Consider the following 55,177-nt stretch of genomic DNA (forward strand, 5'->3'; position numbering starts at 1 on the left):
GGTCGGCGCGGCTGGCGTGGGTGGCGCCGGCGGGGTGCCAGTGCAGGCCGTCGGCGGTGACGGTCAGTTCGGGGATGCTGGAGTCTTCGCCGATCTCCTCTCCGGTCTCGGCGAATCCTCGGCGTAGCAGCGGGCGTACGGCGAAGTGGTCGGCGGGCAGGCCGAGTCCGGCAAGGAGTGCGGCGACCGCGGGGATCTCGTGGGTGTTGTCCTCGGTTTCGGTGAGGGCGACGCGCGGAGGCAGTCCCAGGCCGATCAGGTGGTGGATGCCGTCGAGGGTGCGCTGCCAGGAGCCGGAACCGCGGTGAAGGTCGTGGGTGTGGGCGGTGGCGCCGTCCAGGGAGGTCTGGACGGTGAGCTTGCGGTCGGCCAGGTCCGCGAGGCCGGCGGCACGGCGGCCTCGCAGCAGCATGGCGTTGGTCATCACGACGGTGGGCAGCTCGGTGGAGGCGTAGTCGAGGAGGCCGATGATGTCCGGGTGGAGGAAGGGCTCGCCGCCGGTGAGGTACAGCTCGGTGAATCCGGCCTGTACGGCCTCGTCGACGAGGGCGCGGAAGGTTTCGGTGGGCAGGGTGCGGGGAGCCGCTTTCGGGGAGGAGGCGACCGCGCAGTAGTCGCAGGCCAGGTTGCAGTGGAAGTTGGTGTAGATCCACAGGCGCGCCGGGAAGTAGGGGGTGCCGAAGAGCGGGACCACCGGCCGGTCGCCCTGGAGGGCCGGGGGCGTGGTCTCTCCCCAGCCGTTGTCCGCGGGGCGGAAGCCGGAGGGCAGGGTGGAGCGGTAGAGGTGGTAGCGGCCTCGGGCGCGCTCGCGCGGCGGCAGGATCTCCTGGCAGGTGGTCCACCAGCCGGTCTCGATGGTCTCGGTAAAGATCTCGGGGAGCCCGGCGGCGCGCATCGAGCGGGCTTGCGCCCGCCAGTCGTACGCGAGCGGGATGAGCTCGGCGGTGACGTGCCCGTCGGAGAGGTCGAGGATCGCGTACCAGACCTCGCGGCGGCCGTCGTTGGCGGGTTTGCCGAGCACGCCGACGTTCACGGCGAGGGTGTCGCCGATGCGCCGCTGCCAGGGCAGACCACTGTGGGTGCACAGCACGACGTCGGCCCCGGACGCCTCTGCTCGCAGGCGGTGCTGCTCCTCGGGGAGCGACTCCCACCAGAAGTCGTTCAGTGCCAGGGTCGAGCCGTGGACCATGTGGACGTCGACGCCGTCGATGGTCTCCCGGCGCTCGGTGGGCAGGGTGCCCATCCAGGTGGCGAAGTCGCGGCCGGTGGTGGCGAGCGTGTGGTCGTAGATGAGTTGGGCGTACTCGTTGTCCTTCGGGTCGCGGTAGCCGCAGCCGCAGTCGGTGTCGCCGCGGGCGATGGCGACGTCGTAGTTCCCGGCGACGCACTCGACGGTGTTGTCGGTGAGGATCGGCCACAGCGCGTCGACGTCGGCGCCGAAGCCGCCGAGGTCGCCCAGGCAGAACAGCCGCTCGGCGCCCCGGGCACGGGCGTCGTCGACGAACGCCTGGAGCGCGTACGGGTTTCCGTAGGGCCCTCCGCAGACTGCGATGCGCATGAGGTCGGTCTCCAAAGTGTCGAGGCAAAAGGGGGAACAGGGGGAGTTCAGGTGCGTCTGGTTCGTGCTGCTCTCGGGCTTCTGTTCGGCAGGAGGCGGGGGCCTGCGGTGTAGCGGGCGCGGATGGTTTCGGGGTCGACACCGGCGAAGTACAGCAGCTTCAGGTACTGCATGAAGGCGATCATGCGCCAGGTCCCGTGCGCGATCAGTCGGCGTGAGGAGGCCGTCGAGGTGGCGGGCAGCAGGCGCAGTTGGCCGCGGCGGTGCAGGCGCCGAGACATTTCCAGGTCCTCCATGATGGCCAGGTCGGGATAGCCGCCGAGGGCGTCGAAGACGGTGCGGCGGATGAACATGGCCTGGTCGCCGAAGATGTGGTGGAGGCGCCGCGCGCGGGCGTTGGATGTCCACGCGAGGTAGTTCAGGGCGGGTGTCCGGCGGTCGAAGCGGAGGGTAAGGCCGCCTGCGACCACGGCCGGGTCGGCGAGAGCGGCCCGGATCTGGCCCAGGGCTTCGGGCTCGATGGCCGTGTCGGCGTGGATGAACCACAGGATGTTCCCGGAGGCGTGCCGGGCGCCCTCGTTCATCTGCTTGGCCCGGCCGCGCTCACTGCCGATCACGGTGGCGTGGAGGGCTGCGAGTGCGGCGGTGGCGTCGGTGGAGCCGCCGTCCACGACGATCAGCTCGCAGTCGGGGAAGTCCCGGCCCAGGCGGCACACCGCATCGTGGATCGTGGCCTCTTCGTTCAGGACCGGGACGATGATCGACACCTGAGTCATGGTCTCTCCTCGGGCTGGAGCAGGGCGGCGATCGGCGTGGGCAGCGCCGGATCAGCCAGGAGCGCGGCAGCGTCCTCGGGGGTGTCCAAGTCCCGCAGTGGACGCAGCAGTCCCATCCTCAGCCCTGCGCCGTCGGCGAGGGCGCGGGTCGCTGCAAGCACCCGCTCCGTGCTCCAGACATCCGGGGCGAGGGCGAAGAGCGAGGTGTGGGGTGCTCGCAGGCCGATCAGGTAGTAGCCGCCGTCGAGCGCCGGGCCCAGTGCCACGTCATGGTGTTCCAGGGCGGTGAACGCGGCGGTCAGGCGGTCGCCGGTGAGGGTCGGTGCGTCGGTGCCGATGACCAGCAGCGGGCCCGCGCCGTCGGCGAAGGCATCCGTGACGGCTGCGGCGAGGCGTTGTCCGAGGTCTTCACCGCGCTGGACGAGCAACCGGACGCCGGCCGGCACCGCCGTGTTGATGGCGTCTTTGCCGTCGTCCGGCGCGTAGGCGAGGTAGGGGCGCGGGGTGTGGGCGGTGGCCAATTCCATGGTGTGGCGGATGAGTTCGGCCTGGAGTTCCGCGCAGCGCTGTGGACCCAGCAGGGGATGCAGCCGGGTCTTGACCGTGCCGGGCCGGGGCGGTTTCGCCATGACCAGGATCGCGGGGGTGCCCCCGTGGCCGACGGCGCTCACGTGTCGAACCGGTAGACGAAACCGGCGCCGCTCACGGCGTCAAGGGAAGGCAGCGCGTGTCCGGCCAGCGTGGCGAAGACCTCCTTGCTCACCGCCATGCGGTCCAGCAGTGCCTGCACCGCTTCCGGTTCGGCGGCGATGCCGTTGGCGTAGTCGGTGACGAAACCCACCAGCGCCATGGGCAACTCGGCTTCCCCGGCCAGGACGACCTCCGGTCCCGCGGTCTGGCTGATTGCACTGACCCCGGCCGCGGCCAGCGCGGCCACCTCCGGGCGCGAGTTGAAACGAGGGCCGTCGACGTGCCCGTAGACACCCTGCGTCGCGACGGGCACCCCGGTCTGCCCGGCGGCCGTGATCAGCGCTTGGCGCAGCGGTTCACTGAAGGGCTTCTCGAAGATCCAGTGGCCGCGGCCCGCCTCGCCAGGTGTGTCGTACCAGGTGCAGGGGGTGCCATCGGGCAGCCGGTTGGCGGGGAAGTACAGGTCATCGAAGACCACCAGGGAGCCCGGCGGCAGCTCCCGGTCGAGGGAGCCACAGACGGTGAAGGAGACGACGGCATCCGTCTTGCAGGCCAGCAGGGCGGCCAGGTTGGCCTTGTGGTCGACCTGGCTGGAGAGCCGGTGGTGACCGGCGCCGTGCCGGGACAGCTGGACGATCTCCGCGTCCCCCAGGCGTCCCTCGGTGACGGTGACCTCGCCGTGGTCCGTGACGACGGTCCGCTCCGCGGCCCCTTCCAGATGGGGCCAGTCGTAGCTGCCCGAGCCGGTGATCACACCTATGCGCATGAAACTACTTCTCCTTCGGTGACGTGCCGGACGGGCGGCCGACGGTGGTGCGGACCTCGACGATCGGCAGCAGAGTGCGCAGCGCCGCGTTCTCGGCCGGGTCGAGTACGGCGTGTTGCACGCAGGCCGGGACGAGGGTGCCGTTCTCGGGGTGGGCCATGGCGTAGTGGCAGGCGGCCAGCCGCTCCTGGGTCTCGCGCAGCCGGGGGTCATCGGCCTGCTCGCCGCGCTGCATCATCTCCCAGGCCGGGGCGACGACATCGGCGTCCATGAACTGGTGCATCACGAACGTCACCGGGCGCACCCGCATCCGGTGGCGGACCAGCCGCAGCAGCCCGACGCGGCGGGCCGTGCGGAACAGCCAGCGAAGCGCCGTCACCGCCGTGGACGGGTGGCGGCCGACCACCCGCAGGACCCTGGCGGCGAGGAGGGCGGGTGGGGTTCCGGTAAAGGTGACCTTTCCGAAGTAGCGGAAGAACGCGTCGCGCACGGCGAGGTCGCGCGGGTCGCCGCCGTCGAGGAACGGATACCAGCGGCGGCCGGCGTAGAAGCCGTAGGCGGTGCGGTTGCAGCGCACATCACCGTTCTCGAAGACCCGGTAGTCCAACCGGGTTCCGGCGCCGCGCTCGATCTCCGCCCACACCGCGTCCGGGGTCGCCTCGCGGAACTTCTCCTTCCATCGGCGCTCGTCGCCGAGGAAGGCTGCGGGCTGGAAGGAGAACATGCCGTAGCCCATGGCGTGGCAGTCGCGGACTACTTCCGCGATCTCGTCGAGGTTGCCCGGGGTGACGGTCATGTTGTGGGCGAGGAAGAACCGAACACCGTGCTCGCGCCGCAGACGGGTGAACATGGCGGCGAACCGTGCCCGGTACGGGTTGAGCGACTGCTCGTCGGGCGGGCGTTCGATGCCTCGCCGGCCGTACATGAATTTGTCGAAGTGTGCGGCGAAGGACAGTCGCCCGATGCGCCGTGTACCGTCCGGGCCGAGTGCGAGCTGGGTGAGGTAGCCGTCGTCGAAGTCGCCGTGGGTGAAGCTCATCGGTTCCCGGCCGTGCTCCCGCATGATCGCCAGCGCGGCGGCGTGGTCGTCGGGGTCGAGCAGACTGACCTCGCCGCCGATGAGCTGGGTGTGGGCACGCGGACCGCGCAGCTCACGCAGCAGTCGCATTTGGGCCGCGAGCTGTTCGTGGGTGTGCGGGCCGTCGACGCGTACCTGGTTGGCGTCCCGGGAGTGGTAGCAGGGGGTGCACTTGAGGTTGCACTTGGGGAAGACGCCATGGGTGCCCTCGCAGCCGACGCCGTGCCGGCCGAGGATCTGGCCGGGTGTCTTGGCTGCCTCGGGGAGTTCCGCCCAGCGGCGCTCCATGGCTGTGGCGAACTCGGTGTCGTAGGGGCGGGTGGCGTGTTCGAGGTCGCGCAGTGCTGCGATGATCCGCATCAGTGGTTCTCCTGCGGTGTGGGGGCCGCTGTTGAGGTTCGGTCGGTGAGGGGGTTGGTCCGGGCCCGCCGCAGTCCGCGCCACAGCAGCCAGGCGTACAGCAGCATCAGCGCGTCCTCGACCAGGACGTACCAGCGCAGCGGCTGGGCGAGGTAGGTCCCGAAGCAGCCGCAGTTGTCCAGGACGAGTCCGCGGGCGAACGCCTGGGCGGCGAGAGCCCACCACACCACGGCGACGCTCGCGTACAGCCAGACGGGCGTGGCGGCGCGGAAGCGGGGCCGGGTGAGGAACCAGACGGCCGTGACCGTCTCAGCGCTGATCAATGCCACGGCCAGGGCAGTCGAGGCCGCTCCGGACGTCAGGCCGTAGGTGGTCAGGATGGCGGGCATCGCGTCGAACGAGGCGAGCTGGCCCAGCGCCATCGCCGCGAGGACGGCGCCTAGGACGAGGCGGAGGATCACCGGATCGCCCCTCTGCGGAGCTTCAGCAGCGCGCCGATGGGCCCGCTGCCCCGGGCCAGGCGGGCGTAGACGTCGGCCAGGGCCGTGTGCCAGGGCCCGTCGGCGTACGTGGGGTAGGGGTGCATGGTGCGCGCGTAGTCGGAGGGCGTCCAGCCCAGGCGCACCGCCGCCGCCAGATGGGCGATGGTCTCCCCGGCCCTCGGCGACACCACCGTGGCTCCGACGATCTTCCCGCGCGGGCCCAGCACCAGGGTGGTGAAGCCCTCGGTGCGGCCGTCGGCGACCGCCCGGTCGACCCGGTCGTTGTCCAGCGTGTGGACGCGCACCGTGTCGCCGTACTTCTCGCGTGCCTCGTCGGAGGTGAGGCCGACGCGGGCGATCTCGGGATCGGTGAACGTCACCCAGGGCACCGCCCGGTAGTCGATCGGGCGGCGCACACCCAGGAGAGCGTCGATGGCGGCTGCTCCGCCCTGCGTGCCGCCTAGATGGGTGAAGGCCGAGCGGCCGGTCACGTCACCGGCGGCGTAGATCCGGTGGTTGGTGGTACGCAGCCGGTCGTCAGTGCGGGCGTGACCGGTGTCGGTCAGCTCCACACCGGCCGCCTCCACGTTGAGCCCCTGGACGTTGGCACGGCGGCCCGTGACGGCCAGCAGCGCGTCGTAGGGGAGAGGGCCACCGGGCCCGTGGACGGCACCGGCATCGACTGTTTCCGCACGGTAGCCGGTCAGCACGGTGACTCCCTCGGCCTCCAGCCGGTCCCGCAGAACCTGCGAGGCCCGGGGTTCCTCCCGGGGCACCAGGCGGTCCATCGCCTCCACGAGGGTGACCTGCGAGCCGAGCCGGGCGAACGCCTGGCCCAGTTCACAGCCGATGGGCCCGCCGCCCAGCACCACCAGGCTGCGCGGGAGTTCGGACAGCTCCCAGACGGTGTCGCTGGTCAGCGGGTCGGCCTCGGCCAGGCCAGGGACCGGCACGAGGGCCGGTGAGGAGCCCGTGGCGATCAGCGCGAACCGGAAGGAGACCTCGCTCTCACCCGCTGTCAGGGTTCCCGGGCCGGTGAAGGACGCCGCGCCGTACGTGACGTCGACTCCGTACGGGGCGAGCGCCTCGGCCGAGTCGTGCGGTGCGATCGCACCGATCGCCCGCTTCACCTCCGCCATGGCCGCCGTGAGGTCGGCCGAACCGGTCACCGGCGGGAGCCCGTAGGCGGCGGCGCGGCGGGCCGCCTGGACGTCGGCGGCGACGTGCAGCAGTGCCTTGCTCGGTACGCACCCCGTCCACAGACAGTCTCCGCCCAGCCGGTCCCGCTCGACGAGCAGCGTCCGGGCGCCGAAGCGCCCGGCGGTGCGGGCCGCGGTCAGCCCGGCGCTGCCGCCGCCGATGACCACCAGGTCGTACCTGTTCATGGTGCGGGCTCTCTCCAGTCGGTGGGCCGCCGTGGGACAGGCGGTGCGCGATCGTGGGACATGGGGGAAACCCGCTGACACAGCCGGGGCCTTCCCCTTTTCTCAGCCCACGATCACGGTCACGATGACCGTCCCGCGTCATCCGCGCGCCTCCGGCGTGTCCGAAACGGAATGGGGGACCGGCCAGGCAGGGTTCCCGACGCAAAGTACAAGGGGCGAGCAGCCCCACAGGTCGGAAGATCGGAAGAGGGGCGAAGGCTGGATGGACGAACCGGACTGGCGGCGCTTCATCGCCGCCTACCACCAGGCGCACCCCGGTATCACCGAGCAGTTGTTCGCTCTGGCCGATGCTTCCCCCTACGCCTGGCTGGCCGAACCGCTGCGCGGTGTCGAGGGCACGGTCCTCGATCTTGCCTGCGGCTCGGCACCCACCCGCGACGAACTCACCGACGCCGACTGGGTCGGGATCGACCTGTCGACGGCAGAACTCGCCGAAGCAGCCCGCCGGGGCCGCGGACCACTCGTCCGCGCCGGTGCGGACGCGCTCCCGGCCGCCTCCGCGAGCGCCGGCGCGGTCTGCGCGGCCATGTGCCTGCCAGTCGTCACCCCCCTGCCGCAGGTCCTCGGGGAGATCCGGCGCGTACTGCGGCCCGGCGGGACGCTCGCGGCGCTGGTGCCCTCCCAGTCCGGGCTCTCCCCATCCGGCATGCTCGGCTGGCTGCGGGTAATGGCAGCCCTGCGCGCCCTACGCCAGCCGTGGCCCAACCCGCAGGCCCGCGACGGGCTGCCCGCCGCGCTGCGCACGGCGGGTTTCCGCGTCCGCACGGACGAGCGACGCGTCTTCACTCTCGCCATCGACTCGGCCGACGCGGCGGCCCTGCTGGCCGACGCCCTGTATCTGCCCGATCTGACACCCAAGCGCTCCCAGACCGCCAAGCGATCCCTGGCACGGTGGGCAGCCCCAGGACGACGCCTGGAGCTGCCACTGCGCCGCGTGGTGGCCGAACTTGCCGCCGAACCACCATCACAGGAGCCGATATGAATCACCAGACAACCCCCTCCTGCGCCATCGAGCCCACGCCGCCCGACACCGGCCCGAGCTTCGATGCCGGCCCGGACGGGGTGGCGCCGAGGCCGGCGCGCGCGGCGTGGATACGGCTGGCCGTCCTCGTGGTCCTGCTGCTCGCGCTCGGGGCCTGGGTGGCAATGGGAGGCGGGGACCTGCTGCGCGAGGTGCGCCAGTGGGTCGACTCGCGCGGCATATGGGGGCCGGTCGTCTTCTCTGTCTGCTACGCCTTGGCCGTGACGGCGCTACTGCCCGGCTCTGTACTGACCGCCTCCGCGGGGGCGCTGTTCGGGCTGCCGCTGGGGGTGGCGGCCGTACTCGTGGGAGCCACGGCGGGTGCGGCCCTGTCGTTCGGCCTCGCCCGCTGGCTGGGGCGTCCGGTCGTAGCCCGCTATGCCGGGTCGGGGCGGCTGGCCCGGCTGGACGCCTACCTGACACGCCGCGGGTTCGCGGCGGTGCTGCTCGTGCGGCTGGTGCCGCTGTTCCCCTTCTCCGTGATCAACTACGGGGCGGGGGTGGCCGGTGTCCGCTTCTCCTCCTACGTCACAGCCACGGCCCTGGGCATCATCCCGGGCACCGTCGTCTACACCGGGCTCGGCGGTTCCCTGGGCGACCCCGGCTCCCCGGGGCTGTGGATCGCGCTGGGCGCTCTGCTCGTGCTGAGCGCGAGCGGCTGGTGGGCGGCACGGCTGATCCGCTCCCGCAGCGTCGAGGCCGACGCGACTGCCGGTAGCCGGTGACGGCCCGGAGGACGCCGCCGGCGAACGTCCCGTGAGGCAGGAAGTCCGTGCTGATGTTGGAGGTAGCCCACCGCGCCTCGGAGCGCGGTGGGCGGCATCAGCCCTGCACCCCGGTGGTTGATCGCCGCTGACCTGAGACCCGTCCGGATCACGGCACAGCGGAGGGGGAATGGCAACCGCCGCACAGCGGGTTCCCGTCGCGGCCCCGGCGAACCACCGGCCGGAGCACGAGGGACCACCAGGGAGAGACATGGCGACGATTGACGTATCCCCGGGGCAGCAGACGCCCCTTTCGTCCGTGGCGGAATCGGTCAGGGACTACTACGGAAAGGTGCTCGCCTCCTCCGCGGACCTGAAGACCTCGGCCTGCTGCACGGACACGGCACCGCCGCCCCACATCGCGGCGGCTCTCGCGCAGGTCCACGACGAGGTCATGGAGCGTTTCTACGGCTGCGGTTCGCCCATCCCGCCCGGACTTGACGGGGCCACTGTGCTCGACCTGGGCTGCGGCAGCGGGCGGGACGTCTACGTGCTGTCCCAACTGGTCGGGCCAACCGGCCGGGTGATCGGCGTCGACATGACCGAGGAACAGCTGGCCGTGGCGCGTCGCCATCAGGACTGGCACGCCGAACGGTTCGGCTACGCCAACACCGACTTCCGCCACGGCTACATCGAAGACCTGGCCACGGCCGGCATCCCGGACGCCTCCGTGGACGTGGTGGTCTCCAACTGCGTCCTGAACCTGTCGCCGGACAAGCCGCGCGTCTTCTCCGAGATCTTCCGCGTCCTCAAGCCCGGCGGCGAGCTGTACTTCTCCGACATCTTCGCCGACCGCCGCCTGCCCACCCCCCTCCTCGACGATCCCGTCCTCGTCGGCGAATGCCTCGCCGGGGCCCTGTACACCGAGGACTTCCGGCGCATCCTGGACCGTGCCGGCTGCCCGGACGCCCGCACCGTCACCGCCTCTCCGGTGGAGATCAGCGACCCGGACATCGAGCGGAAGATCGGCTTTGCCGCCTTCACCTCCCGCACCGTCCGCGCCTTCAAGCTCCCCCTGGAGGACCGCTGCGAGGACTACGGCCAGGTCGCCGTCTACCGCGGCACCGTCGCCGAGCAACCGCACGCCTTCGACCTCGACGACCACCACCGCTTCCCCACCGGAAAGCCGATGCTCGTCTGCGGCAACACCGCCGACATGCTCGCCGCCACCCGCTACGCGCCCCACTTCACCGTCACAGGCGACAAGAGCCACCACTTCGGCCTGTTCCCCTGCGATCCCGTGAACGGGGCAGCCGTACCGGCCACGGGCGCACCGTCGGGCTGCTGCTGACCGGCACGCCGGGATACCAGGACGCCCGGCCGCCAGGGTTCGCGCGGGATCAGTGAGGCTCGGTGTCCTTCAACGGCGGGGCCGGTCCCGGCCCGGCGGCGTGGTGAGGCGATCAGCGAAGCGCCGTACCCGGGCCGACGCGAGAGACGGGGGGGTCCGCCGGGGATGGTCCCGGAGGGACGCCTTGACCAGCCGCAGCAGTTGCAGACTGCCGCTGCACCCCCAGCAGCAGGCGACGTGGGCGGCCACCCGCACGCGGTGCGCACCGGTGAGCTGCCCGTCGACGTACGCTTCCACGTCACCGCGCAGCCGCACATGCCGCATTTTCTCCCGGCACTCGGCCCACACTCGCCCCGGCCCGGGAACGCGCTGCCATTTCATACAGCGGAAACCCGTCCTGCCGCGCGCGGCATTCCAGCCCCCGCACAAGCTCCTCACCTCGCCACTGACCACAGTGGCGCCCGGGGCCGGGAAGCAGAAGGATGAAGAGGATGGAATGCGGGTCCGGGGAAAAGGGGTTTCCACCGTGTGGAAGACGAAGTGACAGCGCCGCCTGACCCCGCGGACCCTCGAGGTCAGGCGTTCGCCGCCTATGTGCTGCCGGAGGTGGAGGTACTGCTGCGGGTGGCGATGACGCTGACCGCGCAGCCGGCGGACGCCGAGGACCTCGTGCAGGACACCCTTCTGCGCGCCTACCGGGCCGTGGACCGCTTCGACGGGAAACACCCGCGCGCATGGCTGCTGACGATCATGCGGCGGGCCGAGATCAACCGCCACCGCCGCCGCCGTCCCCACCTCCTGGACGACCCGGACACCGATCTGGACCGGCTCAGCACCACGGGCCCCAGCGGGTCGGCGGAAGAGATCGTGGTGGGTGAGGCGTTCGATGAGGTGGTGGACGAGGCCCTGTGCGCGCTGCCGGACAAGCACCGGCAGGTGGTGCAGCTGGTGGACATCGACGGCCTCACCTACGCCGAGGCCGCCCACCTGCTGGACGTGCCCGAAGGCACCGTGATGAGCCGGCTGCACCGGGCACGCAAACGGATACGGGCACGGCTGGCCACGGCCGGACTGGCACCGAAACGAGGTGTGATGTGAAGAGGCGTCCATGGTGGCGACGTGCAGCGGCCGAGCGCCGAATGAACTGCATGCAAGTCGCCCGCGTGCTCCAGTCCTACCTCGACGGCGAAACCGACGAGATCACCGCGCGCCGGGTCTCGGCACACCTGGAGGACTGCCGCCGCTGCGGCCTGGAGGCGTCCGTCTACCAGGAGATCCACAACGCGCTGGCCCGCCGCACGGGGCCCGACAGCCAAGCGGTGGAGCGCTTGCAGGCGTTCGGCGCATCGCTCCTGAGCGATCAGCCGGCCGGAGACGATGACGCGGAACACGGCACGACGCCTCCGACAGGTGCCTAGCGATCTCTCCAAGAGGAGAGGCTTCTCAGCGGCCCCCACAAGAACAGAACGGCATTGCTTACGGAACGCTTCCCAACACGGCGTGGATCGTTCCCAGCGGAGAGCTGGAACACGTCACGGGCCGAGGACGGGACCGGGTGTCGAGGCGCTGTAGCAGTAGCTGCGCCTCGTCGAGCAGGGCCTGGCCGCGTGCCGTTGGGGCGACCGGCCGTCTGCGGTGGTTGAAGATCGCGAAGCCCGCGGCCGTCTCCAGCTTCTTCAGACGCCCGTTGAGGGAGGTTCGGGGGATGCCGAGCGTGAGTGCCGCCGCGCGGCGCGTGCGAAAACCGGGAAGCAGCAGGGCCGTCCGTAGTTCTTCCAGTGCGCCCGCACGCGTGCTGATTCGTTCCATGTCCGGCGACAGTGGCACGCCGAGGCTGGCGAAGGGGCTCGGCTGCCACGCTGGAGGCGCACTGTGGCCTGGCGGATGGCGGGGGATGCCCCACGCGTCGAGAAGTTGGGAGACGTTCGAGTCGGGGGCGGCCAGCTCGCGAGCGATGTCGGCCACCGTTCTGCCCTTGTCGTGGTACTCGGTGCGCAGCCAGACCGGATCGACCGACCGTCTCAGTTCGCCCGCTGCGCGACGGGGCCGCAGCGGGATGTTGGCCTGCTTGAGCGCGGTCTTGACGATCCCGGGGGTGCATCCGGCGAGTTGGGCGATCTGCCGCTGTTGCAGGCCCTGCCGCTGGTAGAGATCCCGCAGCCGGTCGGGTACCAGGTAGCCCTGGTGCGGTGGACGGGGGTAGTTGCCCTTGTTGTGCGGGCGGGTCTGCGCGCTCAGGCGGCGGATTTCCATCAGCAGGCGCAGTTGGTGCACCGTGAGACCGAGGGTGTGGGCGACGTCGCGGGCGGTGGAGTGGGGGGTCAGCAGGGCGCGGATGCGCTCGGTGGGGGTGGTGACGGGCGGTTGGGGCAGAGCGATGTTGTCGAGCCAGTGTGGCGGCGGCTCCCAGGTCACCGGCTCGTCGGTGATGTGGTGGGCGGCGAGGTTGCGGTGCGCCTGCTCGTCGAGGAAGGCGAGGATCTCCGGGTGCGTCCGGTAGGTGAAGCGGTGTGTCCAGGCGGGTGCGTGGTTGCCGGGCTGCGGGTCGGCCCCGAGCAGGAGCCGCCGCAGCTGCCAGCGCAGCCGGTAGAGGTGGACTTGTTGGAATTGCCGGGTGCCCAGGCTCTTGCAGAGGCGCCAGTGGGCGTTCTCGTCGAGGAGCAGCGTGGTCGCCTCGTTGGCGAACAGGGCTCGGCGGCGTGCGTAGTCGATCGGCACCTCGTGCGTGTCGAGCACGCGTGTGTAGTGGGTCAGCGTGCTGCAGATGTGATCGGCGTCGACGAAGGCCAGCAGGGCCTCCAGGTTGCTGCGGAAGTGCGGATTGCCCATGATCCGGGCGCCCTGGCGGTGTCCGGCCGGGCCGCCGGGAACGAGCATGAGGCTTGCGCAGGCGCGTCGCAGGCCGGCGATCCTCGGCTGGTGCGGGCTCTTGGGCGGCAGCAGCCGCAGCGTCCAGGACGGCCAGAGCATGCCGGGCGTCTTGGACGCCCGCACCCTGATGTCGGCCTCGCTCAGGGAGGGCACGGCGGGCTCGGCGGTCGCTGTGCCGTAGCGCAGCCGGGCCTTGAGCGTGAGCTGGCTGTCGGACGCGGCAAGGATGCGGTTGATCACGCGGGGGCCTGCGGACTTCCAGTTGGTCAAGTACCGCGTGGGGTGTTCGCGCAGCTCACCCATTTCGCGGTCCGGCGCGAGGCAGATCCACGCGAACACGTCCTCGTGCAGCGGATGCCGGGGATCGGTGGCGATGGCGGCCAGGGTGGTCCCGATGGCAACGTTGCGCGCGTCGTGGATCTCCATCGCCGCGGCGCCGGCGAGAAGCTCGCCGCCGCAGGCCGTGATGATGTCGCGTGCGAGGGGTGGCACGACGTCGGGCCGGGCGCCGATGTTGCGTAGCGCTCGTCGTCCCAGGTGCGACAGTTCCCCGGCCCGTTCGCGCGCCGCAGCACTGCGATGCTCCGCGATGACGTGCGCGTTGACGCCAGCTTGCGAGAGCAGGACCGCACCACCTTCGGCGAGAGAGACGGCGGGGGCCTCGGTCAGGGGGTAGCCGCAGCGGGTGCCGCGGCCGTCGCGCTCGGTCAGGGAACGGCAGGCTTGTGGCCGGGACAGCATGCGGTGGTTACCGCCACTGAGTACGGGCGGGTGCTTGCCGCAGCGTGGGCACCGTTCGAGGAGCAGGAGCCGGTGGCGAATGCAGGCGAAGGCCCAGCCCAGGCGCCAGTGCACCTGCCACCGGCCCCCGTTGCCGGCCAGGCAGGCGGGGCAGTAGCGCGAGGTGGTCCCGTAGAACCGCCAGTGGGCGGGCGCTCTCAGCCGGCGGGTCGGCCCGGTGATCCGCACGAGGGAACCGCCGAACGCCTCCAGTGTCATCGCCCTCAGCTGCTCGGCCCCGACGCCGGTGCGCCGCTCCAGCAGCTCCAGCTCGCCCTCGGTCAAGCGCCGGACCATCCTGCGCACGGATGCGTGCGGGAGCCCCAGGTAGTCGGCGAAGTCCACGGTGTGCGTGCGCAGGCGGTGCGCGTACCGCTCAAGCCAGCTGTCCAGGGCCTCCCCAAGGGAGGGCGCTACCCCGATGGGGATGCGCTCGTCACTCCAGCCCGTCATGCCGACTTCCTCCGGCGTCGTGGATCCTGGGTCGGCCGCGTGGTCTTGAGACCGGCCTTGATCTCGGCCTCCAGTTCCTTGCGAGCCTCCTCGGCCGCGGCGTCGTTCTTCACCTGGTTCATCAGCTCCTCGTCCAGGCGCTCGTTCCCACCTCGGATCGCGCGCAGACAGCCCCGGTTGACCAGCGACATCAGCGACGCGAAATGCCCGGTGGAACGGGCGAAGAGGTAGTCCGAGAGGTCCTCGGCGAGCATGCCGGGGTACTTCTCGGCCAGGACGAGCTTCTGCTCGATCGTCTTGAGCAGCTGGCGCCACTGCAGGCGGCCCTCGTCGTCATCGACCTGGAAGGGCATCAACGTCAGCGCCGTGGTGCGGCGCCCGAACTGCGCGAGCGGGCTCTCCCTCGGCGAGAAGCCCTCATGGAGGATGCCGCGCTCCTGGACGCCGACGCCCACGTAGATCAGGGTGACGGGGAAGACGTTGGAGAGGTACTTGAGCTGGTTGGCCATGCGGACCGCGTTCGACGTCGAGCCGGCCAGGAAATGGATGTCGTCGATAACCATGGCGACGGTCTTCATCGACAAGACCGCGTCCACGGCCCGCTCGGCCAGCGTGTCCGCGTCCCCCTTGACGGGCAGCCCGTAGAACCGGCAGATCGCCGCGTTCAGGCCGCGGATCTGCGTGTTGCCGCTGAGCGCGATGTACATGACCGGCACCCGCCGGGCACCATCCGGCGTGGTGTCTCCGCGCAGGTTGACCTGCCGTTTGAACAGATCGCAGCCGTACGCGCGCACCGCCGTGCTCTTGCCGAGTCCTGGGTGGGCGTCCACCAGGGCTGCCGGTTTGGTCTTGTTGCCGTCCTGCCGGTTCGACTCGATGATCTCGCGCAGGTCCGCATGGAGCGCGAGCAGCTGCGGAGTGTCGATGGGGCCGATGTTGGCGTGCCAGACCTCCCGGTTGTCGTTGTGTACCGAGAGCGCCCGCGGTGAAAGCTTGGCGAGCTGGGCCCGGCTCAACTGCTCGGGCCGGATCCGGTCGGGTCCGTAGACTTCCTGCAGCCATCCGGGCAGCCGGGTCGGGCTGTACTGGCGGTCGTCGCCTTCGAACGGCTCGGCGTCCGCGGCACCGCCCGCCGTGCTCAACGGCTCTCCCAGACGTCGGCGTAGTAGGCGTCCTCGTCGATCGCGGCGCCGTTCTCCTCGCCCGGGAAGACGGCCTCCAGCTCATCGTCCTCGTCATCATCCCCGCCCGGCACCTCGTCCACCCCTTCGACGACCCGCAGGTCCGGATCCTCCGTCTCGCTCCGATCGGCCCCCGGCCCGCCGGCGGCTGCCACTTTCCGCAGGGCCGGGAGGGAGGCGACGACGTCGGTGCCGGCTGGCGCTTCGTCTTCTCCGACCATGCGCAGCCGCTCCTGGGACAGCCGCACCGCCATCCGCCGCTCGGTGCGGTCCGTAGCCAGTCCAGCACCCCATCGTTCGAGGAGTTCGACCAGTGCTCGCTTCGTGTCCGGGAAGCGGTGGGCCGCTTTGGCGAGCCGACGGGCATAGACCAGCGCCTCCCGGCTGACCGGGCCCCTGAGTGCGGGGGCGTGCTCCCAGTCGAGCGTGTGCCAGGTCCGCTGCTTCGGGTCCTGGAAGTACGCCTTGGTGACGTCGCCGCGGTCCAGTGCGATCGGCCACTTGCCCGCATCCACTCCACGATACGGACTGGGCTGATTGCGGTAGTCGTTCAGCGCGTCGCCGTTGTAGCGCAGTCCTTCGAGCTCGACGCCGTAGTGATGGATGGGTACACGTTCCTCCTCCAGGAACTCCAGGGCCAGATTCGGGCGGGCCGGAATCCTCAGCGGGCCGGCGCGGGTCACGCCGTGCTCGAACATGTCGAGCGGGCTCAGCTTCAGCCCCGGGACCTCAGGGATGCACAGTCCGCGGTGGTGGCGCCTGTGATAGATCCGGGCGATCCACTCGCGGATGATCGCTTCGAGTTCGTCGATGAAGAAGAACGCCTCGTCCTCGACCTTCTCGCCGCGGCTGTGCACATCCGAGCCCTTGTAACCCGGCAGCGCGGCCAGCAGCCCCTGATTCAGAGTGCGGAACCAGCGCTCGATAGGCTTATCGGTCGGCGTCTTCGGGCGGGCCGGTTGCAGCGAGATGTCCAGCTTCGCGCAGACGCTCTCGATGTGGTTCGACAGATAGACCTTGCCGTGGTCGAAGATGATCGTCTCGGCCGCGACCGTCGGCAGCAGTGGCTGACCGTCCCGGTCGACCAGCTTGTCCGCTTCAACCACGACCGTGGAGGGAACACCGCAATACGGCAGCGGCTCGCCCCCGTCCTGCGGCACCTCGCGGGGACGGACCGTCTCGTACAACACCCCTGCCACGTCCGTCGACTTCGTCGAGACGGGGGTCAGCCGCAGGCCCGTGATGCACCGGCTGTAGAGGTCCATCGCAACGGTCAGTTCGCAGCGCACCCACTGACAGGTCACCGGTTCCATCGCGAATACGTCCAGGCAGTTGGTATCCAGCACCACGAACTCGCCCGGCCGGGTCGCCCGCAGCCTGCCATACGTCCCCTTCGGGGCATCCGCGATCGACCGCTTCCCCTTCGTGCTGCCCTCGAAAGCGTTCGTGCCCTTGGCCAGTGCCCGCAGCAGTTCGTAGCCCGTCGTACGGGCCGGAAGCGGAACAGCGCCCTTCCCGTATTCCCTGACCAGGCGTTCCTCGATCTCGATCAGGATCAGATTCCGCACCGGCCTGGAGGCCCTCTCGTGCCCCTTCAGCACCGACCTGGCGATCTCCAGCCACCGATCGTCAGCCCGGTCCAACACGCTCGCCTTGGGCCGTTCGCGTACCAGACCGACCGGACCGGAGCGCTCCACTGCCCTTACCCAGTTCCGGATCGTGCTCTCGGCGACTCCGAGCTCCGCCGCCTTAGCGGCGTACCGGCGCATCTTGGGCGTACCGGGCGCGTAATCTGGCTGCGGCTCGCCCGGAAGAGCCAGTGCCTCGCTGCCGAGCTGGTAGCCGGTCCTGACCTCCTGGACGTGGCGGTACCGCCGCGTCAGCTCTTCATCCTCCCCGTCGCCAAGACCGCCCAGGACAGCCGCAGCCGCCGGTTCCTCTTGCGGAACCGGGACCAGGATCTCGGTAGTGGGATGAGCCAGCAGCACGGAGATGTCCACCTGCCGCCACTGCGGAACGCCCATGACTGCGGCCGTCGGGCGGAGGAGAACCCGACGGCCTTCGATCTCGGCAACCGTGAACTGCTCACCATCGAAGCTGATCGGCAGCCCCGGCCGCAGCGGCGTCGTCCACGTGGTCACGTGCACCTCCGCAGCACGGACTCACCAGACAGCGGGCGGGACAGGTCCGTGGTCAGCCGACCGGCCCACAACAGCACCATGAAAGGCGGTCTCGCCTCCTGGGACGGCCGGTCGCCCGCCAGGCGACGTTCCGCCAGGGCCAGTTCCTCACCGTCGACGACCTGCTGCCATGCCTGCTCCACCTCGGCCTCGGGCACCACGCCGGGGCGCCGGTAACCGGCCAGGAATCGCACGTTCTCCAGCAGCGCCCGGCCCGCCCCGGACCAGATCTCGTAGTCCCAGCCGTGCTGCTGAAATAGTTCACCCGGCCATGCCAGGGCCTCCACGATCTTCGGGTCCTTCAGGCGGCCCGCCGGCTTGACGTTGACCACCCGCACGGTCCCAGAGCGCATGAGCAGCAGGAAGTCCGGTACGTGGTGCCGCACCCGGGCGCCGACCCGAGCCGTTAACCGACACGGCTGAGCGAAGATCCCCCGGACTTCGGGGTCGAAGTCCGCCAGCAATAACCGCGCCAGCTCCAGTCGGCTCTCGTAGACCACATGCCCGCCCGTCGTGGCAGACGAGTACTTGCCCGAATGGTGGGGCATCCCGTGTACCGACCGGACGCCCCGCCATGGCTTCGACTCGTTGAAGTCCGCCAATCTCATCTGCCGGATCGGCACCTCACGTACGGGCGCGTCTTTGTACCGGATCGACACGGTTGGAACCTTGCATGTACGGCGGGTGCTGCCCGCGCTCCGGACTGCCATGCTTGAAACCGTACGGAGGGCAGACTGCGAGTACTGGACGAAGACCGGAAGCGCCCCAACAGAGATCGCTACTGAACGTAGTGGTTGTCAATCAGATCGCGGATTTGCTAATCCGTTGCTAACGAACTGCCGTCACTGCTAGCGCAGTTGCGGATCCTAGAGCCTCACGATTGCGAAGGACGGCGCGCAGGCTGCGGCCGTAGTGCCAGGCGTGCTCTCTGGCCGACGCTTCCAGCTGGTCGTATCCGAGCTGGGCTGTCATCTGGCCTGCATGCTGCCGATATCTGTATACGGGAACAGGCAGCAGGATCCCGGGAGCGAGCGTGCAGACGCCGACGGCAGCGCAATAGTCTTCGCCTTGCACGAGACCGCCCATCGGGGCGGCGCGTACGAGGTCGGTGCGCGCGAGGATCGTGGTCGGCCCGATCGGGATGGTGTCGGCCGGAGACTTCCAGTACGTCCATACGTCGCCGGCCTCGTGGCGGCCGGGCGGCGTGGGGCAGCGCCACAGGGCGGTCGAGCCGTCGGCGTGGACGTCCTCGCTCCATCCCGCGCACCAGCCCACCCCGGTCGATTCCAGAGTGTTCAGTCGCACGACCATGGCATCGTCGGCGAACTCGTCGTCGTCATCCGCCCAGTTCACATACTTGGTACGGACTAGGCCGAGACCCAAGTTCCGCGCACAAGCGGCGCCCACGGGACGGTCCAGGGCGAGGACGCGGACTCGCGGGTCGGCTGCGAGCGGGGCCGGCAGGCGGTCAGGATCGGCACCATCGACGGCGATCACCGCCTCCCAGGGGGCGGCCTGGCGGGTGAGGCTGGCGTGCATGGCGGTCAGGTAGTCCAGCCGGTCCTCGCGCAGGCGGGTGGCGATGACGACCGTGATCAGGGGCGTGGTCAGGACAGTCTCCGGGAAGTGTGGGCAGAGGGGTCAGCGGCGGGCGGCGGTGCGGGGCTGTGCGGGCGCTGGGGCGGGAGCGCTGCGTGCTGGCCGTAGGGCGGGTGCGGACTCGGTGATCGGTGTGGTGGCGGGCGGGGGCCAGTGGCCTGGGTGGTCGCTGAATGCCAGGCACGGATCGGTGTCCCAGCCGACGACGGGACCGGCCTTGCTGCTGAGGATGTTGATCACTTCGATGCCGTGCCGGTGCAGGAGGTAGCCCCACTGCATGTCCTGCTCGTCGGCGGTGTCTTCGGTGACCGTCATGCGCACCGGCGGGGATCCGTCCGGGGTGATCAGGTGGTCCAGCGTGCGGCTGGGCCACTGCTCGCCGCCGGTCAGCGCGGTGATGAGGGCGGGCGGCGCGCCGTCGAGGAGGTCGGTGCCCAGCTCGTCCCAGCCGACGGCGACATCGTCGATGAGGTGACGGGACATCGCCTCCAGATCACGCCCGAAGGTGTGCTGGTAGGCGGCCAAGAGCAGGGGGAGGTGGTGGCTGGGCGTCCCGTCGAGGTGGACGTAAATGCCGCTGTAGCCGGTGTCGGTGGGGCGGGCGATGAAGGAACGCGTGGACAGGGAGGTCTCCAGGTCGCGTTACGGATCCCGGTGTTTGGGGTGGTCAGTGCGACGGCCCCCGCGGGGGAGCTTGGCTGGGCGGCGACGGGGGCAGTCCGAGAACACCTGGGGCCTGAGGCGGAGTTGGGTTCTTCGCCGTCGGCGCGGGGTCGTACTCGGCCCGCAGCGCCTCCAGGTCGGCATGGTCCGCCATGGCCAGTACGGACAGGCTGCGGCTGGCCGCTTCCCGAAGCAGCTTGGGCGGCGAGCCCTTGGCCGCCGCGTGGTACTGGCCACGCCAGTGGGCGGCAGCTACGAGGTAGTCACTCACCGCACGGAGCGCCGGTTCGGCTGCGTCCAAGAGGCGGCTGGTGACGGCGTGCGCCTCGGCGGGTGTCTCGGCCGCGGCGAGAGCGGCGATGTAGGGCGCGGGGTCCGGGCCGGGCAGCGGTGCGTCCGGCAGCTGGTGCTCGGCCAGGAAGCGCGTGGCGTCGCGCCGCGCCCACCGTAGGAGGTCGGCGCGGGTGGCGATGCCGGAGTGGGCGGCGGCGATCTGCTCCGCGTCGCGGCCGGCGTTGTCGTACAGCTCGAAATCAGGATGGGTCAACGACATTCCTCGGTGCAGGCGTGGCCTACGCGCGGCCGGACGGCCCGGCGGCGGCCGGTGTGCCGGAGGCGTTGGTGCGGGCGCACGTGTAGCCGATCAACCGGGACGGGGCGGCCGTCGCCGGGACGGTCGCGGCGTCGTTGCACACGAACGTGTACTGGATGGAGCTGCGCGGCACGTCATGGAGCCAGGCCCGGTCTTCCTTGCCAGGGGTGATCTGCAGACCTGCGTGGGCGACGGCGTCGGTCTGGGTGTGCGTGTGGGAGAACAGGATCAGGGCGCCGCCGTCGGTGGTTTTGAGCGCGTAGGCGTCGGTGTAGCGGTTGGGGGCCCCGGCGAAGACGCTGGTGCCGAGGTTTCCGTACTGGGTGCCGGTCTTGTCGTGGACCTTGATCTGCTTCTTGCTCGCCTCGGTCGGCGCGAACACCTTCGTCCCGGTGTTCGTGCCACCGGTGGCGAAGTTGTCGAGGACCGCGGCCCGCAGCACGTCCGGGCCGGCGGCGAGCTGCTGGTTGCCGTTGGCGGAGACGGCGGTGGCGTAGCCGGCCTGGTCGAGGGCGACGTCCGGCAGCGTGTGGTCTTCGAGGTCGACGACGGAGACCAGTTCCCAGCGCTGGTTCGCGGGCCGTTCGGTGAACACCACCAGGCGGGAGGGGGCGGTTCCCTTCTGGCCCGCGAGTGCGGCGGCGAACCAGCGGTCCTGCCCGGGTGCCAGGCGCGGGATGTACAGCTTGGCGCTCGCGGTGTCGTACGACCATGGCGTGTACGGCTTGCGGTCGGCTGCGGGCATGCCCTCGGCCTCGGTGTAGTCCGACAGGGACATGGCATACAGCGGGCCGTCCTCGACGGTGCCGAGCAGGGCGCGGTCACGCGACGCGTTGGCCACGTTGTTGATCTTTGAGTAGTGGGTGATGACGTCCCGGGCCTGAGCGGAGCTGAGGGCCGGCGCCGGCTTCGGCGCAGTGCTGGCGCTGGTACTGGGATTGTGCTCGGGGGTGCCGTTGTCGGCGGAGCAGCCGGTCATGACCAGGGCGAGGCAGGCGGCGCCGGCGATCAGTGGCAGGGTGCGGCGGGCGATGCGGATGGGGCTCTCCAGAGTCTGTTGGGATGGGGTCAGTGCGTGCGGGTGGGGGCGGGCGCGACGGGCCGGGGCGCGACGGGTGCCGCCGAGGGCGCATGGAGGCTGTGTGGTCCCCTGCTCGTCGGGGTGAGTTGTCCCGCGTCGAGAAGGAGCTGGCGGGCCGCCTCGTGCAGGTGGCGGTGGGCACTGTTGAGGCGGCCGTCGACTGCGGAGCGCGAGACCTGCTGGTCACGGGCGCGCTCTGGCGAGCGAGGAAGGCTGGCGACGTGGTGCAGGTCCCCGACGTGGGCGACGGCTGCGCTGAGGTTGGCCAAGGCGCGTCCGAGGGTGCCCACGGCGCGCGTCAGCGCGGTGACCCTGCGCGGGGTGGCGTCGTTCGCGCCGGTAGGACCGCTCGTTTCACGGTCGGCGAAGGCGGCGGCACTGGTGACGTGGACGATCAGCCCGGCGATGTCACGGACCCGGTCGTCTAGTTCGTCGAGGTTGTCACTGACGCAGTGCCTCGCGTCGGTGAGGGGCACGTCATCGGCCGCTTGGTGGATGCGCTCGGCCAGGCCACGCAGTTGGCTCACGGCGTCGATGTCAGAAAGCAGCGGAACTCCGTGGGGAACGCGTGCGGACGGATCAACGCTGGGGCGCGCGGGCGACCTGCGGTGAAGCCGGCGGAAGACCGGGGCTGGTGGTCGGCGCGGCACGTCGCAGGTTCACCCCGATGCCCTGAGCCGTGAGCAGCCGGGCCACGGCCTGCACCCGCAGGGCGCGACCGGTTTCGCCATATGCACTGGGCAGGAGGAACGCGGCCTGGTGCGGCTGGTACTGGAAGCCTTGGGCGTACAAAGTGTTCCGGGCCTGTTCGGGCACGGTCGCGTACGGTGCGCCCAGGGCTCCGTCGTCGTACAACGTCAAGGTCAGGACCTGGGCGACCTGCGGCGGTGCGGACCGGTGCGGCGGGTCGGGCTGGAATGCCGCGTAGTCGAACACCTCGTCCAGAGCCTGCTCGTAGCGGGGCAGCACCCGCCGTGCAACGTGGGCCGCCGCCCGCGCGGGATCGTTGGGGACGGCGATGCCGTTCGGCTCCTCGACGCCGACGAAGTGGTGGGGCTTGACGCCGTCCTCATCGGGTTCGAGCGGAGCGACGACAAACTGGTGCCGGTAGCGGGGCCGGTCGGCGACGTACAGCCGCTGGCCTCCGGGGCCGTGCAGGACGGCGTCGTGTGCGATGACGTACTGGCTGACGATGTAGGCGACGTGGCCGTTGTCCCAGAGCTGCTCGCTCAGGGGGAACTGGTCCTCGTACCGTACGTGGCGCTGGTATTGGCTGGTCCAGGAGCCGGGCAGGCGGGTGGCCAGGGCAGTGGCGAACTCGGACAGGTCGGATCGGGCTGGGGTCATGGATTCCTGAGGGAAGAGGTTGCCAGAGGCGGCGGCATCAGCGGCTGCGCTGGGGCGGTGCCGGCCGCCCGGCCGGCGGGGGGAGAGGCGGCGTGCCCAGCGGGGCCGCTGAAGGCCGGGGCGGCGGAGGGGGCGGGCTCAGTGCCCGCATCCGGTCCTCGGCCACGTGCAGAACCTCCCCGAGATTGCGGATCTCGGAAGCGGCGTCGGCGAGGTCGTACGACAGGTCGAAACCGTCATCGTGCTCGGCTTCCTTGGCCTTCTCACCGGCCGCTTCGAAGAACTCGCCGAGCCGCTCCAGAAGTCCGTTGATCGGATCCAGGACCTGGTGCAGCAGCGCGGCGGCCTCCGCGTGCGACGCGGCTCCGTTGAGCCGGTCGGTGAGCGCGAGGAGAGCGTCGCCATAGACGTAACCGGCGACGTCGCCTGTGGCATCGACGGCAGGCTCGGGTGCCCCGGGCTGCGAAGCCGGGGGCACCCGCAGGCTTGTATCCGACCCGTCAGGCAGCGGCAGCAGGCCGAGCTGGGCGAGCCGCTGGTCGATCGCCTCGATCACAGGTGTGGCGCTGCCGCCGTGCCGGGCCTCAGGCCGCTCAGGGACACCGGGGTCGGTCGACGGGGACGAATCGTAGAGCACTTCGAACAGCTCAGAGTGATCCTGGTGTTGGCGGGTCACGACCCACCCTTCCGGGTCTCCCGGCGGTCGCTCGGAGGGGGGTTCCTGCGGTGGGCCGATGATGAGGCAGCTGTCGTCAGGGAGCGAGACCCGCACGATGTACGCGCTGAGACCGAACTCGATGTCGCACTGGAGCCCGCGCTGCCGCAGCGGTGTGGTGATGTGCGTGTGGCGGCGCCACAGCTCCTGCCACCAGGCGGTATCCGCGTTGCGGTGGTCGGGCAGCGGTGCGAGTGAGCCTGCGTCAAAGGGCTGGCGGCGGGCGTCAGCGTGGAAGGCGTCCGGGGTGTTTTTGCTGTCAGCGACCACGGCTTCTCCTGCGCGAGGCGGGTGCGGGGAGAAGCGGCGAGATTGGACGTGCGGGGTGGGGCTTCGGATCCGGTCGGGGCGTGTAGTCGAGTTCGTACGCGTCGTAGGTGTCGATCAGGTCGTGTTCCATCTGGGCTTCGCGATCGGCGACCTGTGCCATGAGCTCGTCGTGGTCGACTTGGCACCGTTGGAATTCGGCCCAGTCGGCGTCGGTGAAATGGGCGGGGCGGTTCAGAGGACTCCTTGGAATGGGACGCGGGCTAGAGACGGTGTGTGCTCGGCTTGGGCGGCAGCGGCAGCGGCAGCGGCAGCGGCAGCGGCAGCGGCAGCGGCAGCGGCAGCGGCACCGGGCTTTCCGGCCGGGACAGCGTAGGGAAGAAGCGGTGGATGTCGAGATGTATGTCGAGGTCCTTGACCGCGTCGCGCAGCGATTCCGCCGTGCGCCGTAGGTAGGCGCGCGCCGTGGCGTGGTCGATGACCATGCGGTTTTCCGCATACTGCCGGTCTGTCGGGCCGGAGGACCGGGGAAGCGAGAGGGCGGTCTCCGCGGTCTCGGCGAAGTGCGCTACCGCGTGGCTCGACATGGTGGCCGCTGTCGCGAGGTGGGCGAGTACGGCGCTGCCGGCACGGTTGGTGCTGTGCGCGGTCCGGGTGAATTCGGCCGTCAGCTGCAGGACTTCGTGGGAGATAGCCTGCGCGTCCGCGGCATGCTGGATCAGCACGGCGTAGGACGGGGACGCCGGTACGTGACCGGTGTCATCCAGGAGCTGCCATTGCTGGGCTGCGTCGCGGAATTTTGCCTTCACGCCGTCCAGGGCGCTGATGAGGCGGAGGGTGTCGCCGCGCGGTATCAGTTCTCGTCGGGGATCGGGATTCATGAGTCCTTTGCTCTTGCTTCAACCCCATGGGGTTCGGTGGCCGCGAGCACGGTGCGGTGACCTGTAGGGGCAGACCGGCGAGCGGTCGCGCGAGGGGTACCCAAGCCCTATGGGGCTTCGAGGAGCCCGTGCGGGCTACGGCTCATCGAAGGCGAGGTCGTCGAGGGTGCCCTGCTGGTAGTGGAAGACGTTCTCTTCGAGCTGGGCGAGACGCTCGCAGGTGGGGTTCTCGCGGAAGGCGACGTCCGGTCGAGGGCATACTGCTGCTTTTCTGCCTCTGCGGCGATGACGCGGACGGTATTTCGGGAGGAGACGCTCGCCCATTGGGTTGTGTCGGTGGGAGTGGCATCCTTCATCCACACCCAGATGCCCCGGCCGAGCCGGAAAATGCTCTTCGGGTGGTACAGCCCGCCGGTCTTGCGATGGCGGCGTGGGCTGCGCCGCTCAGCGAAGTCGCGCGCAACCGACTGAGTGGCTTTGTACATGGCCCCGTCGTACAGCTCCGGGACCTGACGAATCCGCCCGTCCAGAGCGGCGTGGAATTCTGCCAAGTTGATGCGGCCGTTGGCGTCGGTGACCTCTTCGGCGGCTTCGAGTGCGAGTTTTCGCAGTACTGCGTCGAAATCGTTGCTCACGGAAGGTCACGCTCCTTCCATACGGCTGCCATCTCGGCCACTGCCGTGGCAGCATGCGCGATGACCTCGCGGGTCACAGCGCGTCCGGGCGTGGCGAACTCGGGGTCGTACAGGGCGAAGGTCTGGCTGCCCCGGACCTGGGCGAGGGAGGGCAGGACCTCGCACAGGAGCTGGGTAGCGACCCGGCGCTGGCGAATCTCCTCGTCGACACGCTCGGTGCGCTCTGCCAACGCGCCGGCCAGCGTCAGGGAACCCTCGACGACCCGGTTGGCCAGTTCGGGATCATCCTTCCGTAGGCGGGCGAGCTGGACGTCGGCGGAGTTGGCTGTGGCCTTGTTGTCCTGGGCGACGGAGTACGCCTCGTTGAGTCCCGTGGCGCCGCTGATCACCGGGTCCACGAGGTCAGGCGCGTGCAGCAGTACGGTGTTTGCCTTGCCGACGGTGCCCAGCGAGACCCCGAGCCGTTCACTGAGTGAACGCGAGGTGTGTTCACTCGGTGAACGCCCGCTCTGTTCACTCAGTGAACAGGCTTTCGCGGTGATCATGGCGATCTGGCCCTTGGTCAGATTGCGTCGGTGGATGTTCACGGACAAGGCGTAGCCGACAGGGTCGTCGCCTTCGTACGTGGTGAAGGAGGCTTCGACACCGAGAATTTCGCACGCCTTCAGGCGGCTGCGTCCGTCGAGGACCTGGCCGCTGCGATCGAGGACCACGGGGTGCAGCAGCCCATGTTCCTTGATGTTGTCGGCGAGGGCGTTGAGGTCTTCATCGTTGAGCGCGGGGAAGAGCACGATCGTTGGATGGAACTGTATGGCGGTCTCCTGGTGCGTTGGGCGGGGGTGATGCGGACGGTGGGTCCGACGGGGCGGATGGACTGTCAGTGCATGCGGGCATCTGTGTCGAATAGGGACAGTTCGTGCTGGTGGAGGAGGTGTTGGACGATGAAGGATCGTCCGGCGACTTTCCAGAGCCCACGGCCGCGGTTGAGGTGTGAGATGGCGTCCATCTCGACGGAGGTCAGGCCGAGCAGCGAGGCGGCGGCCTGCAGTTGGTCGGTTTCCTGGCGGTAGATGATCCGGGTGGAGCAGTCGGCGAGGAGGCCCTCGGCCAGTGCTCGTCCGCGGGACCCGGCGTCGCCTGCGGTGAGCAGGTCGGACAGCCGGTGGATGACCATGAGGTTGGCGATGCCCAGGCCGCGGCTGAGTTTCCACTGGGCCTGCATGCGTTGCAGGAGGCCGGCGTGGCGCATCAGGCGCCAGGCTTCGTCGTAGACGATCCAGCGTCGGCCGCCGTTGGGGTCGGTGAGGGCGGATTCCATCCAGGCGGAGGCGCAGGTCATGGCCAGGACGAGGGCGGTGTCGTCGCCGGATCCGCCCAGGTGTGACAGGTCGATGGTGAGCATCGGCGCTCGGGGGTCGAAGGTGACGGTGGAGGGGGCGTCGAACATCCCGGCCAGGTCGCCGTGGATCAGGCGGCGCATGGCGTGGGCCAGGTCACGGGCTGCGTCGCCGAGTTGTCCCGACATCATCCCGGCGGCCTCGTCGAGCACGGCGGGGTCGTTGAGGGTGACGGCGACGTCCCCGAGGAGGGGGGTGCGGCCGGTGTCGGCAGCGTGGGTGACGACGGCGTCGAGGGCGATGTCCAGGGCGGTGTGCTCCATGGGCATCAGGTCCCGGCCCAGGACGGTGCGGGCGAGGGAGCCCAACAGGAGCAGGCGTCGCTTGCGGATCTCCCCGGCCCAGTCGGCCTCGGCGATGCTCTGGGGGCGCGGGGCCGCGTCCAGGGGGTTGAGCCGGCCGGGAAGTCCCGGGCCCAGGGCCACCGACATACCGCCCAGGGCTTTTGCTACCGGGCTCCATTCGCCCTTGGGGTCGCACGGCACGTAGACGCGGTAGCCGAAGGCGACCGAGCGCAGCGCGAAGGACTTCGCGAGCGCTGACTTGCCCTGGCCGATCACACCGGCGAGCAGGATGTTGGGATTGGTGAACCCTTCGATCTTGCCGTACAGGGCGAACGGGTCGAACACGAAGCTGGCTTCGGCGTGGACATCGCGTCCGATGTAGATGCCTTCGGCGCCGAGTCCGCCTTCGGCGAGGAAGGGGTAGGCGCCGGCCGCCACGGCGGTGGTCATGCGGTGGGCGGGCAGCTTCAGTCTGTTCCTGCGGGCCGAGGCTGGCCCGGGGCGACCGCCCGGAGGGTAGAGGCCGGTGGGCAACTGGTGCCCGGCGGGTGTGCCGCTGGCCGGTTGGGCGGCGGCTTCGGCGCGGGCCTTGGCGGTGGCCTCGGCCAGCTGGCGGCGGGCTGCTTTGCGGGCGGCCCGGTCACCTCCGTGCGGGGTGAACAGGGCGGACGCGGAGGCGCGGCGGGCGGGCCGGTGACTCATCGGGAGCCCTCTCTTCGGCGGCTCATCGGACGCAGGCCGTGGTGTGGGGGCGGAGATCGGTGGGGGTGGTCTTGCGGCGGATGCTGTGCCCGGCGGCGAGGTGACGTTGGCAGATGGTCAGGACGGGCGGCCCCTCGGGCAACCGGTCCGGACGGCACTCGCTGGCCCCGGCGCCCTGGGCGGTCGAGAGGTTGGGCAGTAGGTGGAAGGCCGAATGGATCTCAGCGGTGGCCTGCCAGAGGCGGGTGTGGGCGGTGGTGAGGTGGCGGCCCGCGGCGGGGTGCCGTGGCCGGGTGGTCCCGGCGAGCTGGTCGAGGAGGTGGTGCAGGGCGGTGAGGTGGGCGTGGAGCACGTCCAGGTGCACGCGGTCCACCGACGTTGCAGGGGTGGCGGCGGTGTGTGCCAGGGCGCGGGTGTGATGGCGGACTCCGGCACTCGCGGCCCGGAGGTAGGGATGCGCGTCGTCCGGAGATGTGCGAAAGGTCAAAGGTGGTGTTCCTTCCTGCCGTAAGGCAGGGATGGCCGTGGGGATCGTGCTGCGGTAATCGCAGGGCGGCGGGTGGGACGGCTGGTCGGCGCGAACGGCGCGGTGCCTGCGGCGGCGGGCTGGGTGGGGGCCCGCTGGGCCGGGAGGCTGGCCTGCTCGTGGCGCAGGTCGTTGTACGAGCCGGGGGCGCCGGTTCCGGGGTGGCTCTCCTCAGTCAGCAGCGCTGGGGCATTGAGCGAGGGGCTGGCGGCGTCTTCCAACCATTGCTGGAATGACGGCAGTTCGCGGGGAGTGCGCTGCGCGTCGTGAAGGTCGGTGGCGTGGACGACGAACAGCCAGGGGCGTTCGCCGTCCTCATGGCCGGGGCCGGTGAAGGCCAGGGTGAAGGCCCGGCAGGTGGGGATGGCAGCCAGCAGTTCAAGGCGCTTGATCACCACGCCGAGGGTGTCGCTGGCCTCCATGGCGGTTGTCTCGCGGACCTCTTCGTACGCGGTGCGCTGCTCCTCGATCACGTCCCCGTCCGCGGTGCGATGGAGGTCCAGCTGCTCTTGGTGACGGTGGCGCAGGGCCTGCAAGGGGGCGAGCACGGCGAGGATCTCGTCCATCAGGTGTGGTGCGGGGTCGGCAGTGGGACGCGCCCCGGTCATAGGGCGGTCCGGGCGAGGGGCAGTGCGGCGAGGGTGAAGGCTTCGGGCTGCTGGTAGTTGAGCCGTCGCAGGTCCACTCCCGAGGTGACGGCGTGGGTTTCGATCTGCGCGCAGGCGGCGTCCAGGAGAGCGTTGGTCTCGGCGGTGACGGTGACCAGGCCGGTCAGGGCCACGTCCGCGTGCCCGGCGATCAGCTGGCGCTCTCGTGTTTTGACGTCGGCGTACTCGACGGAGTCTTCTTCGCTGTCGACCTGGCCCTTGCGGGATCTCTCGTTCGCGTCGGCGATGATCGCGGCCTTCTTGCGCTGGACGTCGCGCAGCGCGGACTCAAGTCCTTGCGGCGCGTAGATCAGGGACAGGGTGCGCCGTACTCCGGCCGTGAACATGATGCCGTGCAGGAAGCCTGCCCCCATCTCGGTGCGGGGCCAGTTCTCCACCCAGTAGGTGGCGTGGCGGGCGGAGTCGGTGACGAGCCGGTCGTACTCCTCGACCTGGACGACGGGCCCGGCTGCTGCCGGATCGGCCTCGGCGCGGCCGGCCGGGGACCACTGCTGGAGCGCGGCGAGCGCTTTGGGGTCGTAGGCGGTGCGGATGACGGCGGCGATCTCCCGGGGGCTCAGCCAGCCCGTCACCATCAGCCCGGCGTTGCGTGCCGCCTGGGCGATGGAGGCGGTGGTCTGCCCCATGACGGTGAACGATCCCGGCAGTCCTCCGCCGGCCTGCGAGATCAGGCGCTTAGCGGCTTTGAGGTCGAGGGAGATGGCGAGGTAGGTCTCGTGCGGGGCCGCGGCCGGCCCGGCCGAGGCGACCAGTTCGGAGTAGATCCGCCCGGCGACCGGGGTCTGCGGCCGGCCGTTGTGGGCCCAGTGCCGGGTCAGGGTGTCGCCGCTGTCGGGGACGGTGCGCTCCAGGACCTGCACGGTGGCGATGTGCCCGGTGCGGGCGATGCCGGCGAGCGCGCGTCCCCAGCTGGTGACGTTGTGGTTCTGGGAGGTGGGGTCGAGCAGGGCGAAGGCGCGGGAGGTGACGCGGGCGATGGCGGTCAGCGTCTGCTGGTGCGGGTCGTACACGGCCGCTGCGCCGTTGGCGGAGTCGCCGGGTGTGACGACTTTGAGGGAGGCGGCGGTGCCGGGCAGGTGCAGGATGCCGTCCTGGCGGGGGCGGGTGACGGGCCGGGCGAGCCACAGGGTCTGGCCGGTGCGTCGGCGGTGCGCGTAGCGGGCGACGATCGGCGCCCAGTCGATCAGTGACCGCCCATGCCGGCGGATCATCACGAGCGCACCCGCCGCAGCCCACAGCGGGGTCAGGGCGACGGCGCCGAGCAGGCCGGTGGAGACCACCGTCATCAGGAGCAAAGCCAATGCACTGGACACGAGCACGAGTTGCGGCAGGGACAGGCCGAGGAGGATGCCGCGGCGGGAGCGGTGCGGGAACTTCACCGTGACCGGGGCGACGGAAAGATCATTCACAGGGGCGGATCCTGGGGTCGCGGGTGGGGCCCGGGGGCGGGAGGTGCGGAGCACCCCCCCGCCCCCGGGCAGCGGGCAGGGGATCACAGGCCAGCCGGGGGCATCGGCAGTCCGGGCGCCGGGCTGGTCATGGGGGCCGGCGGTGCACCCTGGGGCGGGGTCGTGATCGGCGGGACGGACTGCCACCCATTTCCCTGACTGGGCGGTGCGGCGTTCGGTCCGGGGCCGTTCGGTTCCGTGCTGCGCGGCTGGCCGTTGGTGTTGTCGGAGGGGTTCATCGGCGGGGGCTGGACAGTCTGCTCCAGGCCGGGTGGGGCACTGTCGTTGTCTGTGCCGGTCGGGTTGGGGGCGATGTCGCCGGGGAAGTCGCCTGTGGCGTCGGGGCCTTGCGGGGCGGCTTCGGCTCCGGCTGCCGCTCCGCCGCCGGCTCCGGCGGTGGCTGCTGCGGCTGCCTTGCGGGCGGCCTTCTCGGCGTGCTGCCTGGCGATTTGGGCTCCGGCACCGCCGGCGCGGTGGATGGACTCCCCGTCGGTGCCGTCGGCTGCCCAGTGCACGAATTTGAAGACCGCGTACGGGCACAGCAGCACCATAATCATGATCACGATGCCGGACATGACGTCGGCGAGCGCGCCGATCCCGTCCTTGGACTCGGTGTTACCCATGGCGGCGATGCCGAGTACGAAGATCACGGTCATCAAAAGTTTGGAGACCACGAGGGTGGCGGTGGCTTCGATCCAGCCGCGACGCCACCGGCGGGTCGCTTCCCAGCCGCCGCCGGCGCTGGCGAAGATCGCCAACGTGACCATGACGAGGATGCCGACCTTGCGGACCATCATCACGCACCAGTACAGGACCGCGCCCAGTGCGGCACCCAGGCCGGCGAACGTCGCGATGAGCCAGCCCATGGGGATGATGGCACCGATTTCGGAGACCTTGACGATGCGGCGCACGGCCGTCTCGATCGTCAGGTGCGAGGCTCGGAACAGGCCGTCGCTCAGTGCGTCGACCACTTCGATGGCGACGGTGGTCAGTGCGATGGCAGCGAACGCGAAGATGACACCGGAGGCGGTGCCGGTGAATGCCTGGGTCAGGGCTTGGCCGTCCCGTCTGAGGGCGGCGCGTATGAGCTGGGCGCAGAAGGTGGCGACGAGCAGGACCAGGCCCAGCGGCAGCAGCATCTGGTAGTTGTCGCGGAACCAGGGCGCGTTCAAATCGACCTTGGTGGTGGTGTTGACGGCGGTGGCGGCCAGATCCGCTGATGTGGCGGCGAGTTCACCGGCGGACGTGGCCAGCCAGTTGCCGATCGCCTTGCCCGGGTCGGTCGCGAAGTCCACCGCGTCGCCGACAGCACACACCTTGCCCACGACGGGAAGGTCACAGAAGCCCACGGAAGGGTCCCTCCATTCTTAGTCGGAGCAGGTCACGGTGCGACGCGGGGAGCGATGGCGACCAGGGAGCAGTCGTGCGAGGGCCGGCACTGAACGGCGAGGGACACGGCCCGGTCCTCAGCTCCCGAGCCGCCGCTCTTCCAGGCGATCTGCTGCTTGCCGTTGACGGTGACGACGTAGATGTACGCCTCGGTGATCGCGGTCGGATCATCGGCGAGGGCCTGCTTGAACGCCGAGGGGTAGTGCGCTTCGGCGACGGTGAAGGTGGCGTGCTGGTCGTTGTCGGCCATCCGCGACCACAGCACCGGATCGGGAACCTGGGCGGCGATCGACTGCCAGTCCGCGTACTGGGTTTCCTTGCTCATCCAGGTGTTCATGCCAGCGAGCTGCTGGTCACGGCTGGTGTCGCGAGTGTCGTAGGACCACAGCATCGCGGCGGCGGCCTTGGCGTAGGCGACCGGCTCGGAGACCGGCGGCGGCGGGGGAACCGAACCCGTCCCGCCGGCCAGCTTGGGCACGGACTGGGACGGCGAAGCGCTGCCGGTGAGCGAAGGCGTGGGCATGCCGGCACGGTCGGACTGGCCGCCCCGCCCGGAGAACCAGGCGGCGGTGGCGCCAACCGCAAGCAAGCCAGTGAGGACAACCGCAACGACTGCTACACGCCGGTTCGCCGACCAGCCGACTCCACGGGCCGGCAGGACGAAGGAGAGGAAGCGTTTCTGCATCAGTGGACCTGCGATCCCAGCACACTGAAGAACGCCACGATGCCGTTGGCGGCGCCGAGGCCGAGGGCCGCGCCGGCGGCGACGACGGCCCCCTTCTTGCCGTTGGCTTCGGCCTGGTGACCGCCGCTGTGGTGGCCCCAGGCCCATACGGCGAGGGAGACGGCGAGCGCGCCGACGACAGCGACGATGCCGAACAGGTTGATGCTGTTGACGACGTTCTTCAGCACGGACAGGCCCGGCAGCCCGCCCTCCGCGGGCGTGATGCCGGGGTCGTAGGCGAGGTAGGTGACGCGGTCAGCGAGGGGGAAGGGCATAGGGGTGGTGGAGCTCCTTGCGTACGCAGGCCAGGCGAGGGCCGGCGGAAAGGGGGAGAAAGGGAGGGCGAGGTGCGCTCGGGGCGCGGGAAATGGCCGTCGCGAAGACCCGTCCGGCGCGGTGTCCGGGCGGTGGGCGGCGTCAGACGACGCGGCGGACGGCGAGGATCGCCCAGTCCTTGATCGGGGTGATCCGGACGGGCTTGGTGGTGCGCGGCGCCTCGATGACCAGGCCCGCGCCTAGGAACATGCCGACATGTTCGGGGCGGGCTGCGGTGCCGCGGGCGAAGATCAGGTCGCCGGGTCGCAGCTGGCTGGGTGCGACCGCTTTGCCCTCGTTGACCTGGTCATACGTGGTACGGGGGAGGTGGATGCCGGTGCGGGCGTATGCCTGCTGCATCAGTGAGCTGCAGTCGCAGCGGCCCATCGGGTCAGGTCCGTGCGAGTCGGTGCAACTGCCGCCCCACTGGTACAGCGTCCCGAGCTGAAACATGGCCCACTCGATGGCCTTGCGCGCCTTCGGGTCGGCGTCCAGCAGGATCTTGTAGCCCTTCGGGACGCTGCCTTCGGGGATACGGCCGAAACCGGAGCCGTCCGCGGGAGGCGGGCAGCCGGTGGTGGCGGCCTCGGGGTCCTTGCTCTTGTCCGGCTGCGTGCCGTTGCCGGCGTTCGGGAAGGTCTTGGCGACAGCGGTCTGCAGTGCGGTGGCCAGGCTTTCCCATTGCGCGTACGCGTCGGGGTAGCCCGATGCCTGCACGGCCTGGGCGGCCTGCGTGACGGTCAGTTGCTGCCAGCCCTTGACTTTGAGCAGGTGTTGGTAGAACTGCTCGGAGGCGTAGACCGGATCGCGGATCTGCTGGGCGGTGCCCCAACCCTGCGAGGGCCGCTGCTGGAACAGGCCCAGCGAGTCGCGGTCCCCGGAGTTCAGGTTGCGCAGCCTCGACTCCTGCATCGCGGTGGCGATGGCGACGATCTGCCCGCGCACCGGCACGTGCAGGCTGATCCCGGTGGCCACGATCGTCTGGGCGTTGGGGATCTGTTCCTTGGGCAGCGTGAGGCCCTCGATGTGGACGTCCGTGCCGGAGGCGCCGTCGAGGATGGCCGTGACCTGCTTGCTGACGGCATCGATGTCGACATCGTTCAGGCAGTCACTGCGGGAGCCGGCGCTTTGGACGGCATCACTGGAGGAGGCCAGCATCATGGCCGTTCCAGCGATAAGGAGGGGCGAGAGGATAACGACGCCGATGCCGGCGGCGATCCCCTTCAACCGGATCGAACCACTGGGGTGTTAACCAGCTCGGGTATCGGCGGGTGGCGCGATGTCATGGGCGTGTCCTTCGGGTGCGGTGTCCGGCGTGCCGCGTACGCGCTGGCGTGGTGGAAGGGTGCGGCGGCCGAGGTGGGCAATTGAGACGGGCCGGTGCGGGCGAGTTGCCGCTCGCTTCGCGTGGCCGGGCGATGCTTTAGGTGTGCCGGGGCAGGGGAATCCTCCGCAAGCTGTGGTGTGGGAATGGCCGGCGGTGTTGTGCACCGGCTGGTTCAAAAACAGTAGGGCCGAATCGGCCGTTGACCAAAAAATTGGTGTGAAGGGTCGGAATCCGACACCTCATCAAGGGACTTCTTGGTCAGCGGCAAATTCGGCCCTATAGTTTTTGGACTCCCCTCTCCCTCCCCGTTCTGCGGCCCGGGCATTCTTATGCCCCTTTCGGGCCTGCGGGGACTCGTCTGCGAGACGGGCAGTTCCCTCTGCACCTCCCTACCCGAATCGGGGTTCCTCTTTGCCTTTTTCCCTGCACCACGGCGACGCTCTCAGTGTCTTGGCCGGCCTGCCGGATAACTGCGTCGACTCCGTCATCACCGACCCGCCGTACAACTCCGGCGGCCGGACCGCGAAGGAGCGCACGACGCGCTCGGCGACGCAGAAGTACACCTCCGCTGATGCCCAGCACGCCCTGCCGGACTTCACCGGCGAGAACATGGACCAGCGCAGCTACGGGTTCTGGCTGACGCAGGTCATGACCGAGGCTCAGCGGCTCACCAAGACCGGCGGCACGGCCCTGCTGTTCACCGACTGGCGTCAGCTGCCCGTTACGACGGACGCGATCCAGGCGGCTGGCTGGCTGTGGCGCGGGGTGCTGGCCTGGCACAAGCCGCAGGCCCGCCCGCAGAAGGGCCGGTTCACGCAGAACTGCGAGTTCATCGTGTGGGCGTCCAAGGGCGCGATGGACGGCTCCCACAACCCCGTCTACCTGCCCGGCATGTACTCGGCCTCGCAGCCGTCGGGGGCCAAGCGCCGGCACATCACGCAAAAGCCCGTCGAGGTGATGCGCGAGCTGGTCAAGATCAGCCCCGAACGCGGCACGGTACTCGACTTCTGCGCCGGCTCCGGCTCCACCGGCGTCGCCGCCCTGCTGGAGGGCCGCGACTTCATCGGCGTGGAGAAGACCAAGCAGTACGCGGCCATCGCGGCCGACCGGCTTACCGAGACGATCCGCGAAACCCTCACCCGGGACGACATGGTCCTCGCGGTCTGACGCCACACCCCGCCCCGCCCGTGCCGGCAACCGGCACCGCTCGCAGCTCAGGTGGCGCCCTGCTGTGGTTCATCAACAGCGCGCCACCTGGGCCGCTCTCCCTTGTTCTCTGCGTCTCGTAGGAGGCCACACTTTTGATGCCCGAACCCATGGAACCGCCCCCCATCGGTGAGTTGGAGCCGCTTCGTATTCCGGACCCTCAGCTGGAGGGGATCGAGGCGAGCGTCCGGCGGCTGATGGAGCAGTCGACGCAGCAGGCCCAGCAGCTCGACCATCTCGCCTCCGCTCCCGCCCCCGCGTCGCCGTTCGCGGCATTCGGCATGCCGGGGTTCGGGGCGCCGGCTCCGGCGATGCCGCCGGAGCCGCGCCCGATATTGGAGCTGGACGGGGAGGAGCGTGAGGACGAACTGGACGCGCTCAGCGACTGGGTCGACGACTTCCTCCTCGCGGTCTACGGGGCGGAGGTCACCACGGCGGCGCCTTGGTGCCTGCAGTGGCAGGAGCACGACGACGTTGTCGCTTGGCTGCACGCCCTGTGGCTGGCCTACCAGCAGCACAAGGATCCCGAAGCCGGGCTGAGCGGCCTGTTCGTGTGGCACCGGGACTTCCTCACCCACGCCATCGCCGCGATCCGCGCGCCGGGCGGCCCGCTGTCGGCCTGCATGACCTCCCCGGAGCGTCCCGCGCACCGGCTTCTGCCCGGACCCCGGCCGTCAGTCCGTGTGGAGAAGCCAACGGCCAAGGTGGCGGGACCTGCTGAGCGGGTCGAGCCGACGTCATGAACGGCGGGCAGCCGCAGCCAGCCTTCGGCCTGAGCTTCGATCCCCGCGCCCTGACCGATCTCCTCCAAGCTCCGGGTGATATTCGCGATCTCACCTTGTCCTACCTGCAGGAGCTGGTGAACGCCCAGCGCTTCGGACTGCGACTCGACGGGGATTTGGAGGGCTATCGCAAGCTGTTCGTGGACTCCCGCAAGGACTGGCGCGTCGTCTACGGCGTGCGCCCGGCCCCCGAGAATTCCGTGCATCGGCGCGAGATCCACGTCGTCGCGGTCCGGCCGCGTGCCGACAACGACGTCTACGACGAGGTCGGCCGCCGCCTGGGGATGACCCGCCGGCCGCTCAGCGCCCGCACCCACGCTGCACGCTCCCGCCCCCCGCAACTCACGACCAGCGGCCCCGTATCCAAGCCAGGGCCGCCGCCCTCCCCGATGCCGGGCCTGCCCCGCGCCGCGCAGAACCCCTCGCACCATCACCCCCACTAATCTCTTGGAGCCCCCGCCTATGCCTCCTGATCCCGCGCCGGCAACAGCCCGGCGTGCGGTCTCCTCGCTCGACCACCGCATCGAGGCTGTCACCGGCCATGACGTCGACACCCTGTGGACCTACCGCGACCGCGAGGTCCTCGACGAGCCGCACACCCGCCTGGTCGACCGGCACCGCGAGCTGGCCCAAGCGGAAACCGGCGTGACCTTCTACCGCACCCTCCTCCACCGCCTGACCAGCGGCGAGTTCCCCGTCGATGGCCCACTGTTCGAGCGCATCGACCGCACCGTGGACCAACTGGAGGAAGCCGCCGACACACGCGACACCGCAGCCCAGCGGGTGATCGCAGCTCTGGAGCCGATCGAGGCCGCCGGCCCCACAGCACCGGCGGCCGGGGGCGAACTGATTTCGGCTGCCGACCAGGCAGCGTTGCTGTCCATCGCGGCCGGCGCCAAGGTGCACGCCCACCTGCTCACGGGGCGGATGTCGGTGCCCACGTCCACCGGCACCAGGGTTCTGTACACCCACCTGCAGCAGCTCGAAGCCGCCGGACTGGTCTCCCGCGACACCAGCCACACAGCCGAGGCCGGGCAGCCGGTCACTCTGACCGATACAGGTCGTGCCGCACTGGCCAGGAGCCGCGAACACCGACCGGCAGCCGTACCACCCGCACCGAAGGCCGACGCTTGGCCCGCCGCCCCCATCCGGCTCCGCCGCTGAATCCGGCCACCTATGAGGAGACCTTTGCCCATACCCGAACTCGACCTTCATCTCGACGGCTTCGAGGCCGCAGACCCACAGATCGAAAGCGCGTTCTGGATCACGATCGGGGTCTGCCAGGACGACTTGCTTCCCCTGGCCGAACACCACAGCCCTTCCGGAGCGGACAGTTTCTACGTCCTGCACGACGGCGCGGCCACCTGGGGCCATCCCGGGGACCCACAGATCGTTGCACTGCATCTGCAACGCGATGTGACGGCGCAGACGTTCAGGTTCGAAGCCAAAACCCTGCCACTGGCGTCGATGGCGCAATCCTGGCTCATTCACCGCGGTTGCCCTCCCAACGCCATCGACCTCAACCCCGACCTGGGCCCCGCTCCGGCAGACGAGGCGACACGGTCCTTGGAGCGGCGACTCATGGGGGACGGAGACCACTTCGCGTACGGGCACTCCTACACCAGCGACGACCCGAACGACTGGGTCACCGTCGTGGCCCTGCGCGCGATGGATGAACGGACCCCCTCACCGTTCCGCGTCGTGGTCGAGGAAGTCGACAGCGCATCGTGGACCCACACCTTGCGCGAGGGCGGCTTCGCCACCGTCGAGGCAGCCCTCCGATGGTGCAACGAGCGGATCGCCGGCACCGCCGGTCCGCTCCCGCCCATCCGCCCGGAAGTCTCATCCACGCGTCCGGCGGCCGTACCAAAAGGCCCCGCTGCGCGTCCGTCCGGCCGCTCGCGTTGAGCATCAAAGCCGGTAGGCGCCGCGCAACATAGCCGACGATCGCCGGTTGGCCAAACCGGCGATTCTCCGGACTCTTATTCAGACGCCGGACAACAACTCCGGTGCGATTCGACGCAATCCCCATGCCCGCACGGAGGTTTCTTCCGCATGCGCCCAACCCGAACTCCTCTTTCCGCCGCGATGCACGCAGTACTCGCTGAGTCGACGCCCGCATACGCCTCGTCAGACGAGCATGCCCCCAGCCGAGTGGTCATGAAGTAACGAGTTGCCCGCTCGCCCATCAATTCCCTACCTCTGAAAACCCGGGCGCCTGCGCCCGCAGGAAAGGAGTTCCCCTTGTCCGAATACATATTCGACAGCACGCAGGATGTCGTGGCCGTACTCACCGAGCAGATCGAAGCCCACTTCGACATGGACATCGAGCAGTTGAAGGCCGCGGTCGCCATCCAGCCGACTGCCAGCCCGGATGCCACCGAGGTCGTCAGATGGCACGGCCTTCTCGTCGGCGCCCAGACAGTGCTCGACCGCGCGGAGGACGACCTCCTCACCGCTCTGGAAACGCAGCCCAGCGAGGTCGACGACCCGACGATGGGCCTCGCGCACCGCGTCAACGCAGCAGTCACCGCCCGCGACGGGCGCGCCCTGGTCGTGCGATGGCTCCTCGACCCGGACGCCCCCGGCAAGAAGGACCCCACCGCCCAACGACTCGCCCGCCTCAACCGCGCCGACCGAACAGGTCCGGCCGTGCAGACCAACGCTGCGCTCCGACCCGCCACCGCACCGGCACCGGCGACACGAACGGGGAAGGCAGCGCAGCGATGAGCGACAGGCTCAAGCCCAGCAGCGCCGACGGATATCTGGGCGATGTCTTCGGCGCGCCGGTCACCGAGCTGTACGCGGCGGCGGTCGGCGCCGATGCGCCCCTGGCGATGACCCGCGCCCTGGAGCTGCGGTCGTTCCTCGCAGTGACCGAGGAACAGGTCGCCCGGGTACGCGACCGTGTGCACGAGGCGATGGGACCCGACCGCGACATGGGCGAGTTGTCGGCCGATGACCTGCGCTTCGACGCGCAGTGGCTGCAGGCGGCGCTCGACGCCCGCGACGGCTACCGCGCCGCGCTCGGCGACCTGCTGCACACCTTGCCACCGCCCGGCCAGCAACCCCTCCCCGCCCGCCTGACAACTACGCCGGTCGCCACCACCCTGCCCACGGCCATCGCCGCCCCGGCACCGCAACGTGCCGGGGCGACCCCGGCCCGCCGATCGTGAAAGCCACCAATTGCCCCACTCCCCGTCCTCCGAGATAGCAGGACGGATCGAGGACCTGTACGCCGCTCCGCTGGCTGATCTCGAAGCCCACGCCCAGGCCCAGCCACCCGGCATGCTCTCCGCCCTGCTCGCCATGCACGACGACCTCGCCCTCGCCGAGCGCAGCATAACCCTCCACCGCGACCGCCTCGCCCAACTCGTCCACCCCGAGCGGCAGATGGGCGGACACGAGGTCTCCCACGTTCTGGACTGCGCCCGTCGGCTCGCCGAGGCCGTCGCAGTCCGCGAGGTCCAGGCCAGAACAGTCTCCGCTGTCCTCCAGAGCCTGGCCCGCGTCGCCGCGCCTGCACCGTCACTAACCGCCACACCGTCCTCGGTCACCGCGCCCGTTCCGGCCGCGAGTACTGCCCGCAACCGCTGACCGTTGCTGCCACCCCCCTGCTACCGATCTTGGAGTTCCTCCCTTGGCCCTTACCGGTCTGCCCACCGACACCGACGCTGACATCGCCCGGGTCACCGAGGCACTCGCCATGATCACTCCGCGCTGGAACGTGCGGATCCTGCTGGCCATCTCCGGCAAGGCGCTGCGCTACAGCGAGATCGCGGGCAAAGTGTCCTGGCTGCAGGACGGCCAGCTCCATCCGAAGCTCAAGACGCTGTGCGACGCCGGCCTCGTCCAGCGCACCGAACACACCTCGCGGCACGTCACCTACGGCCAAACCAAGCGCGGCGCAGCGCTGCTGCATGTCCTGCCGATGATCGTCACCTGGGCCGAGGAGTATCTGGAAACGGCGGACCACCCGCTGCCTGCAATCGAGCAGATCGAGGACAGTCTCACCCTGCTCACCCGCCGCCATGCTGCCGCAATCTTGTGGGTGCTGAAGTCCAACGAAGAGGTCAGCGGCCGGGCGCTGGCCAGGATCATCATGCCCAGCAGCGACTGGACCAACATCTACCCGCCGCTGCGGCAGCTTGTGACCGACGGCCTGGTCAACACCGGCGGTACCGGGCAGCCCTACCGATTGTCGGTGTCGGGCGACGGCCTGGGGCCCGTCTTCGGCGCCCTGTCCGCGTGGGCCGCCGGCCAGCCCCTCACGCAAGCTGCCCGACACCCGCTCTGGGGACGCCCGCAGGCCGAACCCGCAGCGTCGAAGTGGATCAGCAACCCATCTCGGCTTCCGGCCCCGCCGATATCACGGCCACCGATCCGGGGCAGTGAGACCTCGCAGCCGACCTGGCAGAACCGCGATCTGTTCTCCCACGCCGCAGCGGCCCGCCCGACGGCGGCTCTCCCGGCGGGAGGCCCGCGCCGATGACTGCCCCCTTCACCGTTGCCGAACTGCGCAATGCCTTTGCCCAGATGTCCTCGCCGGCTCTGATCCGCCTGATCACCGAAATCGACGACCACGGCCCGATTCCACCGCGACGGCTGGCCGGCACCCTCCCCGACCTCTCCCCGCACCAACTCCGCCGAGCCACCGAGATGGCCCGCACCATGGGCCTGTGCAGGATCGGTCCCGGCGTCGGACTGGAACTGACCCCGTCCGGAGCGGAACTGGCTGATCTCTACGACGCGACCGCCCGATGGGCGCGGCACAACAGCTACCCGCACCCCATCTGCGACTTCACCACGCGCGTCCGGCAGACCTTCCAACTCATGGGACAGAGCGTGTTGGCCGTCACCGCCGATGGATCCCACCGTCCGGCGGCGGATCAGCGGGCCGACGAGAACCTGGACCGCGTGCGCGCCATGCTGTATCAGCGGCTGCACTTCGAGGCGCAGGCCGCCACGCACGTCGAGTTCGAGCCTGCCGCGTGAGCGACGGCGTCATCCCGCGGCACGCCCGCCACACCGCGGGCCTGCTGCGCGGCATCTACCTGCCGCGCACGGTAGAGGCCCTCGCCTCCGCCATGTCCACCTACGGCATCCCGCTCCTGGTCCTGGCCACCACGCGCTCCGCAGCGATGACGGGTCTGGCGTTCGCCCTGGAGTGGGTACCCCGGTTGGCGGCGTTCGGTTGCGCCGGCGCGATCGTCGACCGGCGCGGGGCATCGGTCGTCTTCTTCCTCGCCTCCCTCAGCCGTGCGCTGGTCCTGGCCGCCGGCGCTCTCCTCCTCGTCCTCCACCCGGCCGGCACCGTGGCGAGTGCGACAGTGATGGCGCTCGCGGCCACTACCGGCGCGCTCACCGAGTTCAGTTACATCGCGGCCGAGACCGCAGGCGCCACCGCCAGCCGCCGGGCCGGAGCACGCGCCCACCGCGTACAAGCGGCCCTGCTCGGGATCGACCAGACCGCAAACCTGGCCGGCCCCGCACTGGCAGCGCTACTCCTACTCACCGGCCCGCCGCAGACGCTCGCCGTGATCACCGTTCTATCGCTGCTCGCCGCGCTTCTCGCGCTGCGCACTCCTCCCTCGCCCATCGCCCCGGCCCGCGCACCGAAGAGCAACAACACGGGTCTGCTCACCGGATGGCGAACCATCCGCTCCCTGCCCACGCTCGGCTGGCTGGTGGCCGGTCTGACGCTGTCCAACTTGGCCACCGGACTCCTGCAGGCGGCCGGCCCCGTGATCGTCGTCAACCACTTCGGGCAGTCCACCACCGCCGTCGGCCTGGTCTGGTCCGCCGCCGCAGCGGCCACCCTCCTGAGCGTCACACTCTGCCGGTTCGTGATTGACCGCCTGGGCCTGTGGCCGGTCGGCGCAACCTGCGCCGCCCTCGCCTCGCTCGCCTGCCTCGCTGCAGGCCAGGCCCCCGATTACCTCTCCTACCTGGTGTTGGTCTCGGTCCTCCTGGCTGCGGAAGGTGGCATGACGGTAATCCTGCGGACCTTGCGCTCTCGCCTGATTCCCCCTGGTCAGTTCGGCAGCACCCTGTCGGCGACCATCCTCATCCTCCTGCTGCCCTTCCCCCTCGCCGGCGTGCTGACCGCGCTCACCCCGCCCGACGCGCTCGGCCACATCATCACCGCCTGCGCCGTCCTCCAGGCCCTCGGTCTCTTCCTCGCCTTCACCCGACTGCGCACCGACCCCGCTCTGCGCACCTGACCAGGGTCTTCCCCAACCTGTGGAGAACTTCCCCATGCCCGCTACCTGCCTTGCACCACATCGTGTACGCGGTCGCACCATCACCGAGCAGTTCCACGCATTCCATGCTCGGCACCCGCACGTCTACTACGCGCTGGAGCGCATGACCGCTCGCCAGCTCGCCACCGGCGCCACCCGCGTCGGTCTCAAAGACCTTTTCGAGGACCTGCGCCGACAACTCCCGCACGGCGTCGCCGGGCTGAACAACAACTTCACCGCCCTCTACGCCCGGCAACTGATCGCAGCGCACCCTCAGTGGGCCACCGCGTTCGAGCTGCGCCGCCGCCGCGCCGACTGACAACACCATCCTCGCCTTGTCCTCCACCGATTCGGAGCACTCTTCTTGTCCGCTCGCCCCCTTGTCCTTGTTGTCTCTCCGGGCGATGAGACGTATCGCGGCTACTGCCTTGAGCAGGTTGCTGCTACCTACGACGTCGTCCTGCTGACCGGCACTGAGCCGTCGTGGGAGAAGCCGTTCATCGTCGACCACGCTGTGACCGACCTTCAGGACTCCACCGCCCTGCACGCCGCCGGCCGGGGCCTGGCAGCACGCCATGACTTCGCCGGCGTCGTTACCTGGGATGAGTGGCACCTTGTCCCCGCTGCCCGTCTCGCCCGTGCGCTCGATCTGCCCGCGAACTCGGTCGAGGTGATGCGCGGCTGCCGCAACAAGGCCACCGCCCGGACCCTGTTCGCACGCCACGGGGTGCCATCGGCCGCTTCCATGAAGACCCGCTCCCTGTTGGAGGCGGGCATGGCGACGATGATCGTTGGCTATCCCGCCGTCCTGAAGCCCACCGCGCTCGCCGGGAGCATCGGCGTGATCCGTATCGACCGGCCCGAAGAACTGCCCAGGGCGTTTGAGTTCGCCGCGGCCGGAGCGAGCAAGAGCCGCGAGGACACCGCTGTCTTGGTCGAGGAGTACCTCGACGGGCCGGAGGTCTCCGTCGAATGTGTCACCCACGACGGCGAGACGACCGCCGTTGCGGTCACCCGCAAGAGCCTGGGCCCCGCCCCGTATTTCGACGAGACCGGACACACCGTCGATGCCCGCGACTCCCTCCTCGCCCACGTCGGCCCGGTCGCCGCCGCTGCGATCAAAGCCCTGGGTATCACCGACGGCGTGCAGCACGTCGAGATGCGCCTGGTCGACGGCCAGCCGCGCCTGATCGAGGTGAACGCCAGGATCGGCGGCGACCTGATTGGCCACCTCGTCCACCTCGCCACCGGCATCGACCTGCCCAAGGCCGCCGCAGACGTTGCCTGCGGTCGCGTCCCGGACCTCACCCCGACGCGGCGCGGGGCCGCGGGCATCCGCATGCTCTACCCGGCGGCCTCCGGCACCCTCACCCAGCGGCAGATCAACCAGCCGTACGCCGCCCACACCCCATGGCTGCGGCAGGTGCAGTGGATCCGCCAGATCGGCGACCCGGTTCTCCTGCCGCCGGAGGGTGACCTGTTCACCGCCAGGGCCGGCTTCTACATCGTCACCGGCCGCGACACCGCCCAGGTCGACGAGCGCCTCGATACGGCCGCCGGCGAGATCACCCTGACCACGAAGGCGGCCCGATGAGCCCCGAAGCCGACCCGGGCTACGACATCGACGGGGACGTCTACGTCTCCCCGCGCTACCTCGCGGGCACCACCGGGATCGGTGACCCCGCCCTCCAACCCCTGCTCGCACTGGGCTGGGACCTCCAGCACGACGACCTCGGCAACGCCTACATCAATGCCCCTGACCGTCGGGTCCGCCTCGGCTACCTCCCCGAAGGCGAAGACGACGGCCTGTGGCGCATCAACGCCTACAAAGACCCGTTCGCGGCGCCGACCTGGGGCGTCTGCTTCAACGACCGCACCCCCACCGAATTCGTCCAAGCCTGCACCACCGCCCTCGCCACCGCGTACGAACAGGGACCGGACGCCTACCTCGCCCGGCCGGTCTCCGGGGCCGACGAGCACGACCCCTTCCTGGTCGTCGCCCCTCTCCTCAGGCAGGGATGGGCTATCGATCGGCCCCGCTGGGGCGTCTTCACGGTCCAGTCGCCGGACGGGCTCGCCGGAATGGAGTTCACGAGCCTCATCCACCTCGATCCGGAAGCCGAACTGACTACGCGCGACGCCCGCTGGCAGCTGTGGGCCCGCAAGTCCATCGAGCGCCCTGCCTGGTACGCGACCGCCAGCACCGGTACCCCCGTCGCCCTGCTCGCCGCCGTCACCCAGTGCGTATCCGACCCGGCCCCGCTGCCCCGGTGGCGAGAGGACACCTACAGCTACATCAAGGGCATGGCCCAGCTCACCCCCATCCTCCCGCCCGGGCCACCGGCCCCCACGCCCCTCGACGTCCAGCGGGCCGCCGCATCCCGGCGTCCAGCCGCGCTGCCCGCTCCCAGCGTCCCGCGCTGGAGCACCACCAGCCGACCGGCACTACCCGGCCCACGCCGATAGCACCAACAGACCCCGACCGGAGACCCTTCTTGTCGCTGCAGGCCCCCGAGTTCTTTGCCGAGCTGTGCCTCCCTGGCTTTGTTCACGAGTACGAGCAGCAGATGTTCACCACTTTGGGAGGCGCTGCGGTGGCGGCTGCTCGATTCAAGCGAGTCGGCGTAGAGCGGAGGCTTTGTGGTTCCAGCGTGGCGCCTGAGGGTGGCAAACGTCGCTGTTGAGTGCGGGGGTCAGCAAGGTCGTGACGGTGTGCTGGGGCTCCAGCGGAACCTGGTTGCTCTGGTGCGCGACTGCGGCGGAGGTCGGGGGTTCTCGGCTGTGGCCGTTTTTGTGATCAGGGCGTGATCGGATCCCAACTTGCAGCGAATTGTGACTGTAAGTAGCCTCATGCTCACCGGGAGTGTCCAGGCTGAAAGGGCGGTTCTCATGCAGTACGTCGCGCTTGGCGACTCGTACAGTGCAGGCCAGTTCATCGGCGGCGACGTCAACCTCGTCCGCGAGTCTGTCGGCGGCGGACTCGGCGGGCCTGATGGCGACTACACCGGCCGGTCCAAGGACAGCTACCCCCAGCAGCTGTCCCGGGGGGTTCTGGCCGAGTACGAGTTCATCGACGCCACCAGCGGTGGCGCGGACATCGACGGGCGCGGCCTGGGCCTCGGCGGCCTTCTTGTCCAGCAGACGGTTTTCGGCGGGCCGCCGTACGTGCCCGTCGACGAGAACGGCAGCCCTCAGTTCATCCCGACATCGAAGCCGCCGCAGGTCGACGCGCTCAGCGAGCGGACCGCCCTGGTGACCGTCGGCATCGGCGGCAACCAGTTCAACATCGGACAGATCGTCGCCAAGTGTGCCGCGCTGGGCGCGAGCTCGCTGGGGAGTCCCGGCACGGACTACTACCGCGACACCGAGGAGGGCCGCGAAGACCTCGCGCAGAAGGAGGCCGATCTGCGCAGCGGTTTCGCGAAGCTGATGCCGGTACTCAGGGAGCGGGCCCCTCGCGCGTCGTTCTTCTTCGTCGGATACCCCACCCTGTTCCCCAGCACCCCCGACGAGCAGCGCACCTGCGACAACGGGCTGGACGAGAACATCACGATCAAGAAGGGCGACATGCCCTTTATCCAGGAGCAGTTCGCCCTCGTGGACAGCATCGTGCGCGAAGCCGCCGCATCGGAGGGCCACGCCTTCGTCGACATCGCAGAGTCCAGCCGGGACCACCACGTCTGCCGCGAGGGCAACGACAAGTGGATGTACGGCCTCTACGCCGGCTACCAGTTCGACGACACCCTGGACGGCTACAAGCCCGCCCGCTTCCCGGCCGGCGCGCTCATGCCGCCGTTCTCCCCCGGCTGGACGGCATGGATGCAGGGCCTCCTCGCCAACGGCGGCGGCATCTTCCGCGGCAACGAGACCCTCACCACCTTCCACCCCAACAAGCGTGGAGCCGACAACCAGACCGCCCAGGTCACCAATGCCCTGCGTGCCGCTGGCCTCGTGTAGCCGACCCACATCGTGACCCACCCAGAGGGCCGGGCCCGCACCGTGCGGGCCCGGCCCTCCACACATCCGCAGAGAAGATCTCACGGCTTCTGGCGGGCCGCCGAGGCAGGAGCGATGCCCACAAAGCCCTTCTGTTCGATTCCGTGGCCCGCTCAAGTGCCTCCCAAAGTGGTGAACATCTGCTGCTCGTACTCGTGAACAAAACCAGCCTCCCCTTTCGCCACAGCACCGTGGTAGGCGCCACGTACTTCGCCTCCCCCACCCCGGATGGACCGCTGCGGCTGCGGATCGCCTTCACCGGCACCATCCACGCGGGCACCTACGGCGGACTGCGCCTGGCGGTCATCCACCCGGACCGGGGCGAGATCGACGCGGTGGCCCTCAGCTTCGTGGACCACGGCACCTTTCACCGCCGCGACGAGGCCGCCAACACCTCCAAGAACACCAAGCGGTACGGCACGTTCGACACCTACCACCGCCCGGGTCAGCCACCGTGGGAGGGCGCCGTCACCACCGGGTTGCGCGATGCCATCCAGCAGTACACCGCCGTCTGGTTCCCCGGCGCTTGGCGAGCGGTCGCGGCAAGGCGTGCTGCGGGCCGAACCGCCCGCGAGGTTCCCGCCCCGCCTGCCACCCACGCCCCTGGTGGCCACGCCCGCTGAGCCGCGCCAGCGTTCTGCGCCGCCCCAGACATCCTCTTCCCAGCCCGCCCGCCTCCCGCCCCGCGCAGGCGGGACCCGATGAACCTCCCACTCCCCACCCCTTGATCAAGGAGCCTTCCTCTTCGTGCATGCTCGTATCGCCCGCAGCGCCGTCCGATCCGCTGCCCTCGCCGCCGCAGTGACCGGCACCCTCACCTGGGCGCCGGCCGCGACCGCCCAGCCATCCCAGCCGATCCCCTCGGCCTCCAGTGCTCCCGCCCAGATACCGGCCGCGAAAGTGGGCAGCATCGTGATCACCAACAAGGACGCGGCCGGGAACGTCCTCCCCGGCGCCACCTTCGTGCTGCTCGACTCCACCGGCCGGGAAGCCGGACGCGGAAAGACGGACGCGCACGGCAATTTGACCTTCCCCGATCTCGCTCCCGGCGTGTACCGGCTGAAGGAAACCTCCTCCGGCAGTGCGCTCCACGAGGTCGCCGCCGACCAGGACGTCATCGTCACCCCCGGCGCGACCACACCGCTGACGATCACCGACCCGTTCAAGGCCGCCAAGGTTCTCCTCCAGGCCAAGGATGACAAGACCGGAAAGCTGCTCCCCGGCTCCACCGTCAACATTGGAACGGGCAGCGAGACCCTGCTGACTCTCACCACCGGACCGCAGGGAACAGCCACCGCAGAGCTGCCCGTGACGAGCCGTAAGGCCGACTTCTGGGTCAAGCAGGTCAGCGCCCCGCAGGGCTATGACCTCTACAAGCCCGCGAAAGCGTTCACCGCCACCCCCGGCGCCGTAGTTACCGTCACCGTCAATAACTCCAAGACCGCAACCACCCCAAAGCCCGACCCCACAGACAAGCCCACCACCGCCCCGTCCCCGCCTGTGGACAAGCCGACCGATGGGCCCTCCGGCAGCCCATCCACCGCACCCGCCGACTCCGCCCCATCGGCTACTGAGCCCTCACCATTCCCGACCGCAGTCACAGCCAAGGAAGGAACGCCGAAGGCGCCGGTAGGGTCCCTCGCGCACACCGGCGCCGATGCCACTGGGTGGATAGTGGGCGCCGGAGGACTCCTCGTCGCCGCTGGTGGCGGCGCCCTGATCGCTGCCCGCCGCCGCAAGTCGGCCGAGCCTGAGCCGGACGACAACCGCGAGAGCAGCTAACCGACAGTCATCCCTCGATCTGCAGGCCCCCGGGACCCCCGGGGGCCTGCTGCGTATCCGCTCTACGCGGTTGCGCTGAGTCCTGTTGGACTCGAGGCTCTACATCGCCCCGTGGCCAGAGGATCGTGTCTCGGAGCCTGTGGCATGCCTTCGAATCAACCTTCGAGGTATCGGCGACCGAAACGCGATCAGTCGAGGGTTTCGTCCGGGTAGTCGAGGTCGAGGTTCACCCCTGGGCTCGGTTCGCCCCAGCCGCCGTTGACGTACCACTCATCGGCGGCCAGGGCCTTGAACAGGGCACACCCCATAGTGTTGGGGTTGCCCCGGCAGCGCCAACCCTCAGCTCTGCGCGCCAGCATGGGCGCGATGTACTTGCTAGGCATGATCATGAGTCCGTGGTTGGTGGCCGCGATGTGGCTGCTGACCAGGAGGCTGTAGCGGAAATCCAGGTCGAACACTTTCAAATGGCTGCCGAGCCGGGCGGTGAGCGTGGCGTCCCATTCAGGGTGGGGGGCGACGAAGAACTTCACGGACAGCTTCTCGCTGCCCCGCGGCCTCCGAATACGGGCGCGGAGCCAGGCGTAGTGGGAGAAGTCGTCGAAGTAGGGGTGCAGAGTTTGGTCGCCTGCGCTGATGGGGACCGCGTCGAGCTTGATCTTGTTGCAGTCGCCGCAGGCGGGAACGAGGTTGACCGGGACCACGCTCAGGAGCGGGTAGTGGCTCTTGGGGAGATGGTGGTCCAGCGTCGTGACCAGGCCCTCCCCGCACAGGGGGCACCGGTTCTCCCGCCGGCGGCCTTCATCGTCGGTCGTGCCCCTGAGCGCCTCATAGATACGACGGCCCGGGGCACGATCCCTGACCATGCGATCGGTATACACGCCCTCCAGAACCTTGCGGTCGGTGAGAGCGTGGGGCTGGGCCGCGAGGCCCGTGAGGGTGTGCAGGGCCTGGCCGCGAGCGGCTCCCTCGTAGATCTCGGCCGCGTCGACCACGTCATCAGTGAACGCTTCCAGCTTCTTTCTGGTTCGGAACCGGGCGTTGGCGATACACGTGGTGTACACGTCACGGGCATCGAGTGCTGGCGGGTCCAGGTGCTGCATCAGATCTGTTCCTCCACTTCGTCGCGATGGCCGATCAAGGCGCTGAGCACCAATTGCGCCTCACCGCCAAGCCGTCCGCGGAAGTGGCCCAGGACGTCGTCGTACGCGTAGCCGGCCTCAACGAGGCGACGCAGCTCGTGAAGGAAGCCAGCCTCGGTGAGCTCCAGACCGAAGACTTCGTGGGTCAGGACCCCCACATTCTCCCCGTAGGTCTCGATGCGGGGCTGTGCGGCACCCAGCTGATCGCCATAACGCCACAGTTTCCAGACGCAGTAGGCCGGAATCTCCTGGAGCACCACTGGTGAATGCGTGGCCACGATGGCAAGCCCGTTGCGGTCGGACAGCAGCTCGGACAGGGCCCGCATGAACGCGGCGAGCAGGGGCGGATGAAGGTGGGTCTCCGGCTCGTCGATGATGACCAGGGTCCGCTCGCTGACGTGCTCGATCAGCCGAGTCATGGTGAGCAGAACGATCCGGTGGCCCGCACTGAGCCGTCGGAACAGCCGCCGTGCCTTGGTCTCGCGGCTGCGCACGCTGACGGTGTTCTCGAAATTCTCCAGCCACCCCTCCTGCAGCAGCCCGCTGCCCGGATAGTCGAGGATTCGCAGCGCCTTGATCCATAGGGCACTGCGCTCGCGCGTCAAGCACGCTTTCATGCCCTGCGCGAAGTCCTTCCGTAGACCGTCTGGGGTCTTGAACCTCGGCGACCGCGAGCCCTGGACGCGCAGGCCCACATAGGAGGCGACGAACATCTCGTCGCCCTCGACAAGGGGGAAGTCGTCGTCGAAGGCGCTGAACGAGACGGTCACCAGGTTGGCGAAGGAGCGGCCTTCGCGGTCGTACTCGATGACCTGCCCGAGCACCCGCGGCTGCGGCTCGGCTGCGGCGACGGCGCGGGCCAGATGGGACAGGACGTACGACTTACCAACGCCGTTGCGCCCGGTCAGGGCGTGCACATTGCTGGCCGGGTGGGAGCCGGGCTCGACCTGGAACCGGAAGCGCACGGGTTCCGTCTCCGGCGGTAGCGGCGGCTCGTAGGCGATGTCGAAGCTCACCTGGCGCACTCCACCGCGGGCGATGCGCTGCAGTTGACCGCGCACGGTGGACATCTTCACGAAGCGCAGCAGCGACGTCCGGGTCACATCGTGGTCCAAGGCGATACCGAAAGCGTGGTCATCGAAAGCGATGTCCCGGAGCGCTTCAAGCACCTCCACGCGGACCGGACCGGCTATCTCGCGCAGCGTGTTGTAGTAGCTCTCGTCCTGGCCCACGGAGAAGTAGGACGCGTCCAGTCGGCTGAAGCGCTCCGGCAGAGGAACCCTGTTCTGCTCGTCGCTGTCCATCGACACGTGGCCGATCTTCACCGTGCCGACATCGGTCCATCCGCCACTGGAGCGGAGGCGCAATGTGAACATGGTGCGGTACCCGAAGTCGTCCCATGCATCCTCGACGAGCAGGGCATCGACGCTGTCATCCCGTACGGGATCCCCCTCGCCCCTGCGTTCATTGATAACCGCGAAACGCAAGGCTGCGCCCTCCCACTTGATGGTTCTCTTTGTGACCAGACGATCCTAAAGCGCGCGGTGCAACGCTGGGCTGGCGGTGCTTGGCGAGGGTTCCACCGTCCCAGCCGGTCTCGGCCAGAACCGTCTGTCCAACGAATGGCCCTGCGGCTGGGTTCGTTGTCGAACGCCTCGAATGGATGGCGAAGGACAGCAGTTCGCCAGAGGCAGACAGGAAAGAGTCCCGAAAGACTGGCCAACGCGGGCAGGGGCATGTCAACCTAGATCAACTTGCAGGAAGTGCCAGGTCAGAGCATCGATTGCTCGTGCCCGTGGCTCCCGTTAGTCCCGGATTCCCCACCACCACCGCCGAGCCCCGCAACGTGAGGGGAGTTCGGCCCGGCCCAGCCCATGCCCGTCCTGGACCAAATCTCCGCCGAGATGCACCTAATCGTGGACGACCGGGGACGCGCGTCAGCAGCAAGGATGGCCGCCTATGCCTCGGCTGGTTTCCACTCGGCTGGACCGAGATCGTTGCCTCGGCCATGGCGTGCGTCCTGACGAAATCGCGGCGTGTCTCACGCCGGAGGCTCGAATTGGATGTCCGAGGACGGCCTTCCGGTTGCTACCGGTATGACAATTCCACCACGCACTGCTTTTCCCACACCAGGAGGCTTTCCGTGACACACACGGAGACGACCGTCGGCGATCTCATCGACCTTTTGTCCGCCTGCGACCGAGACCTGCCGGTCCGGCTGGCAATGAACCCGTTCTTCCCCATGGCGCACCGCCTTGCACAGGTCCTACCGTCCGTGGACGAGACCGGCCGTCCCGTCGTCTACCTCGCTGAAGGGCGGGATGCCGACACCCAGCTCGGCCATCTGCCACCCGAGGTCGCTGTCGCCCTGACCTGGCAGGGCCCCGTCCAGGCACCCCCGCGCCGCCCCCGCCGCACCGCACGCGGCCAGTAGAACCGCACCTAGCACTTGGAGGCGCTCCTGCACCCCGATTACCCGATCGACCCGCCCACCCCGCGCGGTGCCACCCCCGCGTACTGGGTCGGTCCCCGGCACCTGGCCGGTGACGACGGGCGTTTCTACGACGCCGTCGCAGACGCCCTCACCGGCCTGGGCTGGACGAGCCTGACGATCGTCCGCGGACGGCGTGAGCGGGACGAGGCACCGCAGGACCGGCAGGTCCTGCGCAGTACCGTCCTGTACATCAGCCCCGACACGCTGCGCTGGGCCCAATGGGCTCTGGCGGATGAGCCGTTCTATCTGGGGGACCTGCCGATCGCTTGGCAGGTCTCCGCTCGCGCGGACACCAGCAGCCCGCTCGCCGCGTGGTCGGCCTACTTCACCCCTGACGTCCCCGGGGAGGTCCTCGTCGACTTCCTCGTCGCGCTCGACGCCCGCGACCAGCCCGCCGTGCCGCTCGCCGGCCCCGAGATGGTCCTCGACGCAGTGACCGGACACGGCTGGCTCCGCGACATCGACCAGCCCCACACGGGAGCCACGGACCCGTCGTTCACCTCATACCTCAGCCTCGGCGAGGTTCCGCCCCTCATCCAGGACGCCGACCCGCGCGCCCTGACCGCCGAGGCCGATGAGGCGGGCCTGGCCGGGTGGCAGGCGTGGGCCGAGCCCGCGCTGGGCGCACCGTGCTTGTGGGCCGCGTCATTCGGCGCCAGTGCGCCCCACGATCTCGTCGCGTCCTTCGCCGCCTCCCTCAGCTCCACCGCACCGGTCCTACGCCGGGTGCTGCCCGAGGCCACCCGGGAGCGACTGCTCCGGGCCCCGGCCTAGCCTTCGAGATCGCTCTCGATCTAACGTATGGAGCCCGGCCTTCCCGAAAGGGAAGGCCGGGCTTTTGGATTCTCTGGAGCACGCATCGGCAGTGAAGTCAGGGACCCGCTCTTTGCATCATGGTCACGACGTGCTGCTGCCCCCGACCACGAAGGTCGGGGGCAGCAGCACGTCCGGGGTTGGTCAGCCTGCTGTCGTCGCCTTGCCGAGGGCCTTGTCGACATGGCGGTCGACGAGGGCCGGGGAGCCGGAGACGATCAGCAGGATGCTGCCGTCACGAATCGCGGTCTGCTTCACCACGGTGTCCCGCCCACCCGCGGAGAACGTCAGGAGCTGGCTCCACTGCTCCTCGCCGAGTCGGCCGGGTACGGCCAGCTTCTGCGAGGCCATATCGATCCTCGTGCCGCCCACGATGACCTGATAAGTGGGGCATCCCGTCATGGCGTTGAAAATGCGGCTGATGCCGTCGGACAGCTTGGTCGGGCTGTCGCTGTACAGCTCCTCGGAGACCTCCGAGTCCGGGCCGCCGGCGTAGGTGAAGGTGGCCTCCGCTTTGCGTGGGAAGTCGAGCGAGCCGCCTGTCGCGGCATCGCCGCCCACCTTGCTCAGGGCGGGGCAGCCGACGACGGCCACGTCGTCGTGCCGGGCCGGCTGGTCGGGCTTGCGCAGGTAGCCGCTGCCGAGGTCACTCGCGTCGAGGAGTCGAGATTCCAGGGAGGCTGACGACAGCGGGGCGGCGGTTGGGGCGGCACTGCCCGGCTTTTCGGTCCGGGCTGAGGAGGCGGGGCCGGCCTTGGCCTGGGTGTTGTCGGTGGTGCAGGCGGGCACGGTGAGGAGCGTGACGGCGGTGAGGCCAACGGCGGATATAGCGATGCGAACGCGCATGGTCGAACGACCCCTTGGTGCTAGGTGGCGGGTGGTCAGTGCGGGCCGCTGGCCCGGCGGGGTCGTAGGGGTGGGGGTCAGTGGCCGAGGTGGCGCAGGCAGTCCTCGAACGTGGCGTGCGTCGCGTCCGCGGGGCCGGTGTGCCGGTTGTACCAGGCGGTGTTGAGGCGGCTCTCCTGCTGCTGGTGGCCGGCCCGGCAGCGCAGCCAGATCTGGTCGTGGGCGGAGAGGATGAGCCAGTCCCGGTACGTCCCGCACGTGGCGCAGGCGACCATCTTGCCGTCGATGACGAGCGGCTGCTTCCAGGAGGTGATCCGGCCTGCGACCTGATCGTGGCTCGGCACGCGCAGCTCGGGGGGGAGGAAGTCGTCCACCGCGGCGGTCGGCACGGCGTGCTCCAGGTCGGCCCGCACGCGCGCGACCTCCGGCGGTACCTGTCCCTGCATCTGCGCCGACAGCTCGAAGAACCGGCGCTGTGCCTCGCTGGGCTCCTTCGCACGGCGGCGTATCCGGTGAAACACCCTGGCGTCCTCCCTCGTCTCGTCCTGCACGCGTCATGATCGTCCCCCAGTTCCCGGACAGCTTCAACTCACAAAGCCCACAGTCCCGCCGCACCAAGTGCCCGAAGGGGCATCGGACTCCCGGCGTGATTGGGCCTTCTGCCGTCGTGGCGGACGGTCATGGTGTGGATCGCCGGCCGGATGGTCGTGGTCTCCCTGGTGTCGGCCGTGTGCATGATCTGCGGACGAGCGCGGCGGGCACAGTTCAGCGCGTGTTGCCCGCGGCCTCTTCGCCGCGCTGCCGGCCGGATGAGGCGGGGCGGGACGCCGCAGGAAACACAGTGGACGGGCCCTTCGCCGAGCTGTGATCGGGGACTCCGGAGGCGTCAGCGGGCAGATCTGCCAGACGCCGCAGCCGCCACACCAGCACCTCGCTCACCGAGCCGGCCGTGTCGAGTTCGCGGCGCTGTACGGCGTCGGACAGGAGCGTGGCGGGGTCGTAGCCGGCGGCTTCGGTGTCCGCGATGGTTGCGGCCAGGGCGTACCAGCCGGGCTCGCCGAGGATCTGTTCGGCCAGGTCCGGCAGCGCCGCGCGCAGCAGCGCGGTCTGCTTCTGGAGCCGGGGCCGGTTCAGGCGTCGCCCGTGCTGGTAGAGGACTGCGAGGGGTTGGGCAGCGGCTGCTTGGTAGGCGGAGCGCAGGTGCTCGGCGGCTTGGCGGGCGGCGGCGGCCTGTTGGGCGTGCCCCTTCTTGGCGTGCCAGTGGGCGGTGGCGGTGATGAGGAAGAAAAGCATGTCGATGGCCATCGCGGTCGTTGCACCGTCTTCGCCTCGGCCGAGGGCTGGTCCGCCGTGGACGAGGTCGCGGGCGGCCTGGCGCAGGGCACGGTCGTGTCCGCGCTCGGCCCGCACGTGGGAGCGCGAGGCCCGCTCGAACGCGAATGCGGCGTCCCGCAGTTCCCGCCGGGTGTGGGCGGCGGAGGTCTTCGCGAGGGCGTCCAGGACCTCGCCGGCTGCCGCGATGTGGGCGGCGGCGACGGCGTCGTCGCCGTGTTCAACGACCGTGATCGCAGTCCAGGCAGCCGACGCGGTCCGCCGGCGCGCGGGGGAGGGGCTCTTGGGT

Annotated in this window: 59 protein-coding genes and 1 pseudogene; 24 read left to right on the forward strand and 36 right to left on the reverse strand. The window is 69.7% G+C overall.

What is annotated here, in order from left to right; all coding sequences use genetic code 11:
* The 7 genes from O3W51_RS34295 to O3W51_RS34325 all read right to left on the reverse strand — a co-directional run.
* On the reverse strand, positions 1–1,558 hold a 1,558-nt coding region (locus O3W51_RS34295; protein ID WP_269288260.1), incomplete at its 3' end, for a radical SAM protein.
* Between the two features lie 47 nt (positions 1,559–1,605).
* Positions 1,606–2,334 (reverse strand): TIGR04283 family arsenosugar biosynthesis glycosyltransferase, encoded by a 729-nt coding sequence (locus tag O3W51_RS34300; RefSeq protein ID WP_269288262.1) that lies wholly within the window; start codon positions 2,332–2,334, stop codon positions 1,606–1,608.
* A complete protein-coding gene (locus tag O3W51_RS34305; protein WP_269288264.1) occupies positions 2,331–3,005 on the reverse strand; it encodes a TIGR04282 family arsenosugar biosynthesis glycosyltransferase in 675 nt (224 codons plus the stop codon). Before O3W51_RS34305 ends, O3W51_RS34300 begins: the two co-directional genes overlap by 4 nt.
* Positions 3,002–3,790, reverse strand: coding sequence for an MTAP family purine nucleoside phosphorylase (locus O3W51_RS34310; RefSeq protein WP_164608202.1), 789 nt, complete (start codon positions 3,788–3,790; stop codon positions 3,002–3,004). Before O3W51_RS34310 ends, O3W51_RS34305 begins: the two co-directional genes overlap by 4 nt.
* A gap of 4 nt (positions 3,791–3,794) precedes the next feature.
* The gene (locus O3W51_RS34315) at positions 3,795–5,228 is read right to left on the reverse strand and encodes a radical SAM domain-containing protein (protein WP_164608199.1); all 1,434 of its coding nucleotides are present in this window, start codon (positions 5,226–5,228) and stop codon (positions 3,795–3,797) included.
* Positions 5,228–5,689, reverse strand: coding sequence for a MauE/DoxX family redox-associated membrane protein (locus O3W51_RS34320; RefSeq protein ID WP_164608197.1), 462 nt, complete (start codon positions 5,687–5,689; stop codon positions 5,228–5,230). Before O3W51_RS34320 ends, O3W51_RS34315 begins: the two co-directional genes overlap by 1 nt.
* Positions 5,686–7,095 carry a dihydrolipoyl dehydrogenase family protein gene (locus O3W51_RS34325; RefSeq protein ID WP_164608195.1) on the reverse strand — a complete coding sequence of 470 codons (1,410 nt, stop codon included), beginning with the start codon at positions 7,093–7,095 and terminating at the stop codon, positions 5,686–5,688. The genes O3W51_RS34320 and O3W51_RS34325 overlap by 4 nt, the downstream gene beginning before the upstream one ends.
* Positions 7,096–7,357: 262 nt before the next feature.
* Here O3W51_RS34325 and O3W51_RS34330 point away from each other — a divergent pair, with 262 nt between their 5' ends.
* From O3W51_RS34330 to O3W51_RS34340, 3 genes are all read left to right on the forward strand, one after another.
* Entirely contained in the window at positions 7,358–8,137 is a 780-nt protein-coding gene (locus O3W51_RS34330; RefSeq protein WP_269288267.1) for a class I SAM-dependent methyltransferase, read from the forward strand.
* Complete coding sequence (locus O3W51_RS34335) at positions 8,134–8,901, forward strand: TVP38/TMEM64 family protein (protein ID WP_269288269.1); 768 nt, start codon at positions 8,134–8,136, stop codon at positions 8,899–8,901. The genes O3W51_RS34330 and O3W51_RS34335 overlap by 4 nt, the downstream gene beginning before the upstream one ends.
* A gap of 250 nt (positions 8,902–9,151) precedes the next feature.
* Positions 9,152–10,231, forward strand: coding sequence for a methyltransferase domain-containing protein (locus O3W51_RS34340; protein ID WP_269288271.1), 1,080 nt, complete (start codon positions 9,152–9,154; stop codon positions 10,229–10,231).
* Between the two features lie 69 nt (positions 10,232–10,300).
* Here O3W51_RS34340 and O3W51_RS34345 read toward each other — a convergent pair whose 3' ends face one another.
* Complete coding sequence (locus O3W51_RS34345; RefSeq protein WP_239070666.1) at positions 10,301–10,555, reverse strand: zf-HC2 domain-containing protein; 255 nt, start codon at positions 10,553–10,555, stop codon at positions 10,301–10,303.
* 216 nt (positions 10,556–10,771) lie between these two features.
* Here O3W51_RS34345 and O3W51_RS34350 point away from each other — a divergent pair, with 216 nt between their 5' ends.
* The gene (locus tag O3W51_RS34350; protein ID WP_164608186.1) at positions 10,772–11,329 is read left to right on the forward strand and encodes an RNA polymerase sigma factor; all 558 of its coding nucleotides are present in this window, start codon (positions 10,772–10,774) and stop codon (positions 11,327–11,329) included.
* Positions 11,330–11,379: 50 nt separating this feature from the next.
* Complete coding sequence (locus O3W51_RS34355) at positions 11,380–11,649, forward strand: anti-sigma factor family protein (protein ID WP_239070664.1); 270 nt, start codon at positions 11,380–11,382, stop codon at positions 11,647–11,649.
* 58 nt (positions 11,650–11,707) lie between these two features.
* On the opposite strand, the gene O3W51_RS34360 is transcribed toward O3W51_RS34355, so the two are convergent.
* The 23 genes from O3W51_RS34360 to O3W51_RS34470 form a co-directional block, all read right to left on the reverse strand.
* Positions 11,708–14,335, reverse strand: a complete 2,628-nt coding sequence (locus O3W51_RS34360; protein ID WP_269288272.1) for a TniQ family protein — start codon at positions 14,333–14,335, stop codon at positions 11,708–11,710.
* The gene (locus O3W51_RS34365) at positions 14,332–15,477 is read right to left on the reverse strand and encodes an AAA family ATPase (RefSeq protein ID WP_164608179.1); all 1,146 of its coding nucleotides are present in this window, start codon (positions 15,475–15,477) and stop codon (positions 14,332–14,334) included. The genes O3W51_RS34360 and O3W51_RS34365 overlap by 4 nt, the downstream gene beginning before the upstream one ends.
* Positions 15,474–17,657: an integrase gene (locus tag O3W51_RS34370; RefSeq protein ID WP_269288273.1), complete on the reverse strand. Its 2,184-nt coding sequence runs from the start codon at positions 17,655–17,657 to the stop codon at positions 15,474–15,476. Before O3W51_RS34370 ends, O3W51_RS34365 begins: the two co-directional genes overlap by 4 nt.
* On the reverse strand, positions 17,654–18,406 hold the full coding sequence (locus tag O3W51_RS34375; RefSeq protein ID WP_164608175.1) for a TnsA-like heteromeric transposase endonuclease subunit: 753 nt from the start codon (positions 18,404–18,406) through the stop codon (positions 17,654–17,656). Before O3W51_RS34375 ends, O3W51_RS34370 begins: the two co-directional genes overlap by 4 nt.
* A gap of 118 nt (positions 18,407–18,524) precedes the next feature.
* Entirely contained in the window at positions 18,525–19,295 is a 771-nt protein-coding gene (locus tag O3W51_RS34380) for a glycosyltransferase family 2 protein (RefSeq protein ID WP_164608257.1), read from the reverse strand.
* A 42-nt stretch (positions 19,296–19,337) separates the two neighbouring features.
* Positions 19,338–19,820 carry a hypothetical protein gene (locus O3W51_RS34385; protein ID WP_443048369.1) on the reverse strand — a complete coding sequence of 161 codons (483 nt, stop codon included), beginning with the start codon at positions 19,818–19,820 and terminating at the stop codon, positions 19,338–19,340.
* 142 nt (positions 19,821–19,962) lie between these two features.
* Positions 19,963–20,505 (reverse strand): hypothetical protein, encoded by a 543-nt coding sequence (locus O3W51_RS34390; RefSeq protein ID WP_443048370.1) that lies wholly within the window; start codon positions 20,503–20,505, stop codon positions 19,963–19,965.
* A 25-nt stretch (positions 20,506–20,530) separates the two neighbouring features.
* Positions 20,531–21,529: a hypothetical protein gene (locus tag O3W51_RS34395; protein WP_239070657.1), complete on the reverse strand. Its 999-nt coding sequence runs from the start codon at positions 21,527–21,529 to the stop codon at positions 20,531–20,533.
* 89 nt (positions 21,530–21,618) lie between these two features.
* Positions 21,619–22,158 (reverse strand): hypothetical protein, encoded by a 540-nt coding sequence (locus O3W51_RS34400; RefSeq protein WP_164608173.1) that lies wholly within the window; start codon positions 22,156–22,158, stop codon positions 21,619–21,621.
* A 52-nt stretch (positions 22,159–22,210) separates the two neighbouring features.
* Positions 22,211–22,978, reverse strand: coding sequence for a hypothetical protein (locus tag O3W51_RS34405; protein ID WP_164608171.1), 768 nt, complete (start codon positions 22,976–22,978; stop codon positions 22,211–22,213).
* A 37-nt stretch (positions 22,979–23,015) separates the two neighbouring features.
* On the reverse strand, positions 23,016–23,963 hold the full coding sequence (locus O3W51_RS34410; RefSeq protein ID WP_331284110.1) for a hypothetical protein: 948 nt from the start codon (positions 23,961–23,963) through the stop codon (positions 23,016–23,018).
* Positions 23,953–24,123, reverse strand: a complete 171-nt coding sequence (locus O3W51_RS34415) for a hypothetical protein (RefSeq protein ID WP_269288276.1) — start codon at positions 24,121–24,123, stop codon at positions 23,953–23,955. The genes O3W51_RS34410 and O3W51_RS34415 overlap by 11 nt, the downstream gene beginning before the upstream one ends.
* Before the next feature lie 100 nt (positions 24,124–24,223).
* Positions 24,224–24,841, reverse strand: coding sequence for a hypothetical protein (locus tag O3W51_RS34420; RefSeq protein WP_269288277.1), 618 nt, complete (start codon positions 24,839–24,841; stop codon positions 24,224–24,226).
* A 107-nt stretch (positions 24,842–24,948) separates the two neighbouring features.
* On the reverse strand, positions 24,949–25,476 hold the full coding sequence (locus O3W51_RS34425; RefSeq protein ID WP_239070655.1) for a hypothetical protein: 528 nt from the start codon (positions 25,474–25,476) through the stop codon (positions 24,949–24,951).
* The gene (locus O3W51_RS34430) at positions 25,473–26,267 is read right to left on the reverse strand and encodes a ParB/RepB/Spo0J family partition protein (protein ID WP_164608166.1); all 795 of its coding nucleotides are present in this window, start codon (positions 26,265–26,267) and stop codon (positions 25,473–25,475) included. The genes O3W51_RS34425 and O3W51_RS34430 overlap by 4 nt, the downstream gene beginning before the upstream one ends.
* 86 nt (positions 26,268–26,353) lie before the next feature.
* Positions 26,354–27,859, reverse strand: coding sequence for a VirB4 family type IV secretion system protein (locus O3W51_RS34435; protein ID WP_164608403.1), 1,506 nt, complete (start codon positions 27,857–27,859; stop codon positions 26,354–26,356).
* A gap of 22 nt (positions 27,860–27,881) precedes the next feature.
* Positions 27,882–28,346 carry a DUF6238 family protein gene (locus tag O3W51_RS34440; RefSeq protein WP_164608404.1) on the reverse strand — a complete coding sequence of 155 codons (465 nt, stop codon included), beginning with the start codon at positions 28,344–28,346 and terminating at the stop codon, positions 27,882–27,884.
* Positions 28,343–28,993 carry a hypothetical protein gene (locus O3W51_RS34445; protein WP_269288279.1) on the reverse strand — a complete coding sequence of 217 codons (651 nt, stop codon included), beginning with the start codon at positions 28,991–28,993 and terminating at the stop codon, positions 28,343–28,345. The genes O3W51_RS34440 and O3W51_RS34445 overlap by 4 nt, the downstream gene beginning before the upstream one ends.
* Complete coding sequence (locus O3W51_RS34450; RefSeq protein ID WP_164608406.1) at positions 28,990–30,462, reverse strand: SCO6880 family protein; 1,473 nt, start codon at positions 30,460–30,462, stop codon at positions 28,990–28,992. The genes O3W51_RS34445 and O3W51_RS34450 overlap by 4 nt, the downstream gene beginning before the upstream one ends.
* 83 nt (positions 30,463–30,545) lie before the next feature.
* On the reverse strand, positions 30,546–31,850 hold the full coding sequence (locus O3W51_RS34455; RefSeq protein ID WP_164608407.1) for an SCO6881 family protein: 1,305 nt from the start codon (positions 31,848–31,850) through the stop codon (positions 30,546–30,548).
* Between the two features lie 32 nt (positions 31,851–31,882).
* Positions 31,883–32,575: a hypothetical protein gene (locus tag O3W51_RS34460; protein WP_164608408.1), complete on the reverse strand. Its 693-nt coding sequence runs from the start codon at positions 32,573–32,575 to the stop codon at positions 31,883–31,885.
* Positions 32,575–32,889, reverse strand: a complete 315-nt coding sequence (locus O3W51_RS34465; RefSeq protein ID WP_164608409.1) for a DUF6112 family protein — start codon at positions 32,887–32,889, stop codon at positions 32,575–32,577. The genes O3W51_RS34460 and O3W51_RS34465 overlap by 1 nt, the downstream gene beginning before the upstream one ends.
* A gap of 142 nt (positions 32,890–33,031) precedes the next feature.
* On the reverse strand, positions 33,032–34,156 hold the full coding sequence (locus O3W51_RS34470; RefSeq protein WP_164608410.1) for a C40 family peptidase: 1,125 nt from the start codon (positions 34,154–34,156) through the stop codon (positions 33,032–33,034).
* 511 nt (positions 34,157–34,667) lie between these two features.
* On the opposite strand from O3W51_RS34470, the gene O3W51_RS34475 reads away from it, so the two are divergent.
* From O3W51_RS34475 to O3W51_RS34555, 17 genes are all read left to right on the forward strand, one after another.
* Positions 34,668–35,423, forward strand: a complete 756-nt coding sequence (locus tag O3W51_RS34475) for a DNA-methyltransferase (protein WP_164608411.1) — start codon at positions 34,668–34,670, stop codon at positions 35,421–35,423.
* Between the two features lie 236 nt (positions 35,424–35,659).
* Complete coding sequence (locus O3W51_RS34480; protein WP_164608438.1) at positions 35,660–36,205, forward strand: DUF4913 domain-containing protein; 546 nt, start codon at positions 35,660–35,662, stop codon at positions 36,203–36,205.
* A complete protein-coding gene (locus tag O3W51_RS34485) occupies positions 36,202–36,687 on the forward strand; it encodes a hypothetical protein (RefSeq protein ID WP_164608412.1) in 486 nt (161 codons plus the stop codon). The genes O3W51_RS34480 and O3W51_RS34485 overlap by 4 nt, the downstream gene beginning before the upstream one ends.
* A gap of 19 nt (positions 36,688–36,706) precedes the next feature.
* Positions 36,707–37,408 carry a hypothetical protein gene (locus tag O3W51_RS34490; protein ID WP_164608413.1) on the forward strand — a complete coding sequence of 234 codons (702 nt, stop codon included), beginning with the start codon at positions 36,707–36,709 and terminating at the stop codon, positions 37,406–37,408.
* 24 nt (positions 37,409–37,432) lie between these two features.
* On the forward strand, positions 37,433–38,152 hold the full coding sequence (locus O3W51_RS34495) for a hypothetical protein (protein WP_443048372.1): 720 nt from the start codon (positions 37,433–37,435) through the stop codon (positions 38,150–38,152).
* A gap of 336 nt (positions 38,153–38,488) precedes the next feature.
* Positions 38,489–38,974, forward strand: a complete 486-nt coding sequence (locus O3W51_RS34500) for a hypothetical protein (protein WP_164608415.1) — start codon at positions 38,489–38,491, stop codon at positions 38,972–38,974.
* Positions 38,971–39,420, forward strand: coding sequence for a hypothetical protein (locus O3W51_RS34505; RefSeq protein ID WP_164608416.1), 450 nt, complete (start codon positions 38,971–38,973; stop codon positions 39,418–39,420). Before O3W51_RS34500 ends, O3W51_RS34505 begins: the two co-directional genes overlap by 4 nt.
* Positions 39,421–39,430: 10 nt before the next feature.
* Positions 39,431–39,841: a hypothetical protein gene (locus tag O3W51_RS34510; protein ID WP_164608417.1), complete on the forward strand. Its 411-nt coding sequence runs from the start codon at positions 39,431–39,433 to the stop codon at positions 39,839–39,841.
* 43 nt (positions 39,842–39,884) lie between these two features.
* Positions 39,885–40,736 (forward strand): winged helix-turn-helix transcriptional regulator, encoded by an 852-nt coding sequence (locus tag O3W51_RS34515; RefSeq protein WP_164608418.1) that lies wholly within the window; start codon positions 39,885–39,887, stop codon positions 40,734–40,736.
* Positions 40,733–41,239 (forward strand): regulator, encoded by a 507-nt coding sequence (locus tag O3W51_RS34520; protein WP_164608419.1) that lies wholly within the window; start codon positions 40,733–40,735, stop codon positions 41,237–41,239. The genes O3W51_RS34515 and O3W51_RS34520 overlap by 4 nt, the downstream gene beginning before the upstream one ends.
* The gene (locus O3W51_RS34525) at positions 41,236–42,468 is read left to right on the forward strand and encodes an MFS transporter (protein ID WP_164608420.1); all 1,233 of its coding nucleotides are present in this window, start codon (positions 41,236–41,238) and stop codon (positions 42,466–42,468) included. The genes O3W51_RS34520 and O3W51_RS34525 overlap by 4 nt, the downstream gene beginning before the upstream one ends.
* 34 nt (positions 42,469–42,502) lie before the next feature.
* On the forward strand, positions 42,503–42,805 hold the full coding sequence (locus O3W51_RS34530; RefSeq protein ID WP_164608421.1) for a hypothetical protein: 303 nt from the start codon (positions 42,503–42,505) through the stop codon (positions 42,803–42,805).
* Between the two features lie 45 nt (positions 42,806–42,850).
* Positions 42,851–44,080 carry an ATP-grasp domain-containing protein gene (locus O3W51_RS34535; protein ID WP_164608422.1) on the forward strand — a complete coding sequence of 410 codons (1,230 nt, stop codon included), beginning with the start codon at positions 42,851–42,853 and terminating at the stop codon, positions 44,078–44,080.
* Complete coding sequence (locus O3W51_RS34540; protein WP_164608423.1) at positions 44,077–44,952, forward strand: DUF317 domain-containing protein; 876 nt, start codon at positions 44,077–44,079, stop codon at positions 44,950–44,952. Before O3W51_RS34535 ends, O3W51_RS34540 begins: the two co-directional genes overlap by 4 nt.
* 423 nt (positions 44,953–45,375) lie before the next feature.
* Positions 45,376–46,443, forward strand: a complete 1,068-nt coding sequence (locus O3W51_RS34545; RefSeq protein WP_164608424.1) for a GDSL-type esterase/lipase family protein — start codon at positions 45,376–45,378, stop codon at positions 46,441–46,443.
* A 194-nt stretch (positions 46,444–46,637) separates the two neighbouring features.
* Positions 46,638–47,105 (forward strand): hypothetical protein, encoded by a 468-nt coding sequence (locus tag O3W51_RS34550; protein ID WP_269288283.1) that lies wholly within the window; start codon positions 46,638–46,640, stop codon positions 47,103–47,105.
* A 124-nt stretch (positions 47,106–47,229) separates the two neighbouring features.
* A complete protein-coding gene (locus tag O3W51_RS34555; RefSeq protein ID WP_164608425.1) occupies positions 47,230–48,264 on the forward strand; it encodes a SpaA isopeptide-forming pilin-related protein in 1,035 nt (344 codons plus the stop codon).
* Positions 48,265–48,452: 188 nt separating this feature from the next.
* Here O3W51_RS34555 and O3W51_RS34560 read toward each other — a convergent pair whose 3' ends face one another.
* Both O3W51_RS34560 and O3W51_RS34565 read right to left on the reverse strand, forming a co-directional pair.
* Positions 48,453–49,364, reverse strand: coding sequence for an HNH endonuclease (locus O3W51_RS34560; protein WP_164608426.1), 912 nt, complete (start codon positions 49,362–49,364; stop codon positions 48,453–48,455).
* Positions 49,364–50,890, reverse strand: a complete 1,527-nt coding sequence (locus O3W51_RS34565; RefSeq protein WP_269288284.1) for an AAA family ATPase — start codon at positions 50,888–50,890, stop codon at positions 49,364–49,366. Before O3W51_RS34565 ends, O3W51_RS34560 begins: the two co-directional genes overlap by 1 nt.
* Before the next feature lie 656 nt (positions 50,891–51,546).
* On the opposite strand from O3W51_RS34565, the gene O3W51_RS34570 reads away from it, so the two are divergent.
* On the forward strand, positions 51,547–51,837 hold the full coding sequence (locus O3W51_RS34570) for a hypothetical protein (protein ID WP_269288285.1): 291 nt from the start codon (positions 51,547–51,549) through the stop codon (positions 51,835–51,837).
* Between the two features lie 15 nt (positions 51,838–51,852).
* Complete coding sequence (locus tag O3W51_RS34575; RefSeq protein WP_164608428.1) at positions 51,853–52,671, forward strand: DUF317 domain-containing protein; 819 nt, start codon at positions 51,853–51,855, stop codon at positions 52,669–52,671.
* Positions 52,672–52,854: 183 nt separating this feature from the next.
* On the opposite strand, the gene O3W51_RS34580 is transcribed toward O3W51_RS34575, so the two are convergent.
* The 3 genes and pseudogenes from O3W51_RS34580 to O3W51_RS34590 form a co-directional block, all read right to left on the reverse strand.
* Complete coding sequence (locus O3W51_RS34580; protein WP_164608429.1) at positions 52,855–53,556, reverse strand: hypothetical protein; 702 nt, start codon at positions 53,554–53,556, stop codon at positions 52,855–52,857.
* 77 nt (positions 53,557–53,633) lie between these two features.
* On the reverse strand, positions 53,634–54,077 hold the full coding sequence (locus tag O3W51_RS34585) for a hypothetical protein (protein WP_164608441.1): 444 nt from the start codon (positions 54,075–54,077) through the stop codon (positions 53,634–53,636).
* A 244-nt stretch (positions 54,078–54,321) separates the two neighbouring features.
* Positions 54,322–55,177: pseudogene (locus O3W51_RS34590) on the reverse strand (mobilization protein); the annotation flags it as partial.

The sequence above is a fragment of the Streptomyces sp. H39-C1 genome (genome assembly GCF_027158125.1).
Classification (GTDB): Bacteria; Actinomycetota; Actinomycetes; order Streptomycetales; family Streptomycetaceae; genus Actinacidiphila; species Actinacidiphila fildesensis.

Coding starts and splice junctions, on each gene's coding strand:
- O3W51_RS34420 (WP_269288277.1), bottom strand. CDS start 24,841: ATGAATCCCGATCCCCGACGAGAACTGATACCGCGCGGCGACACCCTC.
- O3W51_RS34395 (WP_239070657.1), bottom strand. CDS start 21,529: ATGACCGGCTGCTCCGCCGACAACGGCACCCCCGAGCACAATCCCAGT.
- O3W51_RS34435 (WP_164608403.1), bottom strand. CDS start 27,859: ATGAGTCACCGGCCCGCCCGCCGCGCCTCCGCGTCCGCCCTGTTCACC.
- O3W51_RS34460 (WP_164608408.1), bottom strand. CDS start 32,575: ATGCAGAAACGCTTCCTCTCCTTCGTCCTGCCGGCCCGTGGAGTCGGC.
- O3W51_RS34560 (WP_164608426.1), bottom strand. CDS start 49,364: ATGCAGCACCTGGACCCGCCAGCACTCGATGCCCGTGACGTGTACACC.
- O3W51_RS34310 (WP_164608202.1), bottom strand. CDS start 3,790: ATGCGCATAGGTGTGATCACCGGCTCGGGCAGCTACGACTGGCCCCAT.
- O3W51_RS34490 (WP_164608413.1), top strand. CDS start 36,707: ATGCCTCCTGATCCCGCGCCGGCAACAGCCCGGCGTGCGGTCTCCTCG.
- O3W51_RS34340 (WP_269288271.1), top strand. CDS start 9,152: ATGGCGACGATTGACGTATCCCCGGGGCAGCAGACGCCCCTTTCGTCC.
- O3W51_RS34520 (WP_164608419.1), top strand. CDS start 40,733: ATGACTGCCCCCTTCACCGTTGCCGAACTGCGCAATGCCTTTGCCCAG.
- O3W51_RS34415 (WP_269288276.1), bottom strand. CDS start 24,123: ATGGCACAGGTCGCCGATCGCGAAGCCCAGATGGAACACGACCTGATC.
- O3W51_RS34545 (WP_164608424.1), top strand. CDS start 45,376: ATGCAGTACGTCGCGCTTGGCGACTCGTACAGTGCAGGCCAGTTCATC.
- O3W51_RS34355 (WP_239070664.1), top strand. CDS start 11,380: ATGCAAGTCGCCCGCGTGCTCCAGTCCTACCTCGACGGCGAAACCGAC.
- O3W51_RS34345 (WP_239070666.1), bottom strand. CDS start 10,555: ATGCGGCATGTGCGGCTGCGCGGTGACGTGGAAGCGTACGTCGACGGG.
- O3W51_RS34405 (WP_164608171.1), bottom strand. CDS start 22,978: ATGACCCCAGCCCGATCCGACCTGTCCGAGTTCGCCACTGCCCTGGCC.
- O3W51_RS34445 (WP_269288279.1), bottom strand. CDS start 28,993: ATGACCGGGGCGCGTCCCACTGCCGACCCCGCACCACACCTGATGGAC.
- O3W51_RS34485 (WP_164608412.1), top strand. CDS start 36,202: ATGAACGGCGGGCAGCCGCAGCCAGCCTTCGGCCTGAGCTTCGATCCC.
- O3W51_RS34325 (WP_164608195.1), bottom strand. CDS start 7,095: ATGAACAGGTACGACCTGGTGGTCATCGGCGGCGGCAGCGCCGGGCTG.
- O3W51_RS34530 (WP_164608421.1), top strand. CDS start 42,503: ATGCCCGCTACCTGCCTTGCACCACATCGTGTACGCGGTCGCACCATC.
- O3W51_RS34335 (WP_269288269.1), top strand. CDS start 8,134: ATGAATCACCAGACAACCCCCTCCTGCGCCATCGAGCCCACGCCGCCC.
- O3W51_RS34480 (WP_164608438.1), top strand. CDS start 35,660: ATGGAGCAGTCGACGCAGCAGGCCCAGCAGCTCGACCATCTCGCCTCC.
- O3W51_RS34505 (WP_164608416.1), top strand. CDS start 38,971: ATGAGCGACAGGCTCAAGCCCAGCAGCGCCGACGGATATCTGGGCGAT.
- O3W51_RS34315 (WP_164608199.1), bottom strand. CDS start 5,228: ATGCGGATCATCGCAGCACTGCGCGACCTCGAACACGCCACCCGCCCC.
- O3W51_RS34465 (WP_164608409.1), bottom strand. CDS start 32,889: ATGCCCTTCCCCCTCGCTGACCGCGTCACCTACCTCGCCTACGACCCC.
- O3W51_RS34300 (WP_269288262.1), bottom strand. CDS start 2,334: ATGACTCAGGTGTCGATCATCGTCCCGGTCCTGAACGAAGAGGCCACG.
- O3W51_RS34330 (WP_269288267.1), top strand. CDS start 7,358: ATGGACGAACCGGACTGGCGGCGCTTCATCGCCGCCTACCACCAGGCG.
- O3W51_RS34375 (WP_164608175.1), bottom strand. CDS start 18,406: ATGGCAGTCCGGAGCGCGGGCAGCACCCGCCGTACATGCAAGGTTCCA.
- O3W51_RS34360 (WP_269288272.1), bottom strand. CDS start 14,335: ATGACGGGCTGGAGTGACGAGCGCATCCCCATCGGGGTAGCGCCCTCC.
- O3W51_RS34580 (WP_164608429.1), bottom strand. CDS start 53,556: ATGCGCGTTCGCATCGCTATATCCGCCGTTGGCCTCACCGCCGTCACG.
- O3W51_RS34540 (WP_164608423.1), top strand. CDS start 44,077: ATGAGCCCCGAAGCCGACCCGGGCTACGACATCGACGGGGACGTCTAC.